The 57,671-nt window shown below is 49.8% G+C and carries 51 protein-coding genes, 7 tRNA genes, 3 rRNA genes and 1 other annotated feature (2 of these 62 running past the window's edge); of the genes, 38 read left to right on the top strand and 23 right to left on the bottom strand.

Annotated features, from left to right (window positions below; translation table 11 throughout):
* Together LCF41_RS16710 and LCF41_RS16705 are read left to right on the top strand one after the other, a co-directional pair.
* On the top strand, nt 1-406 hold the final stretch of the coding sequence (locus LCF41_RS16710; protein ID WP_225088208.1) for a TauD/TfdA dioxygenase family protein. The gene continues 434 nt to the left of window position 1, outside the view; only the last 406 of its 840 coding nucleotides appear in the window; its start codon lies off the left edge, out of view; its stop codon occupies nt 404-406.
* Nucleotides 407-416: 10 nt separating this feature from the next.
* The gene (locus LCF41_RS16705) at nt 417-1,742 is read left to right on the top strand and encodes a glycosyltransferase (RefSeq protein ID WP_225085535.1); all 1,326 of its coding nucleotides are present in this window, start codon (nt 417-419) and stop codon (nt 1,740-1,742) included.
* A 76-nt stretch (nt 1,743-1,818) separates the two neighbouring features.
* Here the strand turns inward: LCF41_RS16705 and grxB are convergent, their stop codons facing one another.
* The gene (gene grxB / locus LCF41_RS16700) at nt 1,819-2,454 is read right to left on the bottom strand and encodes a glutaredoxin 2 (protein ID WP_225085534.1); all 636 of its coding nucleotides are present in this window, start codon (nt 2,452-2,454) and stop codon (nt 1,819-1,821) included.
* Between the two features lie 215 nt (nt 2,455-2,669).
* Here grxB and LCF41_RS16695 point away from each other — a divergent pair, with 215 nt between their 5' ends.
* On the top strand, nt 2,670-3,551 hold the full coding sequence (locus tag LCF41_RS16695) for a LysR family transcriptional regulator (protein ID WP_225085533.1): 882 nt from the start codon (nt 2,670-2,672) through the stop codon (nt 3,549-3,551).
* A 115-nt stretch (nt 3,552-3,666) separates the two neighbouring features.
* Entirely contained in the window at nt 3,667-4,863 is a 1,197-nt protein-coding gene (locus LCF41_RS16690) for an MFS transporter (RefSeq protein ID WP_225085532.1), read from the top strand.
* A 266-nt stretch (nt 4,864-5,129) separates the two neighbouring features.
* On the opposite strand, the gene LCF41_RS16685 is transcribed toward LCF41_RS16690, so the two are convergent.
* The 3 genes from LCF41_RS16685 to LCF41_RS16675 all read right to left on the bottom strand — a co-directional run bounded on the left by LCF41_RS16685 (nt 5,130) and on the right by LCF41_RS16675 (nt 8,152).
* Nucleotides 5,130-6,728 (bottom strand): sensor domain-containing diguanylate cyclase, encoded by a 1,599-nt coding sequence (locus LCF41_RS16685; RefSeq protein ID WP_225085531.1) that lies wholly within the window; start codon nt 6,726-6,728, stop codon nt 5,130-5,132.
* A gap of 179 nt (nt 6,729-6,907) precedes the next feature.
* Complete coding sequence (locus LCF41_RS16680; protein ID WP_225085530.1) at nt 6,908-7,582, bottom strand: MarC family NAAT transporter; 675 nt, start codon at nt 7,580-7,582, stop codon at nt 6,908-6,910.
* 81 nt (nt 7,583-7,663) lie between these two features.
* Nucleotides 7,664-8,152 (bottom strand): SRPBCC family protein, encoded by a 489-nt coding sequence (locus LCF41_RS16675; RefSeq protein WP_225085529.1) that lies wholly within the window; start codon nt 8,150-8,152, stop codon nt 7,664-7,666.
* A 488-nt stretch (nt 8,153-8,640) separates the two neighbouring features.
* On the opposite strand from LCF41_RS16675, the gene LCF41_RS16670 reads away from it, so the two are divergent.
* Nucleotides 8,641-8,976 (top strand): hypothetical protein, encoded by a 336-nt coding sequence (locus tag LCF41_RS16670; protein ID WP_225085528.1) that lies wholly within the window; start codon nt 8,641-8,643, stop codon nt 8,974-8,976.
* A gap of 20 nt (nt 8,977-8,996) precedes the next feature.
* Here the strand turns inward: LCF41_RS16670 and LCF41_RS16665 are convergent, their stop codons facing one another.
* Nucleotides 8,997-10,037 carry an IS630 family transposase gene (locus tag LCF41_RS16665; protein WP_225084894.1) on the bottom strand — a complete coding sequence of 347 codons (1,041 nt, stop codon included), beginning with the start codon at nt 10,035-10,037 and terminating at the stop codon, nt 8,997-8,999.
* A 349-nt stretch (nt 10,038-10,386) separates the two neighbouring features.
* Between LCF41_RS16665 and pncC the strand changes: the two genes are divergently transcribed.
* The 13 genes from pncC to luxS all read left to right on the top strand — a co-directional run bounded on the left by pncC (nt 10,387) and on the right by luxS (nt 20,612).
* On the top strand, nt 10,387-10,881 hold the full coding sequence (gene pncC, locus LCF41_RS16660) for a nicotinamide-nucleotide amidase (RefSeq protein ID WP_225085527.1): 495 nt from the start codon (nt 10,387-10,389) through the stop codon (nt 10,879-10,881).
* Nucleotides 10,882-10,988: 107 nt separating this feature from the next.
* On the top strand, nt 10,989-12,062 hold the full coding sequence (gene recA / locus LCF41_RS16655; RefSeq protein WP_015841372.1) for a recombinase RecA: 1,074 nt from the start codon (nt 10,989-10,991) through the stop codon (nt 12,060-12,062).
* 63 nt (nt 12,063-12,125) lie between these two features.
* Nucleotides 12,126-12,620, top strand: coding sequence for a recombination regulator RecX (gene recX / locus LCF41_RS16650; protein WP_225085526.1), 495 nt, complete (start codon nt 12,126-12,128; stop codon nt 12,618-12,620).
* 138 nt (nt 12,621-12,758) lie between these two features.
* Nucleotides 12,759-15,386: an alanine--tRNA ligase gene (alaS, locus tag LCF41_RS16645; protein ID WP_225085525.1), complete on the top strand. Its 2,628-nt coding sequence runs from the start codon at nt 12,759-12,761 to the stop codon at nt 15,384-15,386.
* Nucleotides 15,387-15,710: 324 nt separating this feature from the next.
* Nucleotides 15,711-15,896, top strand: a complete 186-nt coding sequence (gene csrA, locus LCF41_RS16640; RefSeq protein WP_005972168.1) for a carbon storage regulator CsrA — start codon at nt 15,711-15,713, stop codon at nt 15,894-15,896.
* A gap of 294 nt (nt 15,897-16,190) precedes the next feature.
* Nucleotides 16,191-16,283, top strand: a tRNA-Ser gene (locus LCF41_RS16635).
* A gap of 8 nt (nt 16,284-16,291) precedes the next feature.
* Nucleotides 16,292-16,368: transfer RNA gene (locus tag LCF41_RS16630), tRNA-Arg, on the top strand.
* A gap of 72 nt (nt 16,369-16,440) precedes the next feature.
* Nucleotides 16,441-16,517, top strand: a tRNA-Arg gene (locus LCF41_RS16625).
* A gap of 182 nt (nt 16,518-16,699) precedes the next feature.
* A tRNA-Arg gene (locus LCF41_RS16620) sits at nt 16,700-16,776 on the top strand.
* A gap of 540 nt (nt 16,777-17,316) precedes the next feature.
* Nucleotides 17,317-17,883: a fructose-1-phosphate/6-phosphogluconate phosphatase gene (gene yqaB / locus LCF41_RS16615; protein ID WP_225088207.1), complete on the top strand. Its 567-nt coding sequence runs from the start codon at nt 17,317-17,319 to the stop codon at nt 17,881-17,883.
* Nucleotides 17,880-18,308 carry a YqaA family protein gene (locus LCF41_RS16610; RefSeq protein WP_225085524.1) on the top strand — a complete coding sequence of 143 codons (429 nt, stop codon included), beginning with the start codon at nt 17,880-17,882 and terminating at the stop codon, nt 18,306-18,308. Before yqaB ends, LCF41_RS16610 begins: the two co-directional genes overlap by 4 nt.
* An 82-nt stretch (nt 18,309-18,390) precedes the next feature.
* Nucleotides 18,391-19,944 carry a glutamate--cysteine ligase gene (gene gshA, locus LCF41_RS16605; RefSeq protein ID WP_225085523.1) on the top strand — a complete coding sequence of 518 codons (1,554 nt, stop codon included), beginning with the start codon at nt 18,391-18,393 and terminating at the stop codon, nt 19,942-19,944.
* Nucleotides 19,945-20,096: 152 nt separating this feature from the next.
* Nucleotides 20,097-20,612 carry an S-ribosylhomocysteine lyase gene (gene luxS / locus LCF41_RS16600; RefSeq protein WP_225085522.1) on the top strand — a complete coding sequence of 172 codons (516 nt, stop codon included), beginning with the start codon at nt 20,097-20,099 and terminating at the stop codon, nt 20,610-20,612.
* A 53-nt stretch (nt 20,613-20,665) separates the two neighbouring features.
* Here luxS and LCF41_RS16595 read toward each other — a convergent pair whose 3' ends face one another.
* Together LCF41_RS16595 and LCF41_RS16590 are read right to left on the bottom strand one after the other, a co-directional pair.
* Nucleotides 20,666-21,988 (bottom strand): IS4 family transposase, encoded by a 1,323-nt coding sequence (locus LCF41_RS16595; protein WP_225085521.1) that lies wholly within the window; start codon nt 21,986-21,988, stop codon nt 20,666-20,668.
* Nucleotides 21,989-22,108: 120 nt separating this feature from the next.
* Nucleotides 22,109-22,903 (bottom strand): cytochrome C assembly family protein, encoded by a 795-nt coding sequence (locus LCF41_RS16590; RefSeq protein ID WP_225085520.1) that lies wholly within the window; start codon nt 22,901-22,903, stop codon nt 22,109-22,111.
* Between the two features lie 169 nt (nt 22,904-23,072).
* Between LCF41_RS16590 and ffh the strand changes: the two genes are divergently transcribed.
* From ffh to rplS, 5 genes are all read left to right on the top strand, one after another.
* Entirely contained in the window at nt 23,073-24,434 is a 1,362-nt protein-coding gene (gene ffh, locus LCF41_RS16585) for a signal recognition particle protein (RefSeq protein WP_225085519.1), read from the top strand.
* A gap of 158 nt (nt 24,435-24,592) precedes the next feature.
* Nucleotides 24,593-24,841: a 30S ribosomal protein S16 gene (gene rpsP, locus LCF41_RS16580; RefSeq protein WP_225085518.1), complete on the top strand. Its 249-nt coding sequence runs from the start codon at nt 24,593-24,595 to the stop codon at nt 24,839-24,841.
* An 18-nt stretch (nt 24,842-24,859) separates the two neighbouring features.
* Entirely contained in the window at nt 24,860-25,408 is a 549-nt protein-coding gene (rimM, locus tag LCF41_RS16575; protein ID WP_225085517.1) for a ribosome maturation factor RimM, read from the top strand.
* A 38-nt stretch (nt 25,409-25,446) separates the two neighbouring features.
* A complete protein-coding gene (gene trmD / locus LCF41_RS16570) occupies nt 25,447-26,202 on the top strand; it encodes a tRNA (guanosine(37)-N1)-methyltransferase TrmD (RefSeq protein ID WP_225085516.1) in 756 nt (251 codons plus the stop codon).
* A 63-nt stretch (nt 26,203-26,265) separates the two neighbouring features.
* Nucleotides 26,266-26,613, top strand: a complete 348-nt coding sequence (rplS, locus tag LCF41_RS16565) for a 50S ribosomal protein L19 (RefSeq protein WP_010285987.1) — start codon at nt 26,266-26,268, stop codon at nt 26,611-26,613.
* Nucleotides 26,614-26,687: 74 nt separating this feature from the next.
* Here rplS and LCF41_RS16560 read toward each other — a convergent pair whose 3' ends face one another.
* A complete protein-coding gene (locus tag LCF41_RS16560; RefSeq protein ID WP_225085515.1) occupies nt 26,688-27,893 on the bottom strand; it encodes an ISL3 family transposase in 1,206 nt (401 codons plus the stop codon).
* A 32-nt stretch (nt 27,894-27,925) separates the two neighbouring features.
* Here LCF41_RS16560 and LCF41_RS16555 point away from each other — a divergent pair, with 32 nt between their 5' ends.
* Complete coding sequence (locus LCF41_RS16555; RefSeq protein WP_225085514.1) at nt 27,926-28,288, top strand: hypothetical protein; 363 nt, start codon at nt 27,926-27,928, stop codon at nt 28,286-28,288.
* Here LCF41_RS16555 and LCF41_RS16550 read toward each other — a convergent pair.
* The 3 genes from LCF41_RS16550 to btsR form a co-directional block, all read right to left on the bottom strand.
* Nucleotides 28,272-29,210, bottom strand: a complete 939-nt coding sequence (locus LCF41_RS16550) for an SAM-dependent methyltransferase (protein WP_225085513.1) — start codon at nt 29,208-29,210, stop codon at nt 28,272-28,274. The genes LCF41_RS16555 and LCF41_RS16550 overlap by 17 nt on opposite strands.
* Before the next feature lie 263 nt (nt 29,211-29,473).
* Nucleotides 29,474-29,821 carry a DUF2799 domain-containing protein gene (locus tag LCF41_RS16545; protein ID WP_225088206.1) on the bottom strand — a complete coding sequence of 116 codons (348 nt, stop codon included), beginning with the start codon at nt 29,819-29,821 and terminating at the stop codon, nt 29,474-29,476.
* A gap of 46 nt (nt 29,822-29,867) precedes the next feature.
* Complete coding sequence (btsR, locus tag LCF41_RS16540; RefSeq protein ID WP_225085512.1) at nt 29,868-30,584, bottom strand: two-component system response regulator BtsR; 717 nt, start codon at nt 30,582-30,584, stop codon at nt 29,868-29,870.
* A 261-nt stretch (nt 30,585-30,845) separates the two neighbouring features.
* Here btsR and LCF41_RS16535 point away from each other — a divergent pair, with 261 nt between their 5' ends.
* Together LCF41_RS16535 and tyrA are read left to right on the top strand one after the other, a co-directional pair.
* Complete coding sequence (locus LCF41_RS16535) at nt 30,846-31,919, top strand: 3-deoxy-7-phosphoheptulonate synthase (RefSeq protein WP_225085511.1); 1,074 nt, start codon at nt 30,846-30,848, stop codon at nt 31,917-31,919.
* Nucleotides 31,920-31,925: 6 nt separating this feature from the next.
* Nucleotides 31,926-33,047, top strand: coding sequence for a bifunctional chorismate mutase/prephenate dehydrogenase (gene tyrA, locus LCF41_RS16530; protein ID WP_225085510.1), 1,122 nt, complete (start codon nt 31,926-31,928; stop codon nt 33,045-33,047).
* Between the two features lie 118 nt (nt 33,048-33,165).
* On the opposite strand, the gene pheA is transcribed toward tyrA, so the two are convergent.
* The 3 genes from pheA to bamD form a co-directional block, all read right to left on the bottom strand.
* A complete protein-coding gene (gene pheA, locus LCF41_RS16525) occupies nt 33,166-34,326 on the bottom strand; it encodes a bifunctional chorismate mutase/prephenate dehydratase (protein ID WP_225085509.1) in 1,161 nt (386 codons plus the stop codon).
* 28 nt (nt 34,327-34,354) lie between these two features.
* Nucleotides 34,355-34,480 (bottom strand) — a sequence feature (Phe leader region).
* A 193-nt stretch (nt 34,481-34,673) separates the two neighbouring features.
* Nucleotides 34,674-35,012, bottom strand: a complete 339-nt coding sequence (raiA, locus tag LCF41_RS16520) for a ribosome-associated translation inhibitor RaiA (protein WP_225085508.1) — start codon at nt 35,010-35,012, stop codon at nt 34,674-34,676.
* A 321-nt stretch (nt 35,013-35,333) separates the two neighbouring features.
* Entirely contained in the window at nt 35,334-36,068 is a 735-nt protein-coding gene (gene bamD, locus LCF41_RS16515) for an outer membrane protein assembly factor BamD (protein WP_225085507.1), read from the bottom strand.
* A gap of 134 nt (nt 36,069-36,202) precedes the next feature.
* Here bamD and rluD point away from each other — a divergent pair, with 134 nt between their 5' ends.
* From rluD to LCF41_RS16470, 9 genes are all read left to right on the top strand, one after another.
* Nucleotides 36,203-37,180 carry a 23S rRNA pseudouridine(1911/1915/1917) synthase RluD gene (gene rluD / locus LCF41_RS16510; RefSeq protein ID WP_225085506.1) on the top strand — a complete coding sequence of 326 codons (978 nt, stop codon included), beginning with the start codon at nt 36,203-36,205 and terminating at the stop codon, nt 37,178-37,180.
* A 43-nt stretch (nt 37,181-37,223) separates the two neighbouring features.
* The gene (gene yfiH, locus LCF41_RS16505) at nt 37,224-37,949 is read left to right on the top strand and encodes a purine nucleoside phosphorylase YfiH (protein ID WP_225085505.1); all 726 of its coding nucleotides are present in this window, start codon (nt 37,224-37,226) and stop codon (nt 37,947-37,949) included.
* A 133-nt stretch (nt 37,950-38,082) separates the two neighbouring features.
* Nucleotides 38,083-40,656, top strand: a complete 2,574-nt coding sequence (gene clpB / locus LCF41_RS16500; protein ID WP_225085504.1) for an ATP-dependent chaperone ClpB — start codon at nt 38,083-38,085, stop codon at nt 40,654-40,656.
* A 492-nt stretch (nt 40,657-41,148) separates the two neighbouring features.
* Nucleotides 41,149-42,689 (top strand): 16S ribosomal RNA (locus LCF41_RS16495).
* Nucleotides 42,690-42,775: 86 nt separating this feature from the next.
* Nucleotides 42,776-42,851, top strand: a tRNA-Glu gene (locus LCF41_RS16490).
* A gap of 260 nt (nt 42,852-43,111) precedes the next feature.
* Nucleotides 43,112-46,017 (top strand): 23S ribosomal RNA (locus LCF41_RS16485).
* Nucleotides 46,018-46,152: 135 nt separating this feature from the next.
* Nucleotides 46,153-46,268 (top strand): 5S ribosomal RNA (gene rrf / locus LCF41_RS16480).
* Together the 16S, 23S and 5S rRNA genes with 2 tRNA genes alongside form the textbook arrangement of a ribosomal RNA operon.
* Before the next feature lie 52 nt (nt 46,269-46,320).
* Nucleotides 46,321-46,397, top strand: a tRNA-Asp gene (locus tag LCF41_RS16475).
* A gap of 232 nt (nt 46,398-46,629) precedes the next feature.
* The gene (locus LCF41_RS16470) at nt 46,630-47,418 is read left to right on the top strand and encodes an endonuclease/exonuclease/phosphatase family protein (RefSeq protein ID WP_225085503.1); all 789 of its coding nucleotides are present in this window, start codon (nt 46,630-46,632) and stop codon (nt 47,416-47,418) included.
* 67 nt (nt 47,419-47,485) lie between these two features.
* On the opposite strand, the gene mltD is transcribed toward LCF41_RS16470, so the two are convergent.
* Nucleotides 47,486-48,859 (bottom strand): murein transglycosylase D, encoded by a 1,374-nt coding sequence (mltD, locus tag LCF41_RS16465; protein WP_225085502.1) that lies wholly within the window; start codon nt 48,857-48,859, stop codon nt 47,486-47,488.
* A gap of 71 nt (nt 48,860-48,930) precedes the next feature.
* A complete protein-coding gene (gene gloB, locus LCF41_RS16460; protein ID WP_225085501.1) occupies nt 48,931-49,686 on the bottom strand; it encodes a hydroxyacylglutathione hydrolase in 756 nt (251 codons plus the stop codon).
* A gap of 43 nt (nt 49,687-49,729) precedes the next feature.
* On the opposite strand from gloB, the gene LCF41_RS16455 reads away from it, so the two are divergent.
* On the top strand, nt 49,730-50,440 hold the full coding sequence (locus LCF41_RS16455; protein ID WP_225085500.1) for a class I SAM-dependent methyltransferase: 711 nt from the start codon (nt 49,730-49,732) through the stop codon (nt 50,438-50,440).
* A gap of 19 nt (nt 50,441-50,459) precedes the next feature.
* Here LCF41_RS16455 and rnhA read toward each other — a convergent pair whose 3' ends face one another.
* On the bottom strand, nt 50,460-51,026 hold the full coding sequence (gene rnhA / locus LCF41_RS16450; protein WP_225085499.1) for a ribonuclease HI: 567 nt from the start codon (nt 51,024-51,026) through the stop codon (nt 50,460-50,462).
* Between rnhA and dnaQ the strand changes: the two genes are divergently transcribed.
* Both dnaQ and LCF41_RS16440 read left to right on the top strand, forming a co-directional pair.
* Entirely contained in the window at nt 50,980-51,717 is a 738-nt protein-coding gene (dnaQ, locus tag LCF41_RS16445; protein WP_225088205.1) for a DNA polymerase III subunit epsilon, read from the top strand. The two genes, rnhA and dnaQ, sit on opposite strands and share 47 nt — an antisense overlap.
* Nucleotides 51,718-51,888: 171 nt before the next feature.
* Nucleotides 51,889-51,965: transfer RNA gene (locus tag LCF41_RS16440), tRNA-Asp, on the top strand.
* Nucleotides 51,966-52,088: 123 nt separating this feature from the next.
* Here LCF41_RS16440 and nrdF read toward each other — a convergent pair.
* The 6 genes from nrdF to speE form a co-directional block, all read right to left on the bottom strand.
* On the bottom strand, nt 52,089-53,051 hold the full coding sequence (gene nrdF, locus LCF41_RS16435) for a class 1b ribonucleoside-diphosphate reductase subunit beta (RefSeq protein WP_225085498.1): 963 nt from the start codon (nt 53,049-53,051) through the stop codon (nt 52,089-52,091).
* A 24-nt stretch (nt 53,052-53,075) separates the two neighbouring features.
* Complete coding sequence (gene nrdE / locus LCF41_RS16430; RefSeq protein WP_250160560.1) at nt 53,076-55,157, bottom strand: class 1b ribonucleoside-diphosphate reductase subunit alpha; 2,082 nt, start codon at nt 55,155-55,157, stop codon at nt 53,076-53,078.
* Between the two features lie 77 nt (nt 55,158-55,234).
* Nucleotides 55,235-55,642 carry a class Ib ribonucleoside-diphosphate reductase assembly flavoprotein NrdI gene (gene nrdI, locus LCF41_RS16425; protein WP_010280810.1) on the bottom strand — a complete coding sequence of 136 codons (408 nt, stop codon included), beginning with the start codon at nt 55,640-55,642 and terminating at the stop codon, nt 55,235-55,237.
* A gap of 9 nt (nt 55,643-55,651) precedes the next feature.
* The gene (gene nrdH / locus LCF41_RS16420; protein WP_039352306.1) at nt 55,652-55,891 is read right to left on the bottom strand and encodes a glutaredoxin-like protein NrdH; all 240 of its coding nucleotides are present in this window, start codon (nt 55,889-55,891) and stop codon (nt 55,652-55,654) included.
* Nucleotides 55,892-56,581: 690 nt separating this feature from the next.
* Nucleotides 56,582-57,376: an adenosylmethionine decarboxylase gene (gene speD / locus LCF41_RS16415; RefSeq protein WP_225085496.1), complete on the bottom strand. Its 795-nt coding sequence runs from the start codon at nt 57,374-57,376 to the stop codon at nt 56,582-56,584.
* A gap of 45 nt (nt 57,377-57,421) precedes the next feature.
* On the bottom strand, nt 57,422-57,671 hold the final stretch of the coding sequence (gene speE / locus LCF41_RS16410; protein WP_225085495.1) for a polyamine aminopropyltransferase. 614 nt of this gene lie beyond the right edge of the window; the window shows 250 of its 864 coding nt (coding positions 615-864); its start codon lies beyond the right edge, outside the window — the gene reads right to left on this strand; its stop codon occupies nt 57,422-57,424.

Genomic DNA, 57,671 nt, shown 5'->3' with positions numbered 1-57,671 from the left:
ATGGCGTATTGTTTCAATTACTTACCGGATTAAAGCCGTTGTGCATTACGGTGGTGAAGTGACGTCTCCTCTGGTTATTCCTCATCCCAACGGGACAGGGGAAATTATTCGTTATAACGAACCACCGACTGAAGGGGAGCGTTTCCTTAACCAACATGCGCTGGAATACCATAATGTTGCGTCGGAAGCACAAAGCGAATTTAGCCAGACGTTGCGGCGACATTTGTACGATCCCCGTTATTACTACGCACATAAATGGTTGCAGGGCGATGTTGTCATAGCCGACAACTTCTCTCTACTACACGGTCGCGAAGCCTTTACGGCTCAGTCTGCGCGCCACCTGCAACGTGTGCACATTCAGGGGACCCCGGTTTGTGTGAATACCTGCATTGATAACGCGGCATAGGGAAGTCATCATGGCACATATTCTTATGGCGGCGATGGCAACACCGGGACACGTTTATCCTTTACTGACCATCGCGCGCTATTTGGTTGAACAAGGGAACGATGTGACGCTGTTTAGCGGCGCGTTATTCCGCGATCGCGCGGAGGCGGCTGGCGTCGTGTTCATTCCTTTTAGCGATAACATTGATTTCGACTACCGACACCTTGAACAGCATTTCCCTCAACGTGCCATGTTGCCGCCGGGTAACGCACAGATGGCTTTGGCTTTGAAGGATTTCTTTGCGGCACCGATTCCACTGCTGGATCGCCAACTGTGCGACGCGTTGGCGAAGACTCATGCCGATTTGCTCATCGTTGAAAATTGTTTTTATGGTGTCTTGCCTTTGCTGTTTTCCGGGCAACGACCGCCCATCATCGTAATAGGCGTTACGCCGCTGTCCTATTCGACACGAGATTCGGTTTTCTATGGGCCTCGCATTCCTCCTAAATTGCTGCCGCCCGACCTAAGCCATGAACAACTGGTCGATGAAGAAACACGGGGATTGATGAGCGAGGTGCAGCACGCATTTAATCATGCGATGGTGCAGTCGGGAGGAAAGCCGCTTGAACAGCCTTTTATGGATGCGCTGATTGGGAATTGCGATCGTTTCTTGCAGCTATCCACTACAGAGCTTGAGTATCAGCGTGACGATTTACCACCAAGCGTGCGATTTATTGGGCCATTATCTCGCCAGATTGCAGCAGAACGTGTCCCGCAATGGTGGGCTCCGGACGATAGGCGGCCGCTTATTATCGTTTCACAGGGAACGCTGGCGAATGTCGATCTCCAGCAGTTGATTGGGCCAACGCTGCGCGCATTAGCTGACTTACCCGTCAGAGTATTGGCGACGACCGGAGGACGTGCGGTTGAGTCGCTGCAAGCCTCCTTGTCTGAAAATATCAGAGTCGTGAGTTTCCTCGCTTATGACGATTGGCTTCCTAGGGCGTCGATATTTATCACCAATGGCGGATACGGTTCGATTAATGCTGCACTGAAAGAAGGTGTTCCCTTAATTGTGGCGGGGGTAGGGGAAGATAAACAGGAAAGCGCTGCGCGCGTGGTATTTGCCAAATGCGGGATTAACCTGCAAACCAGTACGCCGAGTGAGCAGCAGATCAAGCAGTCCGTTATTGAGATATTGGAAGATCCCGGCTATTTGCAGAGTGCAAGATGGATTAAGGCCGATTATGCAAGCCATGATGCGCTTGCTTTGATTCATGCCGAAGTGAATGCACTATGTTCTCCACAGGAGGAGGAGATAACACCAGACAGGGATTCACCGTTTCTCCATGCGTAGTGTTTATCCATGCGTAGTTATGTCGCTGTTATGGGGTGAAACTGCGCCCCATAACGCTATTCGAATGCGATTAACCCTACAGCGCTTTATCGGTCAACAACGCAACCTTGCTGGCGTTTGATACTCGCTCAAGATACGCCTGGACGTGAGGGCCAAATTGCACACCTTTCACGATCGTGAGCGACAGTAAAATCGGGAACAGAATAAAATCGGTGGTGGAAATGGCGCTGACGTTTGCCAGACGCCGCTCCAGCGTTTCGAGTTTTTGTTCCACTTCCGCCATCAGTTCTGGCGTTTTCGCGAGCAGCGCATCCAGGTCACCGAAGGCTTTTTCTTCGCGCAAGGTGTAGGCATGACGCGCCTCTGGCGTGGAAAGCTCTTTGAAATCGGCTTTCGTGAAGCGGGGAACGGCAAGGTTAAACACCGCACTGGAAACGGATTTACACCAGGCTTCAATCTCCGCATCAACCGGTTTGTCGGCGATTAACGGCGCTTGTTTGCTGTCGACATAGTGGACGATATCCATGCTTTCCGGCATGAAGCTCCCATCTTCTTTTTGCAGGATAGGCACCACTTTACGGCCCACCATACGCGTCGGCGTGTCGACGTCGCCTTCCATAATAACGGATTGCTCAACAGGCAGATTCTTCAGACCAAAAATCATTCTGGCTCTGACACAGAATGGGCAGTGTTCGTAAATGAAAAGTTTCATGTATCGCCTCGTAAGATTTTGAAAAAGGCCGCAAAAGGTTGCCAGCCCTGTCATGACAAGTCATTTCATCAGAGTAATACCTGATGTGGTTGGCGGTAAAGCGAATGTGCTTCACCGCAGTAGAGGGTGGGGAAAGGAAGAGCGTGTGTGAATCCATCTTACCCTCGCCGGATTGTTGTATGATGCAGGGAAACTCCTTTTGCGGAAGAGAAGCTATGGATCGCCTTAGCGCGCTGGAAACCTTTATCTGCGTTTTTGAAACGGGGTCGTTTTCCGCTGCGTCCCGCAGGCTCGGTATCGGCCAGCCTGCGGTTTCCAAAGCGATCATGCAGCTTGAAAATCAACTGGCAACGCCGTTGTTGCTTCGCTCTACCCGAGGGTTGACGCCGACAGAAGCGGGACAGCATTTTTATGAGCAAATTGCCCCTGCGTTAAAGATGCTGGGTGAGGCTCAAGAGCAGGTAGTGAGCGGGAGCGCGGCGCTGTCCGGGCGGCTGCGCATCTGCGCGCCAGTAACCTTTGCCAGGTTGCACATCATGCCTCGGCTCCATGAGTTCATGGCAGAACATCCTCAGCTAAACGTCGATGTCATTTTGGACGATCGTCCCATCGATCTGATTGCTGAAGGGATTGATGTGGCATTGCGTTTGGGAGAGATGAAGGATTCCAGCCTGATTGCCCAGCGGCTGGCATCGTGTTCCATGCGACTGCTGGCGACTCCCGACTATTTTGCGCGTCATAGCGTGCCTGCCTCCCCTGATGCACTGGCTGCGCACTCTGCCGTCATCTATTTACAGGGTGAGAGAACCGATCGCTGGGTTTTCTCTCAAGAGGGAACACAGACCACCGTATTCCCTAATGGGCGCATCCGTGTCTCTGCGGCGGAAGGCGTGCGTGCGGCCGTGCTGTCCGGCGCAGGGCTGGCCGTGGCATCTGAATGGATGTTTGCGCCAGAGCTGGAAAGTGGGCAGGTCGTCACCGCGCTGGATTCATGGTCGCTGGGGAAGATGGATCTCTGGGCTGTCTACCCCGGAGGCCGTATGACATCCGCTCGCGCCAGAATTTTTACCGGTTTCGTTCAGCGTCTTTTCTCCTAATCCATTCCTGATTGGAATAGCTGATATCCATTTTACCTCTCTACTGGGAATGAACCCGGCGCCTTATGCTGTGTTCATCACTTGCCGACTTCCGGCGGGAAACACACAGACAGGTATGATGATGAGTACATTATCCAGCGCAGCCGAGGTTAGAACGCAGCAGGTTCCCGGCAAATTACTGATTTTCTCGATGGCCGCAGCCAGCGGTATTTCTGTTGCCAATATCTATTACAACCAACCGATGCTGGGCGTGATGAGTGAAAGTTTTACGTCGAGCGGCGCAGTCTCGCTGATCCCAACCGTAACGCAGTTGGGTTACGCTTTGGGGCTGTTACTGCTGGTTCCTCTCGGTGATAAATTCGATCGCCGTCGGTTGATTGTGTGGCAATTTTTGATGCTGGCGTTGGCTTCGACGTTGGCAGCCTTATCGACATCGGCTGTCGCTTTGCTCAGTGCTTCGTTGCTCATCGGTTTTGGGGCAACTGCCGCACAGCAGATTGTTCCGGCTGCAGCGGCGCTTGCCAATGCGAAACAGCGCGGCGCCATTGTCGGGACGGTAATGAGCGGGTTGCTAAGCGGGATTCTGCTTAGCCGTACGATTGCGGGTCTTGTGGCGGAAAGCGCCGGCTGGCGTGCGATGTTCTGGCTGAGCGTCCCGCTGGCGTTGGCGGGCGCGTGGGCAATGGGAAGAATGTTACCGGCTTCACCATCGAATCAAACCGTTCGTTACCGTGAACTGATGCGTTCATTGGTGACGCTGTGGCGCGGTGAACGCGCATTACGCAAAGCCACGCTGATTCAGGCGCTGCTGTTTGCATCGTTCAGCGCGTTCTGGAGCGTGCTTGCGCTGTATCTGGAAAGTGGACGTTTTCAAATGGGCGCCGCCGCTGCGGGGTTGTTCGGCGTGATTGGTGTGGCAGGGATCTTTGCCGCTCCGCTGGCGGGAAGCATCGCCGACAGAACCGGTAGTCGCCCGGTTGTGATTGCCGGCGCGCTGCTGACGCTGCTCTCATGGGGAATATTCATCGGCTTCGATTCCGTTATTGGCCTGATTATTGGTGTTATCCTGCTCGATCTTGGCGTGCAAAGCGCCTTAGTGGCCAACCAACATGTGATTTATGGGCTTGGTGAAGCGGCGAGAGGCCGAATCAATACCCTATTCATGGGGGGGATGTTTTTAGGCGGTGCAGGAGGCTCCTCGGTTGCGATGGCCGCCTGGCATCAGGGGGGATGGCTGATGGTCGGAGGGCTTGCCAGCGCGCTGGCAATCATGGCATTGCTGACTGCACTGATGAAAACGAAAAAAGCGTAATAGTGGCCGGGAAACTAGCTGAAATAGCCAGACAGGATGACAGGGAAACATCGTCAATGTTGTTTTACAACCGGTAGATTAACCTTACCTGCTGATGACAATACTATACATTTGGCTTGCTATAGTCCTTCCATCCCTTGTCAGTACCTCACATCCCTGTGAGTTGTTGTGTTAGTTAACCATCCCTGTCATTAGAATGACCTTACCCGCCTTGTGCGGGTTTTTTTTGCCTGTTTTCCCGCTCATGAGACGCGTGATGAGCATAACTATTTTGTGTCGTTGTTGATTGCACTCTCAGGCACGATTTTGGTGACGACCCGGTTTCTGCCTTCATGTTTGGCCTGATAGAGGGCGTCGTCCGCGATTTTCAACACGCTGTCTATCTGTTCCGTTCCCGGAATAAAGCAGGTGACGCCTAATGAAATCGTGATGTTTTCAGGAATCGGTAGCGGCATTTTTTCCACTTTTCTACGCAGCCGCTCTGCAATATCAACAGCTTGCCTCATGTCTGTATCGGGCAGGAGTGCGAGAAACTCCTCTCCGCCAGTACGGCAAATCAGATCGGAGTCACGTGAACTCTGTTTTATGCTTTTAGCCAGCAGCCTAATGACATCGTCGCCGATATTGTGCCCGTAGGTATCATTCACGCGTTTGAAATGGTCGATATCGATCACGATGGCGGCAACCTGATGGCTCTTTGACAGAATGAGCTCAATGTTTTCATAGACACCACGGCGATTGAGTAACCCGGTGAGCGGATCGGTGTGGGCTTGCAAGCTCAGTTTGCCGATCCGCTTGTGCAATAACACCGTACCGAAAAGAATGACGCGTTTTAGCTGCTCAACTTCAAAGTACCAGGAGGGGACTTTCTTTATTTTCTCAATCACGTCGGGCTCCTCCATTTTACTGGCAGAAACAGCCAGCAGGCGTAGAGGGTTAGCTATGGAGAAGGCGAACAAGGTGAGCGCGATAAGTATTAATACCATCACTGGCGCACCTTCATATAAGACGGAACGCATGACGCCGTTAAGTGAATCAATAACATTTTGGGAAGGATGCAAGGTAACGATAATCCAGCCAGATGACTTGACCGTATCAAAACCTGCCAGCGATGGGGTACCTAGCATATCGGGTATCGCGAGGGTTCCACTTTTTTTGTTCTGAAATGCGGCTTTGATTTTCTCATCTCTGATGGATTTGCCGACCCATTGTTTATCCTGATGGTAGAGAACAATCCCACTTTTATCGATCACGTAAACGCTGGAGTAATCGTTATAAAAATGGGTATTCATGAATTCGTTCAAGACGCTTTTGCTTTTTAAATAAATGGTTCCGCCGATGTAACCGAGATAATTTCCCTGTTTGTCTTTGATGGGGGAGGATACCAGTACGATCAGATTTCCCGTAACCGATATATAAGGCTGGCTGATTAACGGCTTCCGCTCCGTGAGTGCTTGCTTACTGGCCGCTGAGGTGAGTGTGTTTCCTTTCAGATTCAGCGATGTTGGATAAACCGTGCGTATGTGATTTTGCGTATCTGCCACGAACACGGAATTAAAACTTTCGCTCATGCGGTATGTCTGCTCGCTTTTCTCCTGCAATGCTTTATCGTCATCAAAGCTTTCTGCCATCAATATTGAGCTGTAGGCCAGCTCTTGTTGTGCGGAGGATAAAAAACTTTCCGTGGTAGCGGCGAGTTTGGAAGAGTAATTAAGGTTTGAACTCAGTATCTGATCGGTAATGAGCTTTTTTTGTACTTTATAAACAGCAACATAGGCATTAGTCAGCGTAATGAGCATGCTGATAATGGCGAGGGATAAAATGAGCGAACGTAAATTGACCGGGAGTCGTTTTCTTATTTTCATGGTGGCCGCACCTATTTTCCGCTAGGTAAGCAAAATCACGCTGTCTTTTTGTTATGTCATCGTCAATGGCAAACTGGCGGGGCATTCGCTTGCGACCAATGAATAAACCCGCCATTCAAAGTTATAGACGCTAATTAGGCTATCTGGCAACGTATTGATATCTCTCCATCATCCTTGACTTAATGGAGAGAATGCACGATTTCCAGCGTACCATTAATGATGAACTGCACACCCATGCAAACCAGCAGGAATCCCATCAGCCGTGAAATAGCTTCAATGCCGCTTTGACCGATCAAACGCATAATCAGGCCGGAGCTTTTCAGACTGAGCCAGACGATCAGACTGATCAACATAAAAGTCAGTACGGGGGCAACGGTAATCACCCACGGGGTAATATCGACGCCGCTCTTGATTTGTGAGGCAGAACTAATGATGAGGGCAATCGTTCCTGGCCCCGCTGTGCTGGGCATCGCCAGCGGAACGAAAGCGATATTGACCTCATTGGCAGAGAAACTGTCGTTGAGTTCTTCTTTTTTGCTTTTGACTTCAGGCGCATGTTCTGGTTTTTGCTGAGGAAAAAGCATGCGAAAACCGATAAATACCACAATGAGCCCGCCAGCGATGCGTAAGCCGGGAATGGAAATTCCGAAGGTATTCATCACGACCTGACCTGCGTAGTACGCGACGGTCATAATGATGAAGACATAGAGCGAAGCCTGAAAGATCTGACGATTTCGCTCCCCCTGGCTCATGTTGCCGGACATTGCCAGAAATACGGCTACCGTTGTCAGTGGATTCGCAAGTGGCAGGATTAACACCAGACCAAGACCAATGGTTTGAATCAATTCCAGCATTCTACGTTCCTCTTTTTGGGGCGCTGTCGTCAGTTCAGGAAAAGGGGCGATGATGACCTGCTGCTGGAGGGCTGGTGTGGCTTAGACCAGCTCATCCTCCGCTAATTTTTTGAAACGATAGAGCGTTTTCGTCAGCATATCGCGAGAAAACATATCAAACATTTGGCCGATCTTCTTCCCAATCAAGCCTCCCGGTGGATTGTAGCGAATCGTCAGCGTCACGGCTGTACCTGCTTCCGATGCGGCAGGTTGAAAAGAGAGCCTGCCTTCATTGGGAACCCGTGCCCCTTCCAGCGAACGCCAGTGGATGTACTCCCCTGGTTTTTCATCAATAATACGAGCCTGCCATTCAATGAGCGCGCCAATCGGCGTGTTAATCCGCCAGTTGGAGTCGGTATAGTTCAGTATCTCGATACTGGCGAAATGTCCCATCAGGATCGGCAGCGTTTCCGGTTTACGCCAAAGATCAAACAAGCGTTCCGCCGGGCGATTGATAGTAATGCTGCTGCTGATCTCATTGGCATAGCTGCCGTTTTTCGCTGCGGTTCTTTTTAAGAAAGAGGGAAACACCCGTCATTCTCCCTAATCGATGGTTACCCCTTTATGGGCATATGCACACCATTCTGACCGATATCTGCCAGTGAAGCAAAGCGGGAAGCGGTGGATGATATGGGATAGTGTTGATGCAGGCTATCACAGCAATAGACAGAATTTTTGCGTGCCTAATGTTGAGTTAATGTTCATTCGGTACTGTAAGCATCAGACAGAAGCCGAATGACGTGCCGCAAAACACCAGGGTTTTTCCATAACGATAATAGCTGTACCCCGCCCACTATTTTTAGTGGGCTTTTTTTTATTTGTATTTCTCTATTTAGGTATTTTATTTTTATATGAATTGATATTTATCAATTTATTGTTAATGGGTTTGTACCTATTAAGATGTAATAGATAGTTGGCCATAGCTTCAAGCCTTTAAATAATACATTGGCTGTGGGCGATTTACTTTATAAACGTGTCATGCTACGTTTATAAGCAGGTTTTTTCTGGTGAGAATAAATATGAATAACCCATTTGTTGCCCGGTGGAGCCGTAATGGCAATCTGCTTTGCCACGGTCATTGGTTAATATCTTATAAAGAGAAAGATTTTTCGCTACCGGAAAAATATACAGAAAATCATATGGGAACGATGGGAATCTACTCTATCATCGATCCTGATGATGAAACCTACCGGGATGGATTAGATGAGGACGATTGGATTCTGGAGAATATCGACTGGCTTGCCGATAGCTTCGAAGAAAATAATGTCCCAATCGAAGAGTGTTATTTTAGATATTTCTTTCAGGCTATAAATAAGCAGGACTGGCGATGCACCAGTTGCGCAGGCTGTATGTAAATTACGCTAAATGACTTCGCCTAATACCGCTCCACTTTAGCCAGACCATGCTGATTGCCGGGGAACGGTGAAGCGGCATTCATAAATAATTTTACCTGTTCCAGTAACTGCCACATATACCGGCACTGATGGTTACGCGTTATCGTTTCGTGTAACGACAACCACAGCAACTCGATTGGATTTAGCCACGGCGAATACGTGGGCAGGAACAACAACCGGAACTTCGTATTTTTTTCCAGCCACTTTTTCACCTTGTGGCTTTTATGAATGATGTAATTATCAACGACCAGCGTAATGGTTTTCGCTCGCCGATATGTCCGCCGTAATGTCTCTAACAGCTTGATAAATAAATCAGAACACTTTTTACTGCCGCCAACGTAATGGACTCGTCCCGTATCCGAATGCAGTGCCCCTGCCAGATAATACTTTTGGTTCTGTCCCGGCGTAGTAATACGTTTCTGTTGCCCTTTGAGCATCCAGTCCGCGCCGATTTTCGGGTTCAGGTCGATATCTACTTCATCCTGATAAAACACGGGATGCTCCGTTTGTTTCCGAGAGACCGCCTGTTCGATGACGAATCGTTTTTCCTCATAATCTGGATCTTTGATTTTCAGTGTTGGCGCGGCTCTGCGCCAGACAATACCCGCTCGTCTCAGATAGCGATGTAACGTGGAAGGATGAAGCGTCACGTTAAAAAGCCGGTTAATGATAAGTGCCAACAACTCGGTACTCCAGCGGGAGCGCAGCCAGCCAAAATCCTGAGGAGAGCGTTTAATAAGAAGCGGTAGCATATGCAGGATATCAGCGACTGGCCAGCGCGGTGCTCGTCCGGCTTTGAGGCTCTTTAGACCTTCAACACCATGTAAAGTAAACCAATTTATCCATCTTCCAACCGATGAGCGGGCCGCACAAAGCAGTCTGGCAACGTCGGTGACAGTCATTCCCCGATGCAGCATCAGTATGGCGATGAGTCGTCTGGAGTAATTTTTATCATGTGTCTGTTGGGCTTCTTTACGCATTAGTCGTCGTTCTTCATCAGGGATTGCTGCTATGATCGGCATCGCTCAGTCCGGTTGGTGATTTGTTTTGATTTGGCGATTGATCAGATCGCATAACTCGGACTGAGTTCCCTTCAAGTGATCTACTATTTGGCAAAGTTATTTAGTATTATTTTTATCTATATGCTTTGTACCTGACTGTCCACTCGTACCCTACTGACTACAGAGTAAAGTCGCGTTATTTTCTTCCTGATTATCTTCCTGATTACCGGCGGCGTTTTATTCGCTTTCCCTCGTTTTTCATCCCTTTTCATCTTCTTTGCTATGCGCTTCGCATCCCGCGCAGCGAGGCGTCTTTTTCAGGGAAAAGTGTTACCCTGACCCAACAATCCTTGATTAAGATGAGGCGGCAATGACGGAAGCTGACATTCTGCGGTTAAGTGTTTTGGTCGGTGAAAAACTGAAGGCGCGTGGTGCTACGCTGACGTGCGCGGAATCCTGCACTGGGGGCTGGCTGGCTAAGTCTATTACTGATGTCGCAGGCAGTTCCTGCTGGTTTGACTATGGATTTGTGACATACAGCAATCTGGCCAAGCAGCGTCTGGTAAATGTGGGCGCGGAGACATTGGAACGGCACGGTGCGGTGAGTGAAGCCGTCGTCAATGAGATGGCGGCAGGGGCGTTGCAGGCTGCCGATGCAGATTTTGCCATCTCGGTAAGCGGCGTCGCCGGGCCTGACGGCGGGACCGAAGAGAAGCCTGTCGGTACGGTATGGTTTGGCTTTACAGACAAACGGGGCGAAGCATTTGCGCGGACAATGCGGTTTAGCGGAGATCGAAACGCGGTTCGTTTGCAATCGGTCCATTTTGCGCTGCAAACGCTGCTCGACGCGTTTCTGAAAAAATAACCTTGATGCTGTATGCGCATACAGTATAATGTCAGTAATTATTCGGCAATTCATGATTAAGCAGCCGCGTAGAGACAGCAGCTTTACGCCGCATGACAGGAGCAGAAATGGCTATTGATGAGAACAAACAAAAGGCACTTGCGGCAGCACTGGGCCAAATCGAAAAGCAATTTGGTAAAGGTTCTATCATGCGGTTGGGCGAGGATCGCTCAATGGATGTTGAAACTATTTCTACAGGCTCCTTGTCCCTTGATATTGCTTTGGGTGCCGGTGGTTTGCCGATGGGCCGTATCGTTGAGATTTATGGCCCGGAATCTTCCGGTAAAACAACGCTAACTTTACAGGTTATTGCTGCCGCTCAGCGTGAAGGTAAAACGTGTGCATTCATCGATGCTGAACATGCGTTGGATCCGATTTATGCGAAAAAGCTTGGCGTAGATATCGATAATCTGCTGTGTTCTCAGCCGGATACTGGCGAACAAGCTCTGGAAATCTGTGATGCGCTAACGCGCTCTGGTGCTGTTGACGTTATCATCGTCGACTCTGTTGCGGCTCTGACGCCGAAAGCAGAAATTGAAGGTGAAATCGGCGACTCCCACATGGGCCTGGCTGCTCGTATGATGAGTCAGGCGATGCGTAAACTGGCGGGTAACCTGAAACAAGCCAATACGCTGCTGATCTTCATCAACCAGATCCGTATGAAAATCGGTGTGATGTTCGGTAACCCTGAAACGACAACTGGTGGTAACGCTCTGAAGTTTTATGCTTCCGTTCGTCTGGATATTCGCCGTACTGGTGCTATCAAGGAAGGCGAAGAAGTCGTCGGCAGCGAAACTCGCGTTAAAGTCGTGAAGAATAAAGTTGCGGCACCGTTCAAACAGGCTGAATTCCAGATTCTGTACGGCGAAGGTATCAACATCCACGGCGAGCTGGTCGATCTGGGTGTGAAACACAAGCTGATCGAAAAAGCAGGTGCCTGGTATAGCTATAACGGCGACAAAATTGGTCAGGGTAAAGCGAATGCCTGTAATTTCCTGAAAGAGAACCCAGCGGTTGCTGCGGAACTGGATAAGAAATTGCGTGAAATGCTGCTGCATAAAGGCAATGAGCTAACGCCTGCCACAGCTGGTAACAGCCATGACGAAGATGCATTCGCCGACGAAGGCAACGAAGAGTTTTAATGGTGGCTGGATTCCCTGCGACAAAGCACATCAGTGGATGAAAACACATCAGCGGGTAGATGGATGAATAAACCCTTACGCTATGCGATGAATGTGCTGTCTGTTCGGGATTATAGTGAAGCCGAAATACGCCGCAAATGTGCGGCGTATTTATATAAATCAGAAAGTGCAGAAGCAGAAGATGAAGCGGACGACGCGACTGCCCGAGCTGCAGCAGAAGATGTGGAAGCGGCTATTGCTTATTGCAAAGAGCACGGTTGGCTGGATGATGCGCGCTATGCACGCCGCTATATCAGCAGCCGAAGTCGCAAAGGTTATGGCGTTCAGCGAATTAAAATGGAGCTTAGCCAGAAAGGAATCGATAAGACGATATTAGCTACGGCATTAGACGAGAGCGATATTGATTGGTGCGCGCTGGCGAAATCAGTTGTAGAGCGAAAATTCGGGCACCCTCTGTCCGATGAATGGAAAGACAAAGTCAAACATCAGCGATATCTGCTCTATCGCGGCTTCTTTCATGAAGAAATCCAGTCAATTTATACGAATTTTTCAGATTGAACGCATACGGGATTTTACTTCCCATCGAAGAAAATTTATCTTATTCCCACTTTTTTGTTCGTGAGTTGCTCGGTAGCGTCAGCATGCTGGACTAACCTTGCCCGCGACCTGTTCTTCTAGCTTGATTCCAGGACAATTATGAGCAAGAGCACCGCTGAGATCCGTCAAGCGTTTCTCGATTTTTTCCACAGTAAGGGACACCAGGTTGTTGATAGCAGCTCTCTGGTGCCGAACAACGATCCGACATTGTTATTCACCAATGCGGGTATGAACCAGTTTAAAGATGTGTTCCTCGGGCTGGATAAACGTAACTATGTCCGTGCGACAACCTCGCAGCGCTGCGTGCGTGCCGGTGGTAAACATAATGACCTGGAAAACGTAGGTTATACCGCCCGCCACCACACTTTCTTTGAAATGTTGGGTAACTTCAGCTTCGGTGATTACTTTAAGCATGATGCGATCCGTTATGCGTGGGAATTGCTGACCTCTCCCCAGTGGTTCAACCTGCCGAAAGAGAAACTGTGGGTAACGGTATACGCAACGGATGATGAGGCCTACGACATTTGGGCTGATGAAGTTGGCGTACCGCGCGAAAGAATTATTCGTATTGGTGATAACAAAGGCGGACCTTACGCCTCTGATAACTTCTGGCAGATGGGCGAAACTGGGCCATGCGGTCCGTGTACCGAGATTTTCTTCGATCACGGTGAACACATCGCGGGTGGCCCACCGGGAAGCCCTGATGAAGATGGCGACCGCTATATCGAAATTTGGAACTTGGTATTCATGCAGTTCAACCGTCAGGTTGATGGCACGATGCTGCCGCTGCCGAAACCTTCCGTCGATACCGGAATGGGGTTAGAGCGTATTTCTGCCGTGTTGCAGCACGTCAATTCAAACTATGACATTGATTTGTTCAAAACGCTGATTGAGGCGGTTGCTAAAGCCGTCGGTACGACGGATTTAACGAATAAATCGCTGCGTGTTATCGCTGACCATATCCGTTCTTGTGCGTTCCTGATTGCGGATGGCGTGACGCCGTCTAATGAAAACCGTGGTTATGTCTTGCGCCGTATCATTCGCCGCGCTGCACGTCACGGTAACATGCTGGGCGCTACGGATGCCTTCTTCTACAAACTGGTTGCGCCACTGATTGAAGTCATGGGGCCGGCAGCGGAAGAGTTGAAAAAGCAGCAGTCTGTCGTTGAGCAAGCGCTGAAGATGGAAGAAGAGCAGTTTGCTCGTACGCTGGAGCGCGGCCTGTCACTGCTGGACGAAGAAATTAAAAACCTGAAAGGGGATACGCTGGATGGCGAAACGGCCTTCCGTCTGTATGACACCTATGGTTTCCCTGTCGACCTTACTGCGGATGTGTGCCGCGAGCGTGGCCTGAAAGTCGATGAAGAAGGTTTTGAAGCTGCGATGACGGCTCAGCGCCAGCGTGCGCGTGAGGCCAGCGGCTTTGGCGTTGATTACAACAGTCTTATTCGTGTGGATGAAACTACGCCATTCTGCGGTTATGAAAAAACGCAGCAGCAAGCGAAAGTTATTGCGCTTTATCACAATGGAAACGCGGTTGATCAGATTGCTGCAGGTGATGAAGCGGTCGTGATCCTGAATGAAACACCATTCTATGGTGAATCCGGTGGTCAGGTTGGCGATCAGGGAGAACTGAAAAACGCGGGCGTCAGCTTTGCTGTTCAGGATACTCAGAAATATGGTCAGGCAATCGGCCACGTCGGTAAACTGACTCAGGGGACACTGCGTGTTAATGACAGTGTTGATGCCAACGTTGATAGCCAACGTCGCGATCGTATTCGTCTGAATCACTCCGCAACGCACCTGCTCCATGCCGCGCTGCGTCAGGTTCTGGGCGATCATGTCGCGCAGAAAGGTTCTCTGGTTAATGATAGCTATCTGCGTTTTGACTTCTCACATACGGAAGCGATGAAACCTGAGCAGATTCGTCAGGTTGAAGATATCGTCAATGCGCAAATCCGCCGCAACCTTACCGTGCAAACGGATGTCATGGCGCTGGATGATGCAAGAGCGAAGGGCGCGATGGCGCTGTTCGGTGAGAAGTACGACGACCATGTTCGTGTGCTGACGATGGGGGATTTCTCCATTGAACTGTGCGGGGGCACACACGCAAGCCGTACTGGTGATATCGGCCTGTTCCAAATCATTTCAGAATCAGGTACCGCAGCCGGAGTGCGTCGTATTGAAGCGACCACGGGTGAAAATGCGCTTTCTGCGCTGCACCGCCAGAGCGACGTTCTGCAAGATATCGCGCAACTGCTGAAAGGGGATAGTCACAACCTGACGGATAAGGTACGCTCTGTTCTGGATCGTGCCCGCACGTTGGAGAAAGAGCTTCAGCAGTTGAAGGCTCAGCAGGCGGCGCAGGAAAGCTCGTCACTGTCCGGCAAAGCAAAAGAGGTGAGCGGCGTGAAGTTGCTGGTTACGCAACTGGACAACGTGGATCCTAAGCTGCTGCGCACGATGGTGGATGATCTGAAGAATCAGCTAGGGTCTGCTGTTATTGTTCTCGGAACGGCGGCAGAAGGCCGGGTTAGCTTGATTTCTGGTGTAACGAAAGATCTGACCGACCGCGTAAAAGCCGGTGAACTGATTGGGTTTGTTGCCCAACAGGTTGGTGGTAAAGGCGGTGGCCGTCCGGATATGGCCCAGGCTGGTGGTTCAGACGTGTCAGCATTGCCTGCTGCGCTGGCAAGTGTTGAATCTTGGGTCGCTGCTAAGCTATAAACAAGAGATAACGTTTTATTCGCGTTATCCAACAAAAACGCCATAACTTTCTGGTTGTGGCGTTTTTGTCTGCGGAAAAGGGTCCGGCAAGTGGGGGGGACGTGTGCTACCTTCAGAGATTCTGAAGTATGAGACGCTCAGCCCTGCTGTTGTGATAACAAAAGCACAAGCTACTGATATCGACTAAACTAACAAGTAGTGACAAACCGGAGTGTGGTGGTGGTGCTTATACCATCGTCTAGGTTTACGTTTTCACGGCACATGATGGATAATGGCGGGGAGACAGAGAGACCCGACTCTTTATAATCTTTCAAGGAGCAAAGAATGCTTATTTTGACTCGTCGAGTTGGCGAAACCCTCATGATCGGCGATGAGGTAACGGTTACCGTATTAGGAGTGAAAGGCAACCAGGTGCGTATTGGTGTTAATGCACCTAAAGAGGTTTCTGTCCACCGTGAAGAGATCTATCAGCGTATTCAGGCCGAAAAATCTCAACCAACGTCATATTGATTGACAATGCGTCTCGTCTTAGCGGGACGCAATTGCTCTTTCCCGCTTTTCCCCCACACATTTATCGATAGATTCATTTTTACTGTGTGATTCCTTTCTCAAGGTAACCGCCTGTTTTTCTGTCGATAAAACAAACTTTTTGTTGTGAAAATGCTCGTCTTGGATGCGAATTGTTCAAACGAACACAAGGTGGGAAAAATTGTTTGACTTATAAGTCTGGGAAAGTAATATGTGCGCCACGCAGTACCGGTGAGCACTAACAAGAAGTTCTTAGTAGCGCACCAGGTAATGTAAGGTGAGGTGGCCGAGAGGCTGAAGGCGCTCCCCTGCTAAGGGAGTATGCGGTCAAAAGCTGCATCGAGGGTTCGAATCCCTCCCTCACCGCCATTTAATATGCATCCGTAGCTCAGCTGGATAGAGTACTCGGCTACGAACCGAGCGGTCGGAGGTTCGAATCCTCCCGGATGCACCATTAAATAGATGCCTTTGCAAGGCACGCAGTATTAATAAAAGAAAGTTTTGTCGTAGATAAAGAATTATTAATGCATCCGTAGCTCAGCTGGATAGAGTACTCGGCTACGAACCGAGCGGTCGGAGGTTCGAATCCTCCCGGATGCACCATATTTCGATATGGATAAGGTTGTTATCTTGCTCTTATAACCGATAGTCTTGGTTTATAGGAACAAGGGAGGAAAACGTTGCTTTAGCAACAGCGCCAAAAGGCGAGGCGAAGCCGAATAATCTTCCTGGATGCACCATTCTTAAGTATCTCGTTCAATTCCCTTATTTCTGCACCACACTCTGCATCCGTAGCTCAGCTGGATAGAGTACTCGGCTACGAACCGAGCGGTCGGAGGTTCGAATCCTCCCGGATGCACCATATTTCGATATGGATAAGGTTGTTATCTTGCTCTTATAAGCGATAGTCTTGGTTTATAGGAACAAGGGAGGAAAACGTTGCTTTAGCAACGGCCCGAAGGGCGAGGCGAAGCCGAGTAATCCTCCCGGATGCACCATATTCTGATGTAAATAAAATATCTGTCTTGCTTTCTACCTTAGCGTGGATTAATCAGCGCAAGAGTGACATCCCGTAATCGACGTCCTGTTATTACGATATAAGTCAGATAATGTGTTCAGATACACCACGCTTATTTTATCAAATATCCTTTATCTGCTTGTGGTGCGATAGCATCATTGTGCTCTCTTACCTATATATCATAACGATATTTCTCTCATTACGTTCGTACCTTAATTCTTGTCTCCTATCCAGTCTGTATACCGATATTGAATCGGTGAATAAATAAAGGTTTTCTTACCACTATGGTAGTAATAACCTGTTTTTTATAAGGTTATTGAGTAAGCGACAACGTTTTCACTTTACGATAAAGTAAGCTCTCTTTTCAGTGATCATGGAGTCATGATGTACGATCGCTATCAAGGGCTGATCTTTGATATGGATGGCACCTTACTCGATACTGAACCGACGCACCATAAGGCGTGGGATGAGGTTCTTGCACGGTATGGTATGAGATATGATGCCAGCGCCATGACCGCATTGAACGGCTCGCCCACCTGGCATATTGCACAGCGTATTATCGACAGCTATCAGGCTGATATTGATGCTCACCAACTGGCGGCGGAAAAAACGGCCGTTGTTGAAGAAATGCTGCTGGATACAGTAAAACCACTACCGCTGATTGATGTGGTTAAACATTATCGCGGACGGCGCCCTATGGCGGTCGGTACGGGTAGCACGCATGGCATGGCGGATAGATTGCTAATACATTTGGGATTGCATGATTATTTTGATGCGATCGTTGGCGCTGATGATGTCATTCAACATAAGCCTTTTCCAGATACCTTTTTGCGTTGTGCCGCATTGATTTCTGTCGCACCGGAACAATGTATTGTGTTTGAAGATGCAGACTACGGTATTGAAGCGGCTAAGCGAGCTAACATGGCCGTGGTTGACGTCCGTACATTGTGAGTGAGTTCTGGGCCGTTTTTTCCCTTTTCTGGAGTAGCTTGCTCAGTGCAACACTGTTGCCCGGCAGTTCAGAAGTCCTGCTGGTAACGTTATTGCTGGCTGACAGCGCAAAACCCTACCTGTTGATCGCTGTGGCGACGGTAGGAAATACGCTGGGCGGGTTAACAAATATTTTTATAGGGCGCTTACTCCCTCAGCCAAAACAACAAGCAGGCTATACGGTGGCCATGCGTTGGTTGCAGCGCTATGGTTGCGCTGCGCTGTTATTTAGTTGGGTGCCGGTAGTAGGCGATTTATTGTGCGTGTTAGCGGGTTGGCTACGCATGCCCTGGGTGCAATCGGCGATTTTCATTGGTATTGGAAAAGCGCTGCGGTATATCGTATTGGCAGGTATAACGTTACAGGGGATGGCGTGGTGGTCTTAACCAGATTGCAATGTGAACTGGTGAGTGCTACTGAGTTTCAATTATGCTTACAACCATTACATTTTAACAACGGGAGGTCGATTTGATCCCGGACATTTCAGAAGCACTTTCTTGGCTGGAAAAACACCCACTGGCGGTGAAGGGTATTCAGCGTGGAATTGAACGCGAAACTTTGCGCGTAACAGCAAACGGACATCTTGCTGCGACAGGACACCCGGAGATATTGGGTTCGGCGTTGGCACATCCTTGGATTACGACAGACTTTGCAGAAGCGCTGTTGGAGTTTATTACGCCAGTTGATAAAGATGTTGATCACCTGCTGACGTTTCTGCGCGATATTCATCGCCACGTTTCCCGCAATCTGGGCGATGAGCGAATGTGGCCATTGAGCATGCCGTGCTTTATCGACAGTGAGCAAAATATAGAGCTGGCGCAGTATGGTTCATCAAATATCGGGCGCTTCAAAACGCTTTATCGCGAAGGGTTAAAAAACCGCTATGGCGCGTTGATGCAGACCATTTCCGGCGTGCATTACAATTTCTCCCTGCCGCTGTCATTCTGGCAGGCGCGCGAGGGTGTCGCTGATGCAGAAAGCGGGAAAAAAGCCATTTCTGCGGGATATTTCAGACTGATCCGCAACTATTACCGCTTTGGTTGGGTAATTCCTTACCTGTTCGGCGCTTCTCCGGCGATCTGTTCTTCTTTCCTGAAAGGGCGCGAGACGGCTCTCCCGTTTGAGCGCACGGAAAAAGGCATGCTTTATCTGCCTTATGCCACCTCTCTGCGGCTCAGTGATTTAGGCTATACCAATAAATCACAGAGCAATTTGGGAATTACGTTCAACGATCTGGAGACCTATGTCGCGGCGTTAAAACGCGCGATAAAAACGCCGTCTGAGGAATATGCTCGGGTTGGTATGAAGAAGGATGGTCGTTATCTGCAATTGAATACGAACGTCTTGCAGATTGAGAATGAGCTCTATGCGCCGATTCGTCCGAAGCGTGTAACACGTGCGGGTGAAACGCCGTCTGATGCCTTGCTGCGTGGTGGAATCGAATATATTGAAGTGCGCTCGCTGGATATCAATCCTTTCTCTCCGACGGGAGTGAGTGAAAGTCAGGTACGTTTCATGGATTTATTCCTGATCTGGTGTGCGCTCGCAGATGCGCCGGAAATGAGCGCTGATGAGCTGCTGTGTACGCGTAAAAACTGGAACCGGGTGATTCTGGAAGGACGTAAACCGGGGCAAACGGTGGGGATGCGGTGTGAAACCATCCAACAGCCGATTGCCGAGGTAGGGAAATCCCTGTTTGCGGATTTACGTCGTGTTGCGGAAGTGCTGGACGCGGAAAGCGGTCAACCGCACTATCAGCAGGTCTGTGATGAGCTGCTTGCTGGCTTTGATGATCCAGAAGCGACGTTCTCTGGTCGACTATTAACGTTGATGAAGCAAGAAGGCAATGGTAGCGTGGGGCTGAATTTAGCGGAAGAATATCGCAGAATGCTCAGCAACGAACCGTTGCAGGTATTGACGGAAGAACAATTGGCTGCGGCGAGCGAGCAATCCTGGCAGCGCCAACGTCAGATTGAGTCTGAAGATACGATGAGTTTTGACGATTATCTGGCGGCGAATTAAAAAGAAAAGGCCACAGAAACTGTGGCCAAATAAACATCTCTAATAGGGATGATGATAATAAATGCGCGTCTTTCAGTAAGTCAGACTCGCATAAAAAAGAAAAGTTTCCCGGAAACGAGAAAAAATAAATTTTTCTATGAGGAGGTGGCATTATGCCGTTACTAGATAGCTTTACTGTTGATCATACTCGTATGGCAGCACCTGCCGTTCGGGTCGCGAAAACCATGAAAACCCCTCATGGCGACACTATTACGGTATTTGACCTGCGCTTCTGTCGCCCGAACATCGAAGTGATGCCGGAACGAGGGATTCATACGCTAGAGCACCTGTTTGCTGGCTTCATGCGCGATCATTTAAACGGGGATGGCGTGGAAATTATCGACATTTCTCCGATGGGATGCCGTACCGGTTTCTACATGAGCCTGATTGGCACGCCGGATGAACAACGTGTTGCCGATTCCTGGAAAGCAGCGATGGCGGACGTTCTGAAAGTGACCGACCAGCGTAAAATCCCTGAGCTGAATGAATATCAGTGCGGCACCTATGAGATGCACTCGCTGAAAGAAGCGCAGGAAATTGCTCAGCACATTGTGGATCACGATATTGGTATCAACCAAAATGACGATCTGGCACTGCCGAAAGATAAGCTGGCCGAGCTGCATATCTAGGTTGTCGGATAAGATCCAAATAAAAAAGAGAGCCGGATGTTGGCTAATGCCGGTCACTTAAGGTGACCGGCATTGTTTTTTAACGGATATTTCGCTCGTCTTCCCCTGATTTCTCGGGGGTAACTTCGCTCCCTTCTTAACGGCAATACCAGATAGATTGCCTGCTCATAAAAATGCTTCAGATGTCCTGGTATCGCACCCGGTGATGAACCCGGCAGACCGATAAGTAATCGCCAGATTTCCGTCAGGGCGCCGCTGAAGCTCAACTGATACGGCAGGTAATCTCCTTTCAGCGTAAACGCCATTTTCACCATCTGATAACGCACCAGATTGTACGTCAGCAGCACGCCCCACAACTCCTGCCTCACCATTTCCGGCAGTCTGCTCCGTAAATGCCACCTGTTACCCAGCAAGCCTTGTTTCGCCTCGCGATATCCCAACTCGATTTCCCATCGGTGAGCGTAAAGGGCGTTCACCTCCGCCGCCGGATAACGCATCGGGTCCGTCAGTGACGTAAGCACCTCTCGCGTTTTTCCCTCTATCATCTTCGTTAACAACCGCGCTGTGATGCTCTCCGGCAGCGTCGCCCATTGTTTACGCGCCTGCGGCGATGTCTTTATCCGTACCAGTCTGTCTTGCCTGCCCAGCTTGCTTATCACTTCGTATTGCGTATTTTTCTTCAACGGCAGCAGCCAGTGCCGATTTTCCCCCGCTGTTCGCCAGTGATGCAGTAAACCGACGGAGTAAAACCCTTTGTCGAACAGGGTAATGCTGTTATCTGGTGTTTTTCCGGTCAGCTCTGCTGCCAGCCGCATCTCGTTGACATCGTAGCGGCCGAACGCACTGGCGGTTATCAGATGACTGCTCAGTTCCATCAGGCAAGCCATTCTCACCTGCGGGTAACCCTTGTCGCCGTGCTGATTGGAGGCCTTGCCGAAGGCCGCCTCATTTTCCGGTGTATCCTGCGTTTGCCAGACCACACCGTCGACGGCAAAGAGGTTAAGCCCATGCCATTGTGGGTGCTGAGCCTGTTCGTTCCAGTGTCGTTGTGTGATATCAAACAGTTCTCTGACAGCAGCCTCACCGAGCGTCTGCCGCCGTTGTATGACTGAACTGGGGGCGATGAACGGGGTGCCGGAGCGATCAGCGATATCCATGAGATTAACGATGTGGGAAAGAGGGCGCTGATTGAATACGGCCATGCCAATAACCAGCCACACCATGGACTCAAGGGAGAGTTTTCGCTTGCGCAGCGTGACGGTATCAGTGAGCGTTAATGCCTGTTCAATCATGCTAACGGGTAGGAGATCAGCCAGAGTGTGAATCTGTTCCGGCGCAGTAAGATTGATAATGCCAAGAGCCTGAGAAAGTTGCATAAAAAAAGGTCCATGAATGTCATGAACCTTTTTTACACCAACGGCTGGATCGTTCAACTAATCCTTAAACGATCGGCATTAGCCGGATGTTGGCTCTCTTTTTTTGTGTTCGAGGAGTGGTTAGACGGCAAGAAAGTGCTGTATCACCCGGCTACCAAAGTAAGAAAGCGTCAGCATCAGCGCACCGAGCAGGCTGAACCAGACAACGCGGCGACCGCGCCACCCTTCATGGTAATGCCCCCAAAGCAGCAGAATATAGATGAACCACGCAAACAGGGAGAACACGGCTTTATGCAAGTTCTCTTTGTTATTGATTAGGTCATCCATATAGTACAAGCCGGTACAGAGCGTCAGCGTGAGCAGAATGACGCCAATCTGCGTGATGTGGAACATTTTACGTTCAATGCCCATCAGTGGCGGCATATCAGCCGCAAAACCCAGCTTTTTATTCTTGAGCAGATAATCAAGCCAGGCGAGTTGGAGCGCATAAAGGGCCGCAATTAACAGTGTGGCATAGGAAAAAAGTGCCAGACCGATATGGATCATCAAGCCCGGTGACGCTTCCAGATGCGTAATGAATTCACTCGGCATGAAGCTGGCAAAGGCCAGATTGATCAGCGCAAAGGTGTAGACGATAGGAAGAATAAACCAGCCACGATCGCGCGCGGCGACAATCGTCATCACCGTACAGATGATGAGACTGACCAGCGAACCGATATTCAGCAGGCTAAGGTTTTGCCCGACCTGAACATCGAAAATGCGTTGATAGAGCGCCACCGCATGGCAGCTTAGCGCAGCGCTGGCCGAGAGTATTGCCAGCCGACGATATGCACTGTTCTTGCGCAGCAGACTGGGGATGATCAGTCCGAGGCTGAGTGTGTAGGCGACAAGCGCCACAATAGCGAAAACAGACATACAAATAGGTTATTAAATATCAACTAGGTAAAATGAAGAGTCAGTATAGCGTTAGTCGCCGTGGGCACCAACAGTTCTCCGTTAGCAGCGCTGAGATCGTTCCCGCTTTTGTGTATAATCTCTTCCATTCGTGTCGCGCTGGCGGCCTGTCTTACGTTGAGCATGAGATATGTTTGAAAATTTAACCGATCGACTCTCGCGCACATTGCGCAATATCAGCGGCCGCGGGCGGTTGACTGAAGACAACATAAAAGAAACGCTGCGTGAAGTGCGTATGGCATTGCTGGAAGCCGACGTCGCGTTACCTGTGGTGCGTGATTTTATCAATCGAGTGAAAGAACGTGCCGTAGGGCATGAAGTTAATAAAAGTCTGACGCCGGGCCAAGAGTTCGTCAAAATTGTTAAAAATGAACTCGTCAGCGCCATGGGGGATATCAACGCCGAGCTGAATCTTGCCGCGCAGCCTCCTGCGGTTGTTCTGATGGCGGGCCTGCAAGGTGCGGGTAAAACCACCAGCGTGGGCAAGCTGGGTAAATTCCTGCGTGAGAAGCAGAAGAAAAAAGTGCTGGTGGTTTCTGCCGACGTTTATCGCCCTGCGGCGATTAAGCAGTTGGAAACACTGGCGCAGCAGGTGGGCGTCGATTTCTTCCCGTCAGACGCACAGGAAAAGCCACTTGCGATTGTAGAACGTGCGTTACAACACGCGAAGCTGAAATTCTACGATGTCTTGTTGGTCGATACCGCGGGTCGTCTTCACGTCGATGACGCGATGATGGACGAAATCAAACAGGTTCATGCGGCGATTAAGCCCGTTGAGACGCTGTTTGTGGTTGATGCCATGACGGGGCAGGATGCGGCGAATACGGCGAAAGCCTTTAATGAAGCGCTGCCGTTAACGGGTGTCATCCTCACTAAAATTGATGGTGATGCCCGCGGCGGTGCGGCGTTATCTATCCGCCATATTACAGGTAAGCCGATTAAATTCCTCGGCGTCGGTGAAAAAACCGAAGCGCTAGAGCCGTTCTATCCTGAGCGCGTGGCATCGCGCATTCTCGGTATGGGCGATGTGCTTTCACTGATTGAAGATATTGAAAGCAAGGTCGACCGTACACAGGCAGAGAAGCTGGCGAAGAAGCTGAAGAAGGGCGATGGGTTTGATTTGACCGATTTTCTGGATCAGCTCAAGCAAATGCGCAATATGGGCGGCATGGCGAGCATGATGAGCAAAATGCCGGGCATGGGCCAACTGCCTGATAATGTAAAATCGCAAATGGATGACAAAGTGCTGGTACGCATGGAGGCGATCATTAATTCAATGACGCTTCAGGAACGTGCTAAGCCTGAGATTATCAAAGGGTCGCGCAAGCGCCGTATCGCGATGGGTTCAGGTATGCAGGTCCAGGACGTGAACCGTCTTCTGAAGCAGTTCGATGATATGCAACGCATGATGAAGAAGATGAAAAACGGTGGTCTGGCGAAAATGATGCGCGGTATGAAAGGGATGATGCCACCTGGTTTTCCGGGGCGTTAATCACTGAAATTCCCTGGCGTGGATAAACTCTTGGCGTGATTACACGCTTTAGATTGCTTTTTGCGCCAAAATGAGTAAAATTTTCGGGCTTTTTATATGACATACTGGGCTCCGTTCCTCGATGGGGCCCAGTTGTTTTATTCACTAAAGAGGATGTTATGGTAACAATTCGTTTGGCACGTGGCGGCGCGAAAAAACGCCCGTTCTATCAAGTAATCGTGACCGATAGCCGCAATGCGCGTGACGGTCGTTTCATTGAGCGCGTTGGTTTCTTCAACCCAATCGCATCAGGTCAAGCAGAAGCACTGCGTCTGGATCTGGACCGTATCGAGCATTGGCTTGGTCTGGGTGCAACTGTGTCTGATCGCGTATCTTCGCTGATCAAAGACGCTAAAAAAGCAGCATAATCTGTTGCGGTGGTGATAATGAGCAATCAACTCAGCCCAAAACCTCCCGTTAACCCGATTGTTATGGGGAAGATTGGGTCGGCATACGGCATCCGAGGTTGGCTCAGAGTGTTTTCATCCACCGAAGATGCCGAGAGCATTTTTGATTATCAGCCTTGGTTCACCCAGAGTAAAAGCGGTTGGCAGCTTGTCGAAATTGAAAGCTGGAAGTATCACAATCAGGACCTGATCATCAAAGTGAAAGGTGTTGATGACCGTGATGCGGCTAATTTACTGACTAATTGCGAAATTGTCGTAGATTCGTCACAACTGCCCGACCTGGGCGAAGGTGATTATTACTGGAAGGATCTTATTGGCTGTCAGGTCGTGACCGTAACAGGTTATGAGTTGGGTAAAGTCATCGATATGATGGAAACCGGCTCGAACGATGTGATGGTAATAAAAGCCAACCTAAAAGATGCCTTCGGAGTCAAGGAACGGCTGGTTCCGTTCCTCACTGAACAGGTTGTTAAGCGCGTCGACCTGTCTACTCAAACTATTGAAGTAGATTGGGATCCTGGTTTTTGAGCTCTGAATCGACCAGTAGTACCCAGCGGAACGAGACTATGTGGATTGGGGTGATTAGCCTGTTTCCAGAGATGTTCCGGGCAATTACTGATTACGGAGTCACTGGCCGGGCAGTAAAAAATGGCCTGCTGAACGTACAGTATTGGAGTCCTCGTGACTTCACTTACGATCGGCATCGCACCGTGGATGACCGACCTTATGGCGGCGGTCCCGGAATGCTGATGATGGTGCAACCTTTACGGGATGCGATCCACGCAGCAAAAGCAGCGGCAGGCGAAGGCGCGAGAGTGATTTATTTATCACCTCAGGGCCGTAAATTAGATCAGCAAGGCGTACGTCAACTCGCTACTAACCAGAAGATGATTCTGGTCTGTGGACGGTACGAGGGGATTGATGAGCGCGTAATTAAAACCGAAATCGATGAAGAATGGTCGATCGGGGATTACGTACTCAGCGGTGGGGAACTGCCAGCGATGACCCTGATTGACTCCGTTGCCCGCTTTATACCGGGTGTACTGGGGCATCAGGCTTCAGCAGAAGAAGATTCTTTTGCCGATGGGTTGCTGGATTGTCCTCATTTCACTCGCCCTGAAGTACTGGAAGGCATGGAGGTTCCGGCGGTGTTACTGTCTGGAAACCATGCGGAAATACGTCGCTGGCGATTGAAGCAGTCGCTGGGCCGAACCTGGCTTAGAAGACCTGAACTTCTGAAAAGCCTAGCTCTGACTGACGAGCAAACAAGGTTGCTGGCTGAATTCCAACGTGAATATCAGTCTGAGCAACAAGAGTATTAGGTGGTTACGTCGGTTTGATCTGGCGAACCCAACTATCAGTTTACCTAGGGTAAGAGACATATTATGAGCAACATTATTAAGCAAATCGAAGACGAACAAATGAAGCAGGACGTACCTGCATTTCGTCCGGGTGATACCGTAGAAGTGAAGGTATGGGTTGTTGAAGGTAGCAAAAAACGTCTGCAGGCATTCGAGGGCGTGGTTATCGCTATTCGTAACCGCGGTCTGCATTCTGCATTCACTGTTCGCAAAATTTCTAACGGCGAAGGCGTAGAGCGTGTATTCCAGACTCACTCTCCAGTTGTTGACAGCATCGCTGTTAAACGTCGTGGTGCCGTGCGTAAAGCCAAACTGTACTACCTGCGTGAGCGTACTGGTAAGTCTGCTCGTATCAAAGAGCGTCTTAACTAAGATAGCGCTTTCGCAACATCCGAAAGTTGTTATGAATAAGGGGTTTAGCCAAAGGCTAACCCCTTTTTTTAGGTTCATCGCGCTTTACCGGGGAACGCTGCTTTAATTTTCAGGAAGAAGTAGTCGTTATCCCGGTATCCATAAGCCATTCGCTTTAGTACCTTGATTTTGTTATTCATCCCCTCCAGCACACTCGTATTCAGACGATGTTCAGCACTGGCGATTATCCCGCTCACGTAGCCCTTGAGCTTATCTGCGAACTGCTGCAGCGCTTTTATATCGCTCTCCTGAGACTGCCTGTACCATTCATCCCAGCGATGCCGGGCCACCTCCTTATCCGGCGCATACCACAGCTCTTTCAGCGCAGTTTTCATCACGTACACGGTGTTCAGCGGCTGGTTGGCCTCCAGCAACTCTGCCAGCTTTACATCATGACCTGCTGGCAGATTTTCAGCGTTACGCAGCAACAGCCAGCGGCTGCGCTTGATAACCTTCCGGGCTTTCGCGTTGTCACGTAGCTGATTCGCCTGGTCAACCCGCACCCTGTCGATGACCTCGCGACCGAACTTCGCCACCACGTGGAACAAATCATAGACCACTTCCGCCTGTGGGCATTGCTCCCTGACTTCAAGGTCCAGCGCCGTGTTCATGTCCATTGCGACAGACTCGATAGCCGCGCAGCCTTCCGGTCCCAGCCAGGTGAAGAACGGGCGGAAGGCCGCGCGGCTGCGACCTTCCCCGACCCACAGCACCTGCTGCGTATCAGCGTCCACGACCACAGTGGCATAGCGATGGCCTTTAAACAGGGCGAACTCATCCATTATCAGGCGGCGAAGTGTATGTCGCTCTGGCTCCTGCAATTCCCGACGCAAACGGCGGAGGTCGATATTCTTGATGGTGTGCCAGTGCAGGGCTGTCAGCTGTGCTACGTGCTTCACGGGGAGTAGACGGCTAAGAGACTCAACCCAGACGGATAATGTAGAGGTGTAACGCTGCCTCTCAGGCAACCAGGAGATACGTTCGGTGGCAACACCGCAGCAGGCGCAGCGAAGACGACGAACAGGAACCAGAAGGGTGACGCGCCAGTGCAGCAAATCCCGCTCACGAACCTGACGTACAGAGACATCATGAACGGCACAGTCTCTTCGGCCACATCGGCGGCACTGGGGTGCAAAACGGGGGTCTGGGCGAAGCGTAATAAGCAGCGCATCAGATGAGGAATGGGAAAAGGAGTCAACGGTAAAGCCTTCCCAGAAAAGGGAAGAGAGGTTAGCATTCATGGCAGACGGCGGTTGAGTGGTCGGTTAGTGTTTTGGCGAATACAAAACTAACCACTTTTACCGCCGTTTTCTATTGGTTCACGCTTAAGCGCGATGAACCTTTTTTTATGTCTGATAGTGGCAAAGCGGCGGTGTGCTATCTCTCAGGGATATATATGCGTTACTTAATGGCTGTGGTTAAGGCACCGTTTGCTTTAGCAGTAAAAAGCCCACCTTTTGGGTGGGCTTCGCTTTCCCTGATGCCATCATTATTGTTTGAATTTCAGTACCATAATGACATCACACATGGTTATTTTATAAACGTTTATACAGATCAATTTTCCAATATTGATCGGTTACTGCGATCAAAACATCGTGTTGATACCGTTTTTATCCTACTCAGTACGGCTTATTAGCGACAACCGTTGGGTACATGTGCATACGATCGTTCATAAACTGGATATCGGTAAATCCAGCCTGTTCTAACTGTGATTGCGTTTGTTGATGAGTTCGGAACGCTGTCCATGTTGCCCCTATGATGCGTGAGAAAAGAACATACTGGAGCGCCAGCAATTTCGGGTCGGCGTTTATCCATGGGGAGTCTTGCGATTGCGTAGGAGGTGGCGTCATAAAACTGGTTATCAGCGTGCCTCCCGGTTTCAGCCCAGAATAGAACACGCGGTAAAGTTCGGTCACTTTGTCATCATCTTGCTCATAAACATTGAGTCCGTTGCTGGTAATCACATCAGCTTGTGCGGCTAAATCAACAGTCCAGGCATCAGTCAGTACCAACGATATCTGGTTTTCCAGCCCTCGTTGACTGGCAAGTTTGTAAGCCTCTTCCAGCGCCTGTCTATCCAGGTCGATCCCGATTAATTTCACATCTTGATGTTGCGTATAGTCCAGCAGTAGTAAATCGGCCATGACGCCACAGGGGACGGATGCCATGACGGCATTCGGCCGTAAGCGTTCTTGAAGCAGACGTTGGAAAATCCCGAACTGTTCGCGCGTCGCTAACACGTTGGGGAGTTGTGTGTAGATGATTTCTTCGAGCGGGTTCACATAATGAGTTGGCTGATGTGCTATCACATTATGTGTCCAGTACGCATTTAACCCATGATGTTTCAGTAAAAACTGGCCTAATTCAAGGTGGGAGAAAGCCTCGAGAAGCGCCAGTTGCTCCTCTACAGAAATGCCGGGATGGTCACCAGACTCGATAATTCTATTCTTTATTGCAGCGACGCGCTCATCATGGCTTTCTTGCGATGACGTTGCGTGTGATAAGAGTCTTGAGCTGTTATTCGGAGACGGATTATGAGTTTTGTGTGAACCGGCCATGTGACCACTCCATAATATCAATCGCTGTCAGGGATAATGAAATCAACGATCAATGACCTATGATTTTTTCGTTATCCCTGCATCAGATTATTAATAATATGATGTGATTATTTATATTGGATATAATAAAGGGGAGGTATATCTGACGTATTTCTATGCGAGTACAAAAATGAGTGGAATTGTTACCAGATGCGATGAACCATAGTTTTTAATCAGCTAACTCGCTGATGAGTATGGACCATCGCCTTATCTGTGGAAGGTGATTAAGGCAGGTTTTGCTGCCAGTGAGTGCGCAGCGTTTCCGCATTCTCTACGCCATCGCAGCTAGCAGGAAAGTTTTTCCCAGCTTTTCCCCATTCCTCCATGTTATCTGTACCGCAAAAAGCCGATTGTCCAGCCTGATAACCACGCAGGTAGGTTTCACGGTCGATCTGCGGATTACCAAACCATTCCTGTAAGGTGCTATCGTCCTTTACGACCATACCAGAGATTGCATCCTGATAGCCCGCTTCGTACCAGAATCCTGATTCACTTTTAGCGGGTAACGAAGGGATGTTACTTTGGCATGCTGTCATTAAAAGAATTACAGCCAAGACATAACTGTATTTCATCATCAAACCTTCAATGTTTCGGCCATTGGCCTGAAGGAGCATGCTGTCAGGCGATGCCCAGTTTTTCTTTCAGTAACTTGAGATAGCGGCGACTGACGGGGATGTGTTTTCCCGTGTGGGTCAATACTTCTGCTGCGCCATTCTCCATTAATTGTATTTCTTTCAGTTGCTCGGTGTTAACCATATATTGACGATGGCAACGGACGAAAGGCGTTTTCTCTTCCAGCGTTTTCAGTGAAAGTTGGGTGTAGCCAGACTGGCTAACGCCCACGACGTGCACGCCGCTGAGTTCCGAACAAAGATACTCGACTTCCTCAATTTTGAGCAAAAAAATACGGTTGTGCCCGTTGCAGGGGATATGACGAAGCAAGGGTTCTGAAATTATCTGTACGTTTTTATTTACGCTTGTGCCGCGCCGTAAACGATTTAGCGTTTTACCGAGCCGCTGTGCATCCAGTGGTTTCAGTAAATAGTCAAAAGCATGTTCTTCAAATGCTCTCACCGCGTACTCATCATAGGCTGTCACGAAGACGACATAAGGCATATTCTCTGGATCCAACATGGCGACCAGCTCTAATCCGCTGACCTTTGGCATCTGTATATCCAGAAAAATGACATCCGGTTGCAACCGATGAATCGCAGGTATTGCCTCCAGCGCATTGCTGCACTGTGCAATGATGGTGATATCAGATTCATTTTCCAGTAACAGACTGAGCTCTTCACGTGCCAGCTGTTCGTCATCGATGATTATCGCTTTCAGCATCCTTCCCCCTTGTTGGCGTGATTCTATCATTATTCACACTGGAGAGAGGTATGGTTGCGTCGGGAAGTGATTGGGCATGCAGAGATTGTTTTTATGACAATATTTAGGGTGGTAATTTTTTATTTACACTAGTTGGATTGAAATCTTTACGGTTCGTGTTATGGTGTAAACATCATGCGTAGGTCGTACAGGCAATGAAGTGTACAGACAATAGATTGTACAGACAGTCGCGAACATACCGAACTTTTCAGGAATGGGATCATGCAAAAAGATTCACTTAACAATATTAATATCAGTGCAGAACAGGTTTTGATTACCCCCGATGAATTGAAAGCCAAGTTTCCACTTAACGATGCAGAGCAACGCGATATTGCCCAAGCGAGAGCAACCATTGCGAATATCATTCATGGCCGTGACGATCGTCTACTGATCGTCTGTGGGCCTTGCTCGATTCATGACACCGATGCCGCGTTGGAATACGCACGTCGTCTGCAATCGCTCTCCGCTGAATTAAACGATCGCCTCTATATTGTGATGCGCGTTTATTTTGAAAAACCACGTACTACCGTGGGCTGGAAAGGACTCATCAACGATCCATTCATGGATGGCTCATTTGATGTGGAATCAGGGCTGCATATCGCGCGCGGCCTGCTGCTGGAATTGGTGAATATGGGGCTGCCGCTGGCGACCGAAGCACTTGATCCAAACAGTCCGCAGTATCTGGGCGATTTGTTCAGTTGGTCGGCTATTGGCGCTCGTACAACTGAATCACAAACGCACCGTGAGATGGCTTCCGGCCTGTCAATGCCTGTTGGGTTCAAAAATGGCACGGATGGCAGCCTGGGAACGGCGATCAATGCGATGAGAGCTGCCGCAATGCCGCATCGTTTTGTGGGCATCAACCAAACGGGCCAGGTTTGTCTGCTACAAACGCAGGGGAACATTGATGGCCACGTGATTCTGCGCGGTGGTAAAAAACCAAACTACAGTGCGCAGGATGTCGCTGAATGTGAAAAACAGATGCAGGATGCGGGACTGAGACCGGCGCTGATGATAGATTGTAGTCACAGTAATTCGAATAAAGACTACCGCCGTCAGCCACTTGTTGTTGAATCTGCGATTGAACAAATTAAGGCGGGAAATCGTTCCATTATAGGACTGATGCTGGAAAGCCACCTTAACGAGGGGAGCCAGTCTTCAGAACAGCCGCGTTCAGATATGCGCTACGGTGTATCAGTCACGGATGCCTGTATCAGTTGGGAAAGTACAGAAGCGCTGCTGCGTTCCGTTCATCAAGAGCTGAGTGCTGCGCGTGTGAAACATTCAGGAGAGTAACAAGATATGGTAGCTGAACTGACCGCATTACGTGATCAGATAGATGAGGTGGATAAGGAGCTTGTCGCGCTGTTATCACGTCGGTTGCGTTTGGTGGCGGAAGTGGGTGAAGTGAAAAGCCGCTATGGCTTGCCTATTTATGCACCCGATCGTGAAGCGGCCATGCTCAGCTCACGCCGTCAAGAGGCGGCGTCGATGGGGGTTCCACCGGATCTCATTGAAGATATCCTGCGGCGAACCATGCGCGAATCCTATACCAGCGAAAATGACAAAGGCTTTAAAACGCTGTGTCCGCAGTTGCGTCCGGTCGTCATCATCGGTGGCCGTGGTCAAATGGGCAACCTGTTTGAAAAAATGCTGACGCTGTCGGGATACCAGGTCAAGATTCTGGAACAGGATGATTGGCCGCGCGCAGATGAACTGCTGTCTGACGCGGGTATGGTGATTGTTAGCGTGCCGATTCACGTTACTGAGCAGGTTATTGCTCGCCTTCCTGCTTTACCGGATGACTGTATTTTGGTTGATCTGGCATCGGTAAAAAATGGCCCACTTCAGGCGATGCTGGCGGCACATAGTGGTCCGGTACTGGGTCTGCACCCGATGTTCGGGCCAGACAGCGGGAGCCTTGCCAAGCAGGTTGTCGTCTATTGCGATGGTCGGCAGCCGGAAGCTTACCAGTGGTTGCTGGAACAGATTCAGGTATGGGGCGCGCGTTTGCATCGCATTAGTGCGGTCGAACACGATCAGAACATGATGTTTATTCAGGCATTGCGTCACTTTGCGACATTTGCTTATGGCCTGCATTTAGCCGAAGAGAATGTGCAGATTGAGCAGCTGTTGGCGCTGTCATCACCAATCTATCGTCTGGAGTTGATCATGGTTGGGCGTTTGTTTGCACAGGACCCGCAGCTTTACGCCGACATTATTATGTCTTCAGAGGATAATCTGGCGTTGATTAAGCGTTACTACAAACGCTTTGGTGAAGCGATTACGTTACTGGAGCAGACGGATAAAGCCGAGTTTATTAACAGCTTCAAAAAAGTCGAACACTGGTTTGGTGACTATGCCAAACGTTTTCAGGCGGAGAGCCGGGTACTTTTACGGCAGGCAAACGATATTCGTCAGTAAGTACGTTTGCGCTTCAGGCTGTGTTTGATAGTTGAATTTTATCCGATATTAGAATTGTGTTCGAGAAGCCATCCCGGTGAAAATCAGGATGGCTTTTTCAATGATTCGTCCGTATCGACTATTCGTTCACATCGACGGGGACGACGTTTTCACTGGGGTAACAGCCCAACACTTTTAACGATCGGGTAATGGGAGCTAATCCTTTTAGCGCTTTCTGCATGTTATCGCTGCGCAGGTTGGCCTGTACGTCAAGATAGAACATCTCTTCCCACGGGTTACCGTTGATCGGCCTGGATTCCAGCTTGGTCATCACAATGCCGTTATCACGCAATACTAATAGCGCTTCCACCAGTGCGCCGGACTGTTGGCCGGTTGCCATAATTAGCGTGGTTTTTGCTGGTACTTGTTCAGTCACGTCAATCGGCTTACGTGCTAATACAATGAAGCGAGTGATGTTTTGCGACTGATTTGCCAGATCGTGTTCCAGCACCTGTAGCTGATACAGCTGACCGCCAGCTTCGCTGCCGAGTGCCGCTGCTTTTGGTGAATTGAGCGCCGCGACTTTTTCCATCGCCGCAGCGGTGCTCTCACAATACTCAATCTTCCAATGCGGAAAGCGATTAATGAAATGACTGCATTGCTGGAACGGTTGTGGGTGGCTATAAACCGTTTCGATCTGTTCCAGCGACGTATCAGTGGCCACCAGAACGCAGTGATTTATCGGGTTGGTTAATTCGCCGACAATGGATAATCCGGTGTGTTGCAGCAGGTCATAGACATCGTTTATCGAGCCGGAGCTGGTGTTTTCAATCGGCAGTACGGCATAGTCCGCTTGCCCTGTTTCCACCATGTTAAAGATATCTTGAAACTTTTGGCAGCCACATTCGATAAGTTGCTCGAAGTGTCGTGCGGCATACTGGCGGGCGGCAAGATGGGAATAAGACCCTTTCGGACCGAGAAACGCAATACGAGCAGAATGTGATGTTGTTTGGTTGAGGTGATGCTGTAAGAGAGCCTGCTGCGTCAGTACCGAATCTTCAATAATGAGCTGAAATAAGCGGGTAATATAGTGACCATCAAGATGATGCTTTTTCCCAGCGGCGGTCAGCTTGTCTAACAAATCACGTTCACGCTCTTTGTCACGGATAGGACGATGCGAATGTAATTTGCTGCGGGCAACATCTAGCGCCAGTTCTCGCCTTTGTGCCAACAATTCAATTAATTGCAGATCCAATGCGCTAATGCGTTCTCGCAGTGCCAGTAATGGGTTATCTGTCATGATGCTATTACCTGCCTTATGTTCTTATATAAAAAAAGCCTCCTGGTCAGGAGGCTTTTTTGTTCGTCTTCGTATTCTTGCTCTTACGACGAATCGCCTCCCAAATCAGGGGAAGGTGAAAAAGAATACGAAGAAAAACAGTTTATTTGTCATGCGTGCTCGGTTAGTCAGAAAAATCCAGATTCTTAGCAGGTAAGGTAACTGTTGGCTTTTCGTCCTGTCAATACAAAATCGCCACATGCAATGTTAAACCATGTCGCGCGTTGGTACTTTAGGACGTGAGTTACGGGGGCGTAGAATGCAGAAACGCGCCCTCAGGCGCGTTATATTGACGTGAAGAGAGTGAACTACTCTTCTTGGGTCGGCTGAAGATTGGCTTCTTTGACGCTAGCGACTGCGCGTCTGGCTTCGCCTTTATGCTGGAGTTTGTCCAACTGGCGTTCGAGTTTGGTAATCAACTCATTGATGGCGGCATACATATCATCATGTTTAGCGCTGCCAACCAGCGGGCCATTTGGCGTACTGATCGTGGCATCGGCGACAAAACCCTGAGGCTCTTTTGACAGAATAATATGCGGGTTAATCAGCTGGGTTTGCCACTTATCCAGCTTAGAAAGACGGTCTTCGACATGTTGACGAATTGCGGGGGTGATATCCATTTGCTTACTGGTAATATTAATAGTCATATAAACTTACCTCTCTGCCTATGTCCGTCTTGGATGATTTCAGCATACAGTGAGTTGCGACAAAAAGCGTGATATTGATCGCTTTTTTTCGTCACTTTTTGTCAAGAAAACGGGATTTGTGAGGTGCCATCGGGAATAAGAGGGAAGTGCTTGAGAGGGCATCTGGCCTGTGCCATTATTGACAGGATGTATTGACGCCACCGCCTTGTTGTTGACTCCCGCCAAGCTGTTTTTTCTGCTCATCAATGCATTGCGAACTGTTCGAACCATAAAAAAACGGCAACCGAAGCTGCCGTCTCATTATTGTGTGACTTCTCTCGCTTATGCCGGGTTAGCCGCGATGATTTTTGCCACTTTATCCGCCTGGGCGGCAAGTTGCAGTTCACGATAGGCGTTTTCCATCAACGGCAGGGCCGTTTTTGTTGCCTGGGCATCAGGGTAATCACGCAGCATTTGCTCAACGCGATTAACTACTGCCACATAAGCGCCACGTTTCGTGTAGTATTGCGCGACAGAAAGTTCATACTTGGCCAGACGCTCTTTGAGGTAAACCAAACGCTTGTTTGCGTCGGTGGCGTATTGGCTGTTCGGATACCCCTGAATGAGCTTGCTGAAATCCCGAAATGCGGTGCGGGCGTACTGCGGATCGCGATCGGAACGATCGACGCCGAAGAAGCCTTGTAACGCGCTATCATCCAGCGCCATGTCGGTAAGGCCGCGCATGTACAGGACATAATCCACGTTTGGATGAGTCGGGTTGAGCCGCAGGAAGCGGTCAATAGAAGCTTGAGCCAATGGCAACTCTGCGGATTTGTAATAGGCGTAGATCAAATCCAACTGTACTTGCTGCGAGTAGGGACCAAACGGATACCGGTTATCCAGTGCTTCCAACTGCGTGATGGCTGCTTTAAAGTTGCCGTCTTGCAGTTTTTGTTGAGCATTGGCATAGATTTCAGATGGCGGACTATCAGGAACCGCATCTTTGGAATTGCTGGAGCAACCAGCCAGCGCCAGGCTCAACGTGGCGGCAGCCACCAGATATTTCATACGCGTCATGACGTTTTGATTATCCTCAGAATGTTATTCCGGGAGGCTGTCCGTTAAGCTCCCGATTTAGACCAGCTACAATAGTACATTATTTTAAACGGCGTCGCCGTCAAAACCCAACGTTAACGAAGAAGCTGCATAATATGGCACAACAAGTACAACTCACCGCAACGGTGGCCGAATCTCAACTCGGACAACGTTTAGATCAGGCTTTGGCCGAATTGTTCCCTGATTATTCACGATCCCGCATAAAAGAGTGGATTCTTGAGAATCGGGTACAGATTAACGGCAATGTCACCAATAAGCCAAAAGAGAAAGTACTTGGCGGCGAATCGGTAGCGATTGATGCATTGATTGAGGAAGAAGCCCGCTGGGAAGCACAGGATATCAAGCTGGATATCGTGTATGAAGATCAGGACATCCTGGTCATCAACAAACCCAGAGATCTGGTGGTTCACCCCGGTGCGGGTAACCCGGATGGGACAGTATTGAATGCCTTGTTGCATCACTATCCTGAGATTGTCGATGTGCCCCGCGCTGGGATTGTGCACCGGCTTGATAAAGATACGACAGGGCTCATGGTCGTCGCGAAAACTGTTCCAGCACAGACGCGTTTAGTTGAGGCGCTACAGGCGCGTGAAATTACCCGTGAGTACGAGGCGGTTGCGATTGGTTCGATGACTGCGGGCGGCATGGTCGATCAGCCTATCGCTCGCCACGCGACCAAGCGAACTCACATGGCGGTGCACCCAATGGGTAAGCCCGCTGTGACACATTATCGCATCATGGAACATTTCCGTGCGCATACCCGTTTGCGGTTGCGTCTGGAAACGGGGCGCACCCATCAGATTCGTGTGCATATGGCGCACATTAATCATCCTCTGGTTGGCGATCAGCTATACGGCGGTCGTCCTCGTCCACCGAGAGGCGCTTCGGAAGCGTTCATTGAGACGCTGCGTGGTTTCGATCGTCAGGCGTTACATGCCACCATGTTACGCTTCTATCATCCTATTACCGGTATTCACATGGAATGGCATGCGGAATTGCCGCAGGATATGGTCAATTTGATTGATGCGCTGAAAGCCGATACCGAAGCGTTTAAAGATCAGCTCGACTGGTAATGAATTCAATACGATAAGTGCCGATTTATCGAGGTGACGAACTATGCTGATATACCCCGACTGGCCTTTGCCAGACAGTGTGAAATCTTGTAGTACGACGCGCATCGGTGGGCATAGTGTTGCCCCTTATGATTCGTTGAATTTGGGGAATCATGTGGGCGATGAGTCCGCATGCGTTACCGCAAATCGGCACGCGCTGGTGGAAATGGCTGGTCTCCCGGCCATGCCGCATTGGCTGGAACAGGTTCATGGTACTGATGTAATTCGTATTGGTGAGGAGTCACCCGCGTCCGTTTGCGGTGATGCTGCATATACGAATAAGAAAGGGCAGGTCTGTGCGGTGATGACGGCTGACTGCCTACCCGTGCTTTTTTGTGCAATCAACGGCGATGAAGTGGCTGCTGCGCATGCTGGTTGGCGTGGATTACATGCGGGGGTGCTGGAAGAAACGTTAGCCTGTTTCCGTGCGCAGCCTAGGCAGATCATGGCGTGGCTGGGTCCCGCTATCGGGTCTGATGCTTTTGAAGTCGGTTCTGAGGTGCGAGACGCGTTTATTCAGCATGATGCTGCGGCGGCTTCGGCATTTCGGCCTGAAGGAAATAAATTTTTTGCCGATATCTACCAACTGGCAAGTTTGCGTTTACGCGCCGCAGGGGTAACGCAAATTTTTGGTGGAAACGCTTGTACTGTGAGCGAACCTCACAAATTTTTCTCTTATCGGCGTGATGGCGTGACAGGCCGTATGGCAAGTTTAATCTGGCTGATATAACCTATTGAATTAAGACGATCCAGGACAAGTAACGTTTAAATCCTGTCACGACTGGCAAAATAACCTTGAAATTTTTGAGGGATGACCTCATTTAATCTCCAGTAGCAATTTTGACCAGTGTATGGGAGGAGTTATGCGTCTGGATCGTCTTACCAACAAATTCCAACTTGCTCTTGCTGATGCTCAGTCTCTCGCCCTTGGGCGTGACCACCAGTTTATTGAACCCCTTCACTTGATGAGCGCTTTGCTTCATCAGGATGGTGGAACTGTTGGTCCACTTCTGACTGTTGCCGGAGCCAATCTTAATCACCTGAAAACCGAAATCGACCAGGCAATCACGCGTTTGCCTCAGGTTGAAGGTACCGATGGTGATGTCCAACCTTCAAGCGAGTTAGTCCGCGTATTGAATATGTGCGACAAGCTGGCGCAAAAGCGTAGCGATACCTTTATCTCTTCGGAACTTTTCGTGCTTGCTGTGCTGGAGTCTCGCGGCACGCTGGGGGATATATTGAAAAAGGCGGGTGTTACGCAGCAAGGGGTAACAAACGCGATTGATCAAGTGAGAGGGGGAGAACAAGTGAACGATCAAGGGGCTGAGGATCAGCGCCAGGCATTGAAGAAATTCACGATTGATCTCACGGAACGTGCGGAACAAGGCAAACTCGATCCTGTGATCGGGCGTGATGAAGAGATTCGCCGCACTATTCAGGTTTTGCAGCGTCGAACTAAAAATAATCCGGTATTAATTGGCGAACCCGGCGTGGGTAAAACCGCGATAGTAGAAGGGTTAGCCCAGCGTATCGTTAATGGTGAAGTGCCTGAAGGCCTGAAAAACAAGCGCGTACTTTCATTGGATATGGGCGCGTTGGTGGCTGGTGCGAAATACCGTGGTGAGTTTGAAGAACGTTTGAAAGGCGTGCTCAACGATCTATCTAAGCAGGAAGGCAGCGTCATTCTGTTTATTGATGAACTCCACACGATGGTGGGTGCGGGTAAAGCTGATGGCGCGATGGATGCTGGTAATATGCTAAAACCTGCGCTGGCTCGCGGTGAGTTGCATTGCGTCGGGGCGACCACGCTGGATGAGTATCGGCAATATATTGAAAAAGATGCGGCTCTTGAGCGCCGTTTCCAGAAGGTGTTTGTCGCGGAACCAACCGTTGAGGACACGATTGCGATTCTGCGTGGACTGAAAGAGCGCTATGAATTGCACCATCATGTACAAATCACCGATCCGGCGATTGTGGCGGCGGCAATGCTCTCTCATCGCTATATCGCGGATCGTCAATTGCCAGATAAGGCGATTGATCTGATTGATGAAGCTGCATCCAGCATTCGTATTCAGATTGATTCGAAACCCGAGCCCCTCGATCGGCTTGAGCGCCGGATCATCCAGTTAAAGCTGGAGCAACAGGCACTGAAAAAAGAATCTGATGAGGCCAGCCAAAAGCTGCTTGAATTGCTGAGTGCGGAACTTGACCAAAAAGAGCGTGAATATTCCCAGCAAGAAGAAGAGTGGAAAGCAGAAAAAGCGTCGCTGACGGGAACGCAAAATATTAAAGCGTCTTTAGAGCAGGCGAAAATTGCGCTGGAGCAGGCTCGCCGTCAGGGCGATCTGGGGAGAATGTCTGAGCTGCAATACGGCAAAATCCCTGAGCTAGAGAAACAGTTGGCGGCAGCAACGCAGCAGGAAGGGAAAACGATGCATTTGCTGCGTAATCGAGTAACGGATATTGAAATTGCCGATGTGCTGGCGCGTTGGACAGGGATTCCTGTTTCTCGCATGTTGGAAAGCGAGAAAGAAAAATTATTGCGAATGGAAGATGAGCTGCATCAGCGTGTGATTGGGCAGAACGAAGCCGTCGAAGCGGTAGCGAATTCTATTCGTCGTAGCCGGGCAGGGCTATCTGATCCTAATCGTCCAATTGGCTCCTTCCTGTTCCTTGGCCCAACGGGGGTGGGGAAAACGGAACTTTGCAAAACGCTGGCGACGTTCCTCTTCGACAGTGACGACGCTATGGTCCGTATTGATATGTCTGAGTTTATGGAGAAACATTCCGTTTCACGCTTGGTTGGTGCGCCTCCTGGGTATGTCGGTTATGAAGAGGGGGGATATCTGACAGAGGCTGTGCGTCGTCGTCCTTATTCGGTCATTTTGCTGGATGAGATCGAAAAAGCACATCCTGATGTGTTTAATATCCTGCTTCAGGTATTGGATGATGGTCGTCTCACCGATGGTCAGGGCAGAACGGTCGATTTCCGTAATACTGTGGTCATCATGACGTCAAATCTGGGGTCTGACCTTATTCAGGAGCGTTTTGGTGAGCGCGGCTACACCGAAATGAGAGATATGGTGCTTGAGGTCGTTAGCCACAGCTTCCGTCCTGAATTTATTAACCGTATTGATGAAGTCGTGGTTTTCCACCCACTGGGAAGAGCGCACATTACGTCGATCGCACAAATTCAGCTTCAGAGACTATACAAACGTCTTGAAGAGCGTGGATATAGCGTCACGATGACGGATGCGGCTTTAGATATGCTCGGAGAGGTCGGGTTTGATCCTGTCTATGGTGCTCGCCCGCTTAAAAGAGCGATACAGCAATTGATAGAAAACCCACTTGCTCAGCAGATACTGGGGGGGAAATTGATACCCGGTAAACCGATCATATTAGATGTTGAAGGTGAACAGATCGTCGCACGGCAATAAATCTGTGAGTGAAACGGTAAGTGATAAACGGGGGCATTCGTTAATTGATGCCCCCGTTTTTATACGGCGAGCTCGGATTATGTTCACTTTCTGTATGTGAAGTATGCGAAATGGAGTCTTTTGGTTTGTTTTTGAACGGTTAGAAAATAATTTGCATTTAGCGCTTGTCAGGCGGCGAGAAGTCCCTATAATGCGCCTCCACTGACACGGCAACAGCGCAAACGCAGTTGTGATGACAGGAAAAAGATTTCATAAAGCAGTCAGCAATGACTTGACTTTAAAGCGGATTAGCATAGTATATGCGACCCGCGCCACGAGAGATTGTGGCACTGCTCTTTAACAATTTAATCAGACAATCTGTGTGGGCACTCACAAGACCGTATCTTAACGATATAAAAAGTCTTGAAGAGTGAACAACAGTAAATTCATTACGAATAAACAGTTTTAATTCTTTGAGCATCGCTGACGAGTTCAGCAAATCAAACAAATCTTAAATTGAAGAGTTTGATCATGGCTCAGATTGAACGCTGGCGGCAGGCCTAACACATGCAAGTCGGGCGGTAGCACAGAGGAGCTTGCTCCTTGGGTGACGAGCGGCGGACGGGTGAGTAATGTCTGGGAAACTGCCTGATGGAGGGGGATAACTACTGGAAACGGTAGCTAATACCGCATAACGTCTTCGGACCAAAGCGGGGGACTTTCGGGCCTCGCGCCATCAGATGTGCCCAGATGGGATTAGCTGGTAGGTGAGGTAATGGCTCACCTAGGCGACGATCCCTAGCTGGTCTGAGAGGATGACCAGCCACACTGGAACTGAGACACGGTCCAGACTCCTACGGGAGGCAGCAGTGGGGAATATTGCACAATGGGCGCAAGCCTGATGCAGCCATGCCGCGTGTGTGAAGAAGGCCTTCGGGTTGTAAAGCACTTTCAGCGGGGAGGAAGGCGGTGAGATTAATACTCTCACCGATTGACGTTACCCGCAGAAGAAGCACCGGCTAACTCCGTGCCAGCAGCCGCGGTAATACGGAGGGTGCAAGCGTTAATCGGAATGACTGGGCGTAAAGCGCACGCAGGCGGTTTGTTAAGTCAGATGTGAAATCCCCGAGCTTAACTTGGGAACTGCATTTGAAACTGGCAAGCTAGAGTCTTGTAGAGGGGGTAGAATTCCAGGTGTAGCGGTGAAATGCGTAGAGATCTGGAGGAATACCGGTGGCGAAGGCGGCCCCCTGGACAAAGACTGACGCTCAGGTGCGAAAGCGTGGGGAGCAAACAGGATTAGATACCCTGGTAGTCCACGCTGTAAACGATGTCGATTTGGAGGTTGTGCCCTTGAGGCGTGGCTTCCGGAGCTAACGCGTTAAATCGACCGCCTGGGGAGTACGGCCGCAAGGTTAAAACTCAAATGAATTGACGGGGGCCCGCACAAGCGGTGGAGCATGTGGTTTAATTCGATGCAACGCGAAGAACCTTACCTACTCTTGACATCCAGAGAACTTAGCAGAGATGCTTTGGTGCCTTCGGGAACTCTGAGACAGGTGCTGCATGGCTGTCGTCAGCTCGTGTTGTGAAATGTTGGGTTAAGTCCCGCAACGAGCGCAACCCTTATCCTTTGTTGCCAGCGGTTAGGCCGGGAACTCAAAGGAGACTGCCAGTGATAAACTGGAGGAAGGTGGGGATGACGTCAAGTCATCATGGCCCTTACGAGTAGGGCTACACACGTGCTACAATGGCGTATACAAAGAGAAGCGACCTCGCGAGAGCAAGCGGACCTCATAAAGTACGTCGTAGTCCGGATTGGAGTCTGCAACTCGACTCCATGAAGTCGGAATCGCTAGTAATCGTAGATCAGAATGCTACGGTGAATACGTTCCCGGGCCTTGTACACACCGCCCGTCACACCATGGGAGTGGGTTGCAAAAGAAGTAGGTAGCTTAACCTTCGGGAGGGCGCTTACCACTTTGTGATTCATGACTGGGGTGAAGTCGTAACAAGGTAACCGTAGGGGAACCTGCGGTTGGATCACCTCCTTACCAAGAAGATGTGGGTTGAGTGAAGTGCTCACACAGATTGTCTGATGAAAATAACGAGCAAAAGCGTCAACAAAGTACGGTGTCGTGTCCCCTTCGTCTAGAGGCCTAGGACACCGCCCTTTCACGGCGGTAACAGGGGTTCGAATCCCCTAGGGGACGCCAGCGCATCCGACCATTCCGGTGAAAGCGGGGGTCTTCAGTAAGTAATCTGCTTACCTCATATCTTAAAACTGATTAGCGATAGTCAGGGTTTAAGATATTGCTCTTTAACAATCTGGAACAAGCTGAAAATTGAAACATGACAGCTGAACATGCATGACTGCCTTCGGGTGAGTTGTGATGATTCTGTCTGTCAATGAGTCTCTCAAATAATCACAGCACGATGATGACTTTGATTTATCAAAGACACCTTCGGGTTGTGAGGTTAAGCGACTAAGCGTACACGGTGGATGCCTAGGCAGTCAGAGGCGATGAAGGGCGTGCTAATCTGCGATAAGCGTCGGTAAGCTGATATGAAGCGTTATACCCGACGATACCCGAATGGGGAAACCCAGTGTGTTTCGACACACTATCATTAACTGAATCCATAGGTTAATGAGGCGAACCGGGGGAACTGAAACATCTCAGTACCCCGAGGAAAAGAAATCAACCGAGATTCCCCCAGTAGCGGCGAGCGAACGGGGAAGAGCCCAGAACCTGAATCAGTTTGTGTGTTAGTGGAAGCGTCTGGAAAGTCGCACAGTAAAGGGTGATAGTCCCGTACACAAAAATGCACAAGGTGTGAGTTCGATGAGTAGGGCGGGACACGTGACATCCTGTCTGAATATGGGGGGACCATCCTCCAAGGCTAAATACTCCTGACTGACCGATAGTGAACCAGTACCGTGAGGGAAAGGCGAAAAGAACCCCGGCGAGGGGAGTGAAATAGAACCTGAAACCGTGTACGTACAAGCAGTGGGAGCCTACTCGTTAGGTGACTGCGTACCTTTGTATAATGGGTCAGCGACTTATATTCTGTAGCAAGGTTAACCGTTTAGGGGAGCCGCAGGGAAACCGAGTCTTAACTGGGCGTTAAGTTGCAGGGTATAGACCCGAAACCCGGTGATCTAGCCATGGGCAGGTTGAAGGTTGGGTAACACTAACTGGAGGACCGAACCGACTAATGTTGAAAAATTAGCGGATGACTTGTGGCTGGGGGTGAAAGGCCAATCAAACCGGGAGATAGCTGGTTCTCCCCGAAAGCTATTTAGGTAGCGCCTCGTGAATTCATCTTCGGGGGTAGAGCACTGTTTCGGCTAGGGGGTCATCCCGACTTACCAACCCGATGCAAACTGCGAATACCGAAGAATGTTATCACGGGAGACACACGGCGGGTGCTAACGTTCGTCGTGAAGAGGGAAACAACCCAGACCGCCAGCTAAGGTCCCAAAGTCATGGTTAAGTGGGAAACGATGTGGGAAGGCACAGACAGCCAGGATGTTGGCTTAGAAGCAGCCATCATTTAAAGAAAGCGTAATAGCTCACTGGTCGAGTCGGCCTGCGCGGAAGATGTAACGGGGCTAAACCATGCACCGAAGCTGCGGCAGCGACACTCAGGTGTTGTTGGGTAGGGGAGCGTTCTGTAAGCCTGCGAAGGTGGCCTGTGAGGGCTGCTGGAGGTATCAGAAGTGCGAATGCTGACATAAGTAACGATAATGCGGGTGAAAAACCCGCACGCCGGAAGACCAAGGGTTCCTGTCCAACGTTAATCGGGGCAGGGTGAGTCGACCCCTAAGGCGAGGCTGAAAAGCGTAGTCGATGGGAAACAGGTTAATATTCCTGTACTGGGTGTTACTGCGAAGGGGGGACGGAGAAAGCTAGGTTATCCGGGCGACGGTTGTCCCGGTTTAAGCGTGAAGGTGGGTGACTTTGGTAAATCCGGGTCATCGTTAACACTGAGGCGTGATGACGAGTCACTACGGTGATGAAGTAACTGATGCTACGCTTCCAGGAAAAGCCTCTAAGCTCCAGGTAACACCGAATCGTACCCCAAACCGACACAGGTGGTCAGGTAGAGAATACTCAGGCGCTTGAGAGAACTCGGGTGAAGGAACTAGGCAAAATGGTGCCGTAACTTCGGGAGAAGGCACGCTGGTGTAAGGTGAAGTCCCTTGCGGATGGAGCTGAGACCAGTCGAAGATACCAGCTGGCTGCAACTGTTTAATAAAAACACAGCACTGTGCAAACACGAAAGTGGACGTATACGGTGTGACGCCTGCCCGGTGCCGGAAGGTTAATTGATGGGGTTATCCGTAAGGAGAAGCTCTTGATCGAAGCCCCGGTAAACGGCGGCCGTAACTATAACGGTCCTAAGGTAGCGAAATTCCTTGTCGGGTAAGTTCCGACCTGCACGAATGGCGTAATGATGGCCGGGCTGTCTCCACCCGAGACTCAGTGAAATTGAACTCGCTGTGAAGATGCAGTGTACCCGCGGCAAGACGGAAAGACCCCGTGAACCTTTACTATAGCTTGACACTGAACCTTGAGCCTTGATGTGTAGGATAGGTGGGAGGCTTTGAAGTGTGGACGCCAGTCTGCATGGAGCCGACCTTGAAATACCACCCTTTAATGTTTGATGTTCTAACGTGGGCCCGTAAACCGGGTTGCGGACAGTGTCTGGTGGGTAGTTTGACTGGGGCGGTCTCCTCCCAAAGCGTAACGGAGGAGCACGAAGGTTAGCTAATCCTGGTCGGACATCAGGAGGTTAGTGCAAAGGCATAAGCTAGCTTGACTGCGAGAGTGACAGCTCGAGCAGGTGCGAAAGCAGGTCTTAGTGATCCGGTGGTTCTGAATGGAAGGGCCATCGCTCAACGGATAAAAGGTACTCCGGGGATAACAGGCTGATACCGCCCAAGAGTTCATATCGACGGCGGTGTTTGGCACCTCGATGTCGGCTCATCACATCCTGGGGCTGAAGTAGGTCCCAAGGGTATGGCTGTTCGCCATTTAAAGTGGTACGCGAGCTGGGTTTAGAACGTCGTGAGACAGTTCGGTCCCTATCTGCCGTGGGCGCTGGAAGATTGAGAGGGGTTGCTCCTAGTACGAGAGGACCGGAGTGAACGCACCACTGGTGTACGGGTTGTGATGCCAATTGCATTGCCCGGTAGCTAAGTGCGGAAGAGATAACCGCTGAAAGCATCTAAGCGGGAAACTTGCCTCGAGATGAGTCTTCCCTGGGTACTTGATACCCCTGAAGGGCCGTTGAAGACGACGACGTAGATAGGCTGGGTGTGTAAGCGTAGCGATACGTTGAGCTGACCAGTACTAATGACCCGAGAGGCTTAACCTTACAACACCGAAGGTGTTTTGAGTGATGATGACTCATAAAAAACAATACTCAGCTTGTTCGAAGATTGGTTCTGATGGTTGTGCAGAGAGAAGCGAAAGCGACTGAAGTGCGACGGTTGGAATGAAACAGAATTTGCCTGGCGGCGATAGCGCGGTGGTCCCACCTGACCCCATGCCGAACTCAGAAGTGAAACGCCGTAGCGCCGATGGTAGTGTGGGGCTTCCCCATGTGAGAGTAGGGAACTGCCAGGCATCAAATTAAGCAGTAAGCCGGAGTAATCTGGTGGTTGTAAAGGAATTCGGTGGAGCGGTAGTTCAGTTGGTTAGAATACCTGCCTGTCACGCAGGGGGTCGCGGGTTCGAGCCCCGTCCGTTCCGCCACTTATTATGCAAAAAGCCCTAAGTTAACGCTTAAGGCTTTTTGCATATCTGGTCATTCGAATTTTATATGGATTCCTCTCTTCCTCTCTTCCTCTACTTTCTGTTTTTCCCACTATTCTTTCCTTCCCTATCTCCGAGCGTACATTGCAAGTCTGCGATAAAATTCTTATAACAGAAGAGAGCTCTTTTTTGATAGGGTATTTAGTGTATTGAAATTGATAGTGGGTAAGGTGTGCGGAAAAAAACCTATGCAATGAGGTATGTTGCCGGCCAACCGGTTGAACGTATCTTTCCTCCCGGGGAAATGCATTATCCGGGGCAAGCTCTACCGACAGGCTCATTGTTGCTGGAGGGCGATATTTTACGCGTAATGGTGTGGAATATTTTCAAGCAACAACGAATGAATTGGCTTTCCGTCCTACAGAATTTCGGTAAGGATACTCAGCTAGTTCTGTTGCAGGAGGCGCAAAGTACGCCAGATCTCATCCGTTTTGCAACCAGTAACTACCTTTCCGCCGATCAGGTGCCCGCTATTATTCTCCCGCAACATCCTTCTGGTGTGATGACGCTATCAGCGGCTCAGCCGGTATATTGCTGTCCTTTACGTGAAAGGGAGCCCTTATTGCGTTTGGCCAAGTCCTCTCTGGTGACGGTCTATGCGCTTCAGAATGGGCAGAGACTGATGGTTATCAATATCCATGCGGTTAACTTTAGTTTTGGTGTTGAGGTGTATACCAAGCAGTTGGCTGCAATTGGGGAACAACTTGCCCATCATCAGGGGCCGGCTATTATGGCTGGGGATTTTAATGCGTGGAGTCAGCAGCGTATTAACGCACTTAATCGGTTTGCGGCAAGGATGGAATTACTGGAAGTACATTTCGTTGATGACCAACGGCGCAAGGCGTTTGGTCGACCGCTAGATTTCGTCTTTTACCGTGAACTGGCCGTAAACCAGTCTTCCGTCTTGGTGACTCAGGCTTCAGATCACAACCCACTGCTCGTCGAGTTTAGCCTGGTTTAATCACCATAAAAAAACAGCCCTCTACATCTGTAGGAGGGCTGTTCTTGTTAATGATTCAGATATGACGTTAAGAATCAGGCTTTATATTGCTGCTAACATAAAGCGTCAGACGATCGCCTGGCTGGATGTTGGCATTCTTGTTGATAACCGTATTCCAGCGCATCACATCAGCGATATTTACGCCATGGCGTTTAGCAATGCTTGCCAGCGAATCACCCTTCCGAACTTGATAGGTGATAGAACTGCTATTGCCTGAAGCTTTGGCAACCTGCAGCGTCTGACCAACCTTGAGCGCACCAGCGCTACGCAGATTGTTCCAACTCTGCAAATCTTTCGTGCTGACATTAAGCCGTGCCGCAATTGCCGATAAGGTATCACCCGAGCGTACCTTATACTGCTGTGGTGCTGGCGTTGTCTGTGCTTGTGCCAAGCGTGTTGGTTGAATCGCTGCGATGTCACCATCAGCCAGTGAATCTTTCAACTGCTCAACGTGAGCTTTAGGAACCATAATGTAATGTGGCCCATTGGGTGCGGTGACATTACGCTTATAGCCCGAGTTATAGCTCTTCAGCTTATTCAACGACAGACCCGCCATCTCAGCGGCTTGTGTCAATTCTATCTGTTGTCCCAGTTCAACCTTCGCTAATGCTCGGCTTTCATTGGGTTGCGGCAGACTTACGCCGTACTTCTTACTGTTCTTCAGAATATCGCTCAAGGCCAGCATCTTAGGAACATAAATTGACGTTTCACGTGGTAACGCCAATGCCCAGAAGTTGGTTGATTTCCCTTTCGCTTTATTCGCTTTCATTGCCTGCATGACGCGTCCTTCACCACTGTTATAAGCGGCAACGGTTAATAACCAATCGCCATCAAACATGGTGTTGAGCCGCTGCATCATATCCAGCGCAGCCGTCGTAGACGCAATCACGTCGCGACGTCCGTCGTACCATTGGTTCTGTTTCAAACCATAATTACGTCCTGTACCAGGGACAATCTGCCATAGCCCAGCGGCATTGGCGGATGATGTGGCACTTGGATCAAAAGCGCTCTCCACTATGGGTAGCAGTACCAGTTCCATCGGCATTTTACGTTGCTTAATCTGCTCGACTATCCAGTACATGTACGGCTCTGCCCGTAATGTTACATCGTGGAGATAGCTCTTATTTTTCAAATAACGCGTTTTTTGCTCGCGGATCCGGGCGTTATCCGGAACCTCCATCTTCAGCTCGTCGCCAATGAAGTTCCACAGATCTCGTTGCGCAAGGCTATCGTCATCTAACCATCGCGCTGAGGCCTCTCGACCATCTGTGTACTTTCCTGCTTCACTTTGACTTGCCGAAGACAAACTCTGTGCATGCTGCTTGGGTTGCGAGGTGTCATGTGGTGAAACCTGGCAACCCGCCAGCAAGACTGAGGCGATGATTATCGCTTTAGCCTTCATATGTTGGTCAATAGTTTGCTTAAAAGACGAGCAAGGATACTTTGATTAGAGGAATAGCACAACCTAAACCTTCAGAAGTAGTCTTTCTTGCTGCGTAGCATCTCAAAAGCTTGCCAATTCTCTATATTTTCAGGTTCTTTTGATAATTTTCTTTTTAAATCAAATTCATGGCAGCGAAGAAATAGGTTGATTCTTCTCTCCAGTCCTAATGTTGTTGGTAAACTAGACTGCGATTTTTCTCGTATCTGACTGATTTCATGGAGATAAGCTTCGATATCTTGATCTTCAGGCCATATAGTATTAGAAAATCTTAAGTTTGATAGCGTGTATTCATGCGCACAGCACACTACCGTATCATCAGGAAAATCTGCTATTTTCTGAATCGATTCATACATTTGTTTTGGTGTGCCTTCAAAAATACGACCGCATCCCGCTGAAAACAGGGTATCGCCACAGAACAAAAATGGCGCATTATAGTAGGCAATATGATCAGATGTGTGCCCTGGAACCTCAATTACAGAAAATTCCGAATTTAACAAAGAGACGGTATTTCCTTCCTCAACCAGGCTGGTTGCGCCACATTTAGCGGTTTCTTTTGGGCCAAAAACAGGCAGATTAGGGTAGTGCTTGAGGAGTTCACTGACGCCCCCCACATGGTCGTTATGGTGGTGAGTGAGTAAGATGGCTTCAGGAAAAAGTGCATGCTGATCGAGCACTTTAAGCACCGAGGGCGCTTCACCAGGATCGACGATCACACAGCGGTTTTCTTTATTGCTCAATAGCCAAATGTAGTTGTCCTGAAGTGCAGGGATACTGATAAGATTCATTCATCACCTCTTTTTGCGAGTAGCCTGAGGACGAGAACAGAAGATGAAATCGGCACAAATCCCTCAGACCATTGTTGCACCTGATTCATGGGATGATATCACCTGTGGGCAGTTTTATCGCGAGTCGCTGGAGTTGGCTTTATTGCCATGGTGGCCAAAACTCTTTGGCTTCCATCTTATCAAGGTCGGAGCGCTGAGTGCGGAAATCCACATCACGGAGTGCGCGATTGCGCATCAGGTTAACGTGGCTCCACACGGTGATAATCTTCAGGTCGTGGCTGATGCTCATCAATTACCGTTCTCTGAAAAGTCGATTGATGCCTGTCTGCTCGCTCAAACGTTATCTTATTCCTCGGATCCACATCGTGTTTTGCGTGAAGTTGACCGTGTTTTGGTCGACGATGGGTGGTTAATTTTGAGCACGTTTAATCCGATCAGTCTGGTTGGCCTAGGTAAGTTGATCCCCAGACTCAATAAAAAGCATCCCTATTGCAGCCGCATGTTTACTCAAATGCGTATCACGGACTGGTTGGGACTTTTGAACTATGAGGTTATCCATCAGACCCATTTTCACGTTACGCCATGGAGAAGAAATAAAGGGAAGTTGAATGAACATATCCCGATGTTAGGATGCATGACGCTGATTATTGCCCGAAAGCGCACGATTCCGCTGACGTTTACGCCAATGAGGACACGGTTGCGTAAAGCATCGGTGCGCCGCACGGTGGGCGCAACAAAGATATATCGGCGATGAGGCGCATGCCTATGGTGATTTACTCCGCCTGGTAGCCGGTGTCATCAAGCGTTGGCGCACTCGCGGCTGCGCGAGCGAGTTCATCACAGCGCTCATTTTCAGGGTGTCCGGCATGTCCTTTTACCCACTCCCAGCGCACAGAATGGCGTTGAATCGCGGTATCCAGCCTTTGCCAAAGATCGACATTTTTAACCGGTTTTTTGTCGGCGGTTTTCCAGCCCCGCTTTTTCCAGTTATGAATCCAACTGGTTATCCCTTGACGAACATATTGGCTGTCAGTGCAGAGCACGACATCACACTCGGTCGTCAGCGTTTCAAGCGCTGCAATAGCAGCCATCAACTCCATTCTGTTATTCGTCGTAAGACGATAGCCTGCACTTAACGGTTTTTCGTGCTGCTTGTAGCGCAGCAGGGCGCCATAACCGCCGGGGCCGGGATTACCGAGGCACGATCCGTCGGTGAAAATTTCTACCTGTTTGCGCATCTCTGGTAGACTCTCCCTTATGGTAAAAACGGCAAGTCTGACATAAACGAAAATGATGAGCACTGAAATTACGCGACAAATCGTCCTGGATACAGAAACCACCGGTATGAATATGCTGGGGGTTCACTACGAAGGGCATAAAATTATCGAGATCGGTGCGGTTGAAGTGATTAACCGCCGCCTGACAGGCCGTCATTTTCACGTCTACATCAAACCCGATCGTTTAGTGGATCCCGAAGCGTATAACGTACACGGTATCAGCGATGAGTTTCTTGCTGACTATCCGACGTATGCGGATATCGTGGATGAGTTCCTCGATTTTATCCGTGGCGCGGAACTGGTCATCCATAACGCAACGTTTGATATCGGCTTTATGGATTATGAATTTCGGTTGCTGAATCGGGATATTCCTAAGACGGAGACGTTCTGTAAGATCACCGATAGCCTGTTGATGGCGCGGAAGATCTTTCCCGGCAAGCGCAACAGTTTGGATGCGCTTTGCGACCGCTACCAGATAGATAACAGCAAACGTACGCTGCACGGCGCATTGCTCGATGCCGAGATTCTGGCTGAAGTTTATCTGGCGATGACCGGTGGCCAAACGTCTCTAGCTTTCTCAATGGAAGGCGAAACGCAGCAGAAGAATGAGAATACTGAAACGATCCAGAGAATTGTTCGTCCTCAATCGGCGTTAAAGGTGCTTTATGCAGATGAGGCTGAACTGTTAGCACATGAACAGCGTCTGGATTTAATTGCGAAAAAAGGCGGTAGCTGCTTGTGGCGGGCTGAATAATATCGCCGTATCGCCGACCTTGATGTAGTGAAATAGAGCGCTCGCGTGCACCACGGGCGAGAGAATAATCAGTAAGATGAAATTATAAGCAAACAGAAACGGTTAGTTATAAAAAGCATTGACGTAATAGTGCCATCATCTTAGTATTCATCCCGCTCAGTGAGCATGAGTGGAGCGGTAGTTCAGTTGGTTAGAATACCTGCCTGTCACGCAGGGGGTCGCGGGTTCGAGCCCCGTCCGTTCCGCCACTTTTTATGAAGACCCTGAATCAGCAATGACTCAGGGTTTTTTCATTTCTGGGTTTATCGAAAAAGACTGTAGATAAGCGGCTATAGAAAAATGCGGCCGCCTGAAAAACAGCGGCCGTTTTTTTAGAAATCCCAATCTTCGTCTTCAGTGTTGACGGCTTTACCGATCACATAAGATGAACCGGAGCCAGAGAAGAAGTCGTGGTTCTCATCCGCGTTTGGCGATAGCGCCGAAAGAATCGCGGGATTCACATCCGTCATGCTGGTGGGGAACAGCGCTTCATAACCCAGATTCATTAGCGCTTTGTTCGCGTTGTAGTGGAGGAATTTCTTCACATCTTCCGTCCAGCCGACGCCGTCATACAGTTCCTGCGTATACAACACCTCATTGTCGTACAAATCCTGTAGCAGATCGTAGGCGAAATTCTTCACCTGTTGCTGACGAGCGGGATCGGCCTTCGCCAACCCGCGTTGGAATTTGTAGCCGATATAGTAGCCGTGTACTGCTTCGTCGCGGATGATGAGTCGGATTAAATCCGCCGTGTTGGTCAGTTTGGCGCGGCTGGACCAGTACATCGGCAGGTAGAATCCAGAATAGAACAGGAATGACTCCAGAAACACGCTAGCGACTTTCTTCATCAGCGGATCGTCACTACGGTAGTGCGACAGAATAATGTCGGACTTCTTCTGTAGTGCTGGATTCTCTTCGCTCCAGCGATACGCATCGTCCACTTCACTCGTCAGGCACAGCGTCGAGAAAATCGAGCTGTATGAGCGGGCATGCACCGCTTCCATAAAGCTGATGTTAGACAGCACGGCTTCTTCATGTGGTGTCACAGCATCAGGCATGAGCGTCGGCGCGCCCAGCGTATTTTGGATGGTGTCCAGCAGCGTCAGACCAGTGAAAACGCGGATCGTCAACTGACGTTCGCGGGCATTCAACGTACTCCAGGACGGAATATCGTTCGACAGTGGCACCTTTTCTGGTAGCCAGAAGTTAGAGGTCAGGCGGTTCCAGACTTCCAAATCTTTATCGTCTTCAATTTTGTTCCAGTTAATCGCCTGGACGCGAGAGAGTGCGGTCATGCTTCGATTTCCTTCCGCGATGGCTTATAGCGCACAGGACACACAGCCCTGAACTTCGGTGCCTTCCAGCGCCATCTGCCGTATGCGAATGTAGTAAATAGTCTTAATGCCTTTGGTCCAGGCGTAGATCTGCGCTTTATTGATGTCACGCGTCGTGGCGGTATCACGGAAAAACAGCGTCAGCGACAGTCCCTGATCGACGTGCTGCGTGGCGGCGGCATAGGTGTCGATAATCTTCTGCGGCCCGATTTCATAGGCATCCTGGTAATACTCCAGATTGTCATTGTTCATATACGGGGCAGGGTAGTAGACGCGGCCGATCTTGCCCTCTTTACGAATTTCGATGCGTGACACAATCGGGTGAATACTGGACGTCGAGTGGTTGATATACGAAATTGAACCGGTCGGTGGCACGGCCTGCAAGTTCTGGTTATAAATGCCGTGTGCCATGACGGATTCGCGCAGTGCCGCCCAGTCCTGTTGAGTGGGAATGTCGATGTCAGCCAGTTCAAACAGTTCACGGGCGCGCGCTGTTGTAGGTTCCCAACGCTGTTCAATGTATTTATCAAAATACTCGCCCGTGGCGTATTTGGAGTGTTCGAAGCCAGAGAAGCGCTGATTTCGCTCGATTGCTAACGCATTCGATGCCCGAATCGCGTGGAAAGCGACGGTGTAGAAATAGATATTGGTGAAATCGACAGCTTCTTCTGTACCGTAAAAGATACGTTCTTTCGCCAGATAGCCGTGCAGGTTCATCTGGCCTAAGCCAATCGCATGTGACTCGTCGTTGCCTTTCTCAATGGACGGTACGGAGCGGATGTGGCTCATGTCGGAAACGGCGGTCAGCGCGCGGATCGCCATTTCAACCGTCTGGCCGAAATCGGGCGAGGCCATTGCGTTGGCAATATTCATCGAGCCGAGGTTACAGGAAATGTCCTTGCCAATGTGGCGATAGCCAAGATCGTCGTCGTACAGGCTGGCGTCGTTGACCTGCAAAATTTCAGAGCACAGGTTACTCATATTGATGCGGCCGTGAATCGGGTTCGCGCGATTCACGGTATCCTCAAACATCATGTAGGGATAGCCGGACTCGAACTGGATTTCGGCGAGGATCTGGAAGAATTCGCGCGCCTTGATTTGGGATTTGCGGATGCGCTTGTCGTTCACCATCTCGTGGTATTTTTCGGTGACGCTAATTTCCGACAGCGGCACGCCATAAACCTGCTCGACGTCATAAGGCGAGAACAGGTACATCACCTGATTATTTTTCGCCAACTGGAACGTGATATCGGGGATGACCACCCCCAAAGACAGCGTCTTGATGCGAATTTTCTCATCGGCATTTTCCCGCTTGGTATCCAGAAAACGCAGAATATCTGGGTGATGTGCATGCAGGTACACCGCACCTGCACCCTGACGCGCTCCAAGCTGGTTAGCGTAGGAGAAGGCATCTTCCAGCATTTTCATGATCGGGATAATGCCGGACGACTGGTTTTCGATACGTTTGATCGGCGCACCGGTTTCGCGGATGTTGCTGAGCATGAAGGCCACGCCGCCGCCGCGTTTTGAGAGCTGAAGCGCGGAGTTAATCGCGCGACCAATCGACTCCATATTGTCTTCAATACGCAGCAGGAAGCAGGAGACCAGTTCGCCGCGCTGCTTTTTGCCGCAGTTGAGGAACGTGGGGGTCGCGGGCTGGAAGCGTCCACTGATGATTTCATCGACCAGCGCGCTAGCCAGTGCGGTGTCCCCTTTGGCGAGGGTCAATGCCACGAGGCAGACGCGATCTTCATAGCGCTCCAGATAGCGCTTGCCGTCAAAGGTTTTCAGCGTATAGCCGGTGTAGTATTTGAACGCACCCAGGAAGGTTTGAAAGCGGAATTTGTGAGCGTAAGCCTGCTGGAAAAGGCTTTTGATGAAATCGAACTGATATTGATCCAGCACTTCCGCTTCGTAATAGCCTTCTTCCACCAGATAACGCAGTTTTTCTTCCAGGTTGTGGAAGAACACGGTGTTCTGGTTTACGTGCTGTAGGAAATAACGGCGTGCCGCGAGCTTATCCATATCGAACTGAATATTTCCCTCTGCGTCGTAGAGGTTGAGCATCGCGTTCAGCGCATGGTAGTCGAGTGTATGGTAATCGAGCGAGTGGGCATCCGAGTCTGTCTTGGTTGCTTTTGCACTCACGTGGTCTGTTGTTGCCAAAATTCAGTTACTCCCTTACGCACGTTTGCAACGTCTTCTGCCGTGCCGAGCAATTCAAAGCGGTACAGGTAAGGCACCTGACATTTCTGCGCAATGATGTCACCGGCGATGCAGTACGCTGCACCGAAATTGGTATTGCCTGCGGCAATCACGCCGCGCAGGTAAGCGCGATTGTGCGGATCGTTGAGAAAGATGATGACCTGACGCGGCACAGCCCCTTTCGTGCTGCCTCCGCCGTAGCTGGGGACAACCAGGATATAGGGGCGATCAACTTTCAATGCAGGCTGTTCTGTCGCTATCGGGATTCTCAGGGCGGGTAAGCCCACCCTGGAAATGAAGCGATGCGTGTTTTCCGACTGGCTGGAGAAATAGACCAGCGGGTTCATATTGCCCCCTTACTGCAATTGCAAGGCGGCGTTCAGAGTACTGATCTTATCCGGGCGGAAACCACTCCAATGATCGTCGGCCGTCATCACGACGGGCACCTGCTGATAGCCCAACGCTCTTACCTGCTGTAACGCCTGTTCATCTTCAGTTAAGTCCACCAGTTGATAGTGAATTCCTTGCTTATCCAGCGCACGACATGTGGCGTTGCATTGAACACAATCTGGTTTGGTGAAAATAGTAATACGCATGATTCGTATTTACCCTTTGGCGTGAAAGAAGTATGTCGGAGCGGCTATCCTCAGGGCATATGCACCCGAACCGATCCACTGGGTAGCGACGTGTTACGCGAGCGCCACACAAGGAATACTAGATGTGGGTGTTTTAAATTTCAACCACACAAGATATATGATTTTTAGTTGACCTTATACAAATTGACGCAACCCCTGATGCAGCAAGGCTGGTAGAGAATGCAAGTAAAAAATGCAGAAATAAATAAATGTGATGCGCATCATTTTTGACGAAATAGTGTGCGAAGAAATGAAAGAGAGATGAACTCACTACACCTCAATCTTCCTCAGGCGCTGTACCTTGTACATAAATACAAGGAGTCATCATGGGTTTTGTCCTTATCCGGCGTAAAAATTATGCAGCGGTGGGCATGAACACCGAGTGAGCGGCATGGAGGCCGCGAAAGCCAGTGCCGCGTCGGGAACGCGTCACTGGCGGCTCGAAGAGTGGTCATGAACACCGATGGCCCCGCGTAGCGGCATAATTTAGCCGGAAGCCTGGGTTCGCAGGGGGGCGGCGATTGAGCGCCCCTGCGTCGGGCGCGTGCTACGGGGGAGCATGAAAATGATGACACCATCGCGCACGAAACCGTCTCTTAGTCGGCATAAAAATGTAACTAAGAGACAACCCTGTGAAGGGAGAGGTATCGATTACATTACCGGCAGGTTTCTACCGTAATAGATTTCCTGCATTTCGTGATACAGCAGATCGGTGATTCTTTTCCGTTCAGCAGCGCTGAGTTCTTCTGGGCTGACGTTGAACAGGTAGTGTTTCAGGTCGAAGTCTTTCAATAACATTTTGGTATGGAAGATATTTTCCTGATACACGTTCACGTCCATCATGTGATAAAGCGCTTTCATGTCCTCGGACATGAAGTTCTGAATCGAGTTGATCTGGTGATCGATGAAATGTTTTATGCCATTGACATCACGGGTAAATCCCCGCACGCGATAGTCGATGGTCACAATATCGGATTCAAGCTGGTGGATGAGGTAGTTCAGCGCCTTCAGCGGTGAAATTACGCCACAGGTAGACACTTCGATATCTGCGCGGAAGGTACAAAGCCCGCCTTCCGGGTGGCTTTCTGGATAGGTATGAACACAGATATGGCTTTTATCCAGATGCGCGACGACGGAATGGGGCAGCGGCCCTGGGTGTTCGGAGGTATCGACATCGCGCGGATCGATGGGTTCTTCGCTGACCAAGATGGTCACGCTGGCGCCTTGTGGTTCATAGTCCTGACGTGCGATGTTAAGGACGTTGGCACCGATAATTGAGCAGGTTTCAGTGAGGATTTCTGTTAAACGGTTAGCGTTATATTGTTCGTCGATATAGGCGATATAACCGTCACGATCGTCGGCCGTTTTGGTGTAACAGATATCGTAAATACAAAAACTCAGGCTTTTCGTCAGGTTGTTAAAGCCGTGTAGTTTCAGCTTGTGCAATTTAAGTCACCCCCTTGTGGTTGTGTGATTACCCTAAGTGATGGATTATTGCGCATTCTGTAGCGCACTCAACAGATACTGTGGCAGGGCAAAGCTGCCGAGGTGAACATCAGGCGTGTAATAGCGACAGGTCATCCCCGACTGCGCAACACGCTGGCGCAGCGTGGCGGCGTCTATCTGGCGCAGTGCCGGGTTATTGCTGGCCCAGGCGAACGTCATAATGCCGCCGTAGTAAGTCGGGATCGCCGCCTGATAAAAGCTGACATCACTGAAATAGTGACTGAGTTTTTTATGG

The sequence above is a fragment of the Pectobacterium colocasium genome (genome assembly GCF_020181655.1).
Classification (GTDB): domain Bacteria; phylum Pseudomonadota; class Gammaproteobacteria; order Enterobacterales; family Enterobacteriaceae; genus Pectobacterium; species Pectobacterium colocasium.
Note: the sequence above shows the minus strand (reverse complement) of the source record. Positions and strands in the feature narration are given on the sequence as shown.

Coding starts and splice junctions, on each gene's coding strand:
- bamD (WP_225085507.1), bottom strand. CDS start 36,068: ATGACGCGTATGAAATATCTGGTGGCTGCCGCCACGTTGAGCCTGGCG.
- clpB (WP_225085504.1), top strand. CDS start 38,083: ATGCGTCTGGATCGTCTTACCAACAAATTCCAACTTGCTCTTGCTGAT.
- tyrA (WP_225085510.1), top strand. CDS start 31,926: ATGGTAGCTGAACTGACCGCATTACGTGATCAGATAGATGAGGTGGAT.
- LCF41_RS16545 (WP_225088206.1), bottom strand. CDS start 29,821: ATGAAATACAGTTATGTCTTGGCTGTAATTCTTTTAATGACAGCATGC.
- LCF41_RS16685 (WP_225085531.1), bottom strand. CDS start 6,728: ATGAAAATAAGAAAACGACTCCCGGTCAATTTACGTTCGCTCATTTTA.
- ffh (WP_225085519.1), top strand. CDS start 23,073: ATGTTTGAAAATTTAACCGATCGACTCTCGCGCACATTGCGCAATATC.
- LCF41_RS16670 (WP_225085528.1), top strand. CDS start 8,641: ATGAATAACCCATTTGTTGCCCGGTGGAGCCGTAATGGCAATCTGCTT.
- pheA (WP_225085509.1), bottom strand. CDS start 34,326: ATGACAGATAACCCATTACTGGCACTGCGAGAACGCATTAGCGCATTG.
- gloB (WP_225085501.1), bottom strand. CDS start 49,686: ATGAATCTTATCAGTATCCCTGCACTTCAGGACAACTACATTTGGCTA.
- rluD (WP_225085506.1), top strand. CDS start 36,203: ATGGCACAACAAGTACAACTCACCGCAACGGTGGCCGAATCTCAACTC.
- rimM (WP_225085517.1), top strand. CDS start 24,860: ATGAGCAATCAACTCAGCCCAAAACCTCCCGTTAACCCGATTGTTATG.
- yfiH (WP_225085505.1), top strand. CDS start 37,224: ATGCTGATATACCCCGACTGGCCTTTGCCAGACAGTGTGAAATCTTGT.
- btsR (WP_225085512.1), bottom strand. CDS start 30,584: ATGCTGAAAGCGATAATCATCGATGACGAACAGCTGGCACGTGAAGAG.
- dnaQ (WP_225088205.1), top strand. CDS start 50,980: ATGAGCACTGAAATTACGCGACAAATCGTCCTGGATACAGAAACCACC.
- LCF41_RS16695 (WP_225085533.1), top strand. CDS start 2,670: ATGGATCGCCTTAGCGCGCTGGAAACCTTTATCTGCGTTTTTGAAACG.
- alaS (WP_225085525.1), top strand. CDS start 12,759: ATGAGCAAGAGCACCGCTGAGATCCGTCAAGCGTTTCTCGATTTTTTC.
- nrdI (WP_010280810.1), bottom strand. CDS start 55,642: ATGAACCCGCTGGTCTATTTCTCCAGCCAGTCGGAAAACACGCATCGC.
- trmD (WP_225085516.1), top strand. CDS start 25,447: ATGTGGATTGGGGTGATTAGCCTGTTTCCAGAGATGTTCCGGGCAATT.
- LCF41_RS16665 (WP_225084894.1), bottom strand. CDS start 10,037: ATGCCGATCATAGCAGCAATCCCTGATGAAGAACGACGACTAATGCGT.
- nrdF (WP_225085498.1), bottom strand. CDS start 53,051: ATGACCGCACTCTCTCGCGTCCAGGCGATTAACTGGAACAAAATTGAA.
- pncC (WP_225085527.1), top strand. CDS start 10,387: ATGACGGAAGCTGACATTCTGCGGTTAAGTGTTTTGGTCGGTGAAAAA.
- yqaB (WP_225088207.1), top strand. CDS start 17,317: ATGTACGATCGCTATCAAGGGCTGATCTTTGATATGGATGGCACCTTA.
- luxS (WP_225085522.1), top strand. CDS start 20,097: ATGCCGTTACTAGATAGCTTTACTGTTGATCATACTCGTATGGCAGCA.
- LCF41_RS16590 (WP_225085520.1), bottom strand. CDS start 22,903: ATGTCTGTTTTCGCTATTGTGGCGCTTGTCGCCTACACACTCAGCCTC.
- LCF41_RS16535 (WP_225085511.1), top strand. CDS start 30,846: ATGCAAAAAGATTCACTTAACAATATTAATATCAGTGCAGAACAGGTT.
- LCF41_RS16455 (WP_225085500.1), top strand. CDS start 49,730: ATGAAATCGGCACAAATCCCTCAGACCATTGTTGCACCTGATTCATGG.
- LCF41_RS16680 (WP_225085530.1), bottom strand. CDS start 7,582: ATGCTGGAATTGATTCAAACCATTGGTCTTGGTCTGGTGTTAATCCTG.
- nrdE (WP_250160560.1), bottom strand. CDS start 55,157: ATGCTCAACCTCTACGACGCAGAGGGAAATATTCAGTTCGATATGGAT.
- recA (WP_015841372.1), top strand. CDS start 10,989: ATGGCTATTGATGAGAACAAACAAAAGGCACTTGCGGCAGCACTGGGC.
- LCF41_RS16550 (WP_225085513.1), bottom strand. CDS start 29,210: ATGGCCGGTTCACACAAAACTCATAATCCGTCTCCGAATAACAGCTCA.
- rplS (WP_010285987.1), top strand. CDS start 26,266: ATGAGCAACATTATTAAGCAAATCGAAGACGAACAAATGAAGCAGGAC.
- grxB (WP_225085534.1), bottom strand. CDS start 2,454: ATGAAACTTTTCATTTACGAACACTGCCCATTCTGTGTCAGAGCCAGA.
- LCF41_RS16705 (WP_225085535.1), top strand. CDS start 417: ATGGCACATATTCTTATGGCGGCGATGGCAACACCGGGACACGTTTAT.
- rpsP (WP_225085518.1), top strand. CDS start 24,593: ATGGTAACAATTCGTTTGGCACGTGGCGGCGCGAAAAAACGCCCGTTC.
- recX (WP_225085526.1), top strand. CDS start 12,126: ATGAATAAACCCTTACGCTATGCGATGAATGTGCTGTCTGTTCGGGAT.
- LCF41_RS16595 (WP_225085521.1), bottom strand. CDS start 21,988: ATGCAACTTTCTCAGGCTCTTGGCATTATCAATCTTACTGCGCCGGAA.
- nrdH (WP_039352306.1), bottom strand. CDS start 55,891: ATGCGTATTACTATTTTCACCAAACCAGATTGTGTTCAATGCAACGCC.
- LCF41_RS16690 (WP_225085532.1), top strand. CDS start 3,667: ATGATGATGAGTACATTATCCAGCGCAGCCGAGGTTAGAACGCAGCAG.
- mltD (WP_225085502.1), bottom strand. CDS start 48,859: ATGAAGGCTAAAGCGATAATCATCGCCTCAGTCTTGCTGGCGGGTTGC.
- csrA (WP_005972168.1), top strand. CDS start 15,711: ATGCTTATTTTGACTCGTCGAGTTGGCGAAACCCTCATGATCGGCGAT.
- LCF41_RS16560 (WP_225085515.1), bottom strand. CDS start 27,893: ATGAATGCTAACCTCTCTTCCCTTTTCTGGGAAGGCTTTACCGTTGAC.
- raiA (WP_225085508.1), bottom strand. CDS start 35,012: ATGACTATTAATATTACCAGTAAGCAAATGGATATCACCCCCGCAATT.